Source organism: Candidatus Nitrososphaera sp. 86-2, from assembly GCF_056726185.1.
In genome coordinates, this window is the sequence record NZ_JBWZON010000001.1 from 823,414 (window position 1) to 878,306 (window position 54,893).

Consider the following 54,893-nt stretch of genomic DNA (forward strand, 5'->3'; position numbering starts at 1 on the left):
TGAATGGATGCCCTCGGCAGACTTTGCCAAAGTCTACAGCTATGAGGAACTAAAGCGCGAGTATCGGCAGAACAGCAGCGTGCAGGGCGGCATGTGGGACATTAGCGACAAGGCGAGCATGGGCATGTGGAAGGCGACCATTATCCTGTTTGCAGGGCTTGCCGCACTCGTGATTTACATACTGATACTGCGCTAGTGCCTGTTGCGCCGGCGCTTGTGCTCTTCTTGCCGCATCTTGTTCTTGTCAAACACGGCGTACTTGAAGGCAAAAAAGGCGCCGATTACCAGACCCGGTATGGAGTAGATGAGAAATTCCGAGCTATAAAAGATAGAAAGCCCAAATGCAAGGCCGCCGGAAACAAAGCACGCAATCATGAACAACAGGAGCTGAACTTTAGTCGCCGCCAAGCCACTTTTTGCATTGATGGCGACAGTATAAGTCGTTTTCTATTTTAGATAATGTGATTATAAATAAATGAGCACTAATAACATAGGTATGCAGGAACTAACCCCTCTAAGCCTCTTCTTGGAGAGTCTGAAAAGCAAGCATACCAAGCGGACGTATACCTACCACCTGCAGAAATTCCTGAAAGCCACCAGCTTGGACATGGGCAAGCTTTTAGCAATGGATACCAAGTCGATAGAGACGGTCCTCATCCAGTACATAGTCTCCATGAAAGAGCGTGATACTTCATACCTTACCCGCCAGCTGTCCCTTGCAGCGATAACAAGCTTTCTCTCGGCGAATGAAGTCGAAATTAACAAAAAGAGAGTTACCAAGTTCTTGGGGGAGCACAAGAAGACGGTGGATGACAGACCTTACACCAGGGAGGAAATTGCCAAGATTCTGACCAAGTGCGACGAGCGAAAGAGGGTTATCATTCTGGTACTGTCATCAACGGGGATGCGCGTCGGAGCCCTTGCAGAAGTGAGGATAAAGAACATGAAGCGCATCGACAACCTGTACCAATTCACGCTCTACCCCGGTAGCAAGAAGGACCAGCATATCACATTCTGTACGCCGGAATGTGCTGCCGCCATTGACAGCTATCTGGAATATCGGAGGCAGTATGGCGAAAAGATAACGGAAAACTCGCCACTGATACGTGACCAGTTCGACAAGGCAGACCCCTTCCATGCGGCAAAAGGAACGCCTCTCCTGGCTCAGGGGCTAGGTGTGATTACTCATGGTCTACTAGTGGATGCTGGACTGCGCACGCGCTCGACTGAGGGCCAGAAATACAAGCGCCAAGAAGTCATGGCAAATCACGGTTTTAGGAAATACTTTGCGACTACCCTAACGAAGGCAACCAAAAACGCATTCATGGTCGAGACCCTCCTAGGCCATGATACAGGACTGGTCGGCACTTACAACAAGCCTACAGACGAGGATAAACTCGCATTTTATCTGACGGGGGTTAATGACCTGACAATAAACGAGGAGAATCGCCTGAAGCATCAGAATGTCATTCTAAAGGGGCAGGTTGACGATATCTCTGCACTAAAAGAAAGGGTTGTCAGGCAGGAAAAAAATACACACAAAATCATACACGAGTTGGGCGACCTTCTGGTAAAGACGATATTGAAAAACGAAAATGAAGAAGGTGGTACCGACCCTGCCTATATTGAGACAATGTCAAAGCTGGTAAAATTTACACGCAAACTGCAGGACGAGAACTATACCAAGGAGCCAGAGAGCTAACTTGCAGTAAATCCATCTCTGAGGAATTAGGCTACCTTAATTTTGTCAATTGATAATTAAAGGATAGTCGCTGCACAAAAATAAAGGAAAGGTCTACTTCCTGACGGGTGCCGTGTGCAACCAGCCGCGGATTTTTGACCCCATCACGACGTAAATCATTCCGCCACACAATGCAGCAACGGCCACATAGATTACAGGCAAGATATCCATTTGTTGTCAATAGTACTGTACATCTCGCGCTCTTAAGGGAGACTTAACAAAGTATTTGCAACTTCGAGACATCATCTAAAATGCAATATGGGTGATAGATAGAAATGTCGATGGGTTAGGTCGATGCCGTCGCGAAACCTAAGTCCCAGATAGCTTCAGTTTCCACATGTTTTTGAGGCACGTAGTTACTGCTTTTTCGACCGTAACCCGATTACTCTACGCATTTCGAGTATTTACACATGCTTTGTCATGCTGGCAGAGATATTCAAGATTGGCGGCGGTAGCAGTGCAGGCGGCAAGGCCAAGGCCAAAGTGGCGGGCCATGGATAATTGCTTGAGGGGTTGGAGTAAATACACCTCAATTCAGTGTATATAAAGAGGCATAAGAAATATAAAGAAGGGTGCATATTTACTTATTAGTAACTGTTCCGTGTAGCTTGGGCTTTAACCCCTTTACGAAGGTGAAAGAGGCGGAAATTGTTAAATACGCTTCATTCTCGTTATTCTTTAAATGTATATGTATATCTACCTGCCTGACGATGTTCATAGGGCAGTTGAGAATAAGCGCGGTGCTATACCAAGGAGCAGGTACTTTAGAAATGCTCTTTTGGCATATATGCAGAACAACGAAAAAGTAGAAAACAAAGCATCAGTGAGGGGCCATGATTGGACACCAGAACCCCACACCGAGGCTCAGCACCATCAGGAGTTGGTTCCCAATGGCAGATACTAGATCTATGGACATACAGAACAATCTACTTAATAAATTTGACTTGAAAGAAAAGTCAGCCGATTTCCTCGCAATAAGGGATGAAGTTCTGAGGGAATTCGCAGACATTGAGAAGGCTCTGATAAGACGCAAAGACTTAGTTCTGAAGCTCGGTAGGGCAATCGAAACTTATGGAAAAGAAGTCAAAAAACAAGATATCTGTAGAGCCATCAAGTTCTACCTAAAGGAAGCGATAGAGAAGGAACTCATCTCCAGTCGCCTGATAGATATGTATTGCCCAGACGAATGGAAGAATGATACCAAACCAAAAAAGAAAGAAAAGATTTCTTTCTCCCCTGAAGTACAAACAATCGCTATTGCTACAGATGGTACACAAGAACCGGTAACGGCGACAGCCAACATTCCACAGCAAACCGAGGGTGAGAATCTCTCGCAACCGGTAGATGAGGAGAAAGAAAAACGAATAGCCCTTCTTGCAAATCAGCTAGCAGAAAAGGCAGCGGAGATATCCCGCCAGAATGCAGACATCGAAGCACTAAAGCAGGAAAAGAAAGCACTTGAAGAACAGATATCTCAAGTTAGCATAAAGCCGGCATCAGAACTAGCAGAGAATCCACAAGAGCTGAAAAAGCGTATCCAGGACCAGGCCAAACTACTCTTGCCATTTTCAGTTCATGTGGAGATGGAAGCTCAGGGGCGATTCGTACCTCTCATAGTGAGAGTCGAACCTGTCAACAGGCGGGTTGCGGTAACCATAGACGAAGCCGCTGTGAGGAGGATGTCTGAAGCTTGAACCAGAAAAGTGTCCAACTTGACCGTCCAAAAAGTGTCCAAGGTACAGATTCTATACAGTGTAAAGCCAGGTACATCAAGAGCGAAGAAGTCTGTGCATTAGCGGAGAAAATCTGGGACGAAAAGAAGAAAGGGATAACCTGCATAGATATCCAATTTCAATTCAAAGTAAAACGAGGACACGCTCAGAGAACACTAAAGCAACACAACAAGAAGGTACTGTTTACCCTAAGCAAGCCAACAAGTCCACAGACATATTATCCAGAATCGAGACATGCAGATGTCATAGAGTACTTCAAGTCGAAAAGTGTACCAGTTAACCCATCAGGGGTAGGGGTACAAAAATCATCACCTAACAACAACCCCCAGCGGGAGCGTCTAGCTAGGGAAGAGCAGGAGGCTAAGGCTGACAACTTGGTGCAGGCGTTGGTGATGATGTCCAATACCCCTATGTTCATCCATAAGGTGTTCTTGGAATTGTGGGTCCCCTCGTTTCTCTATGAAGAGGTTGATGCTATCCCTAGGTCAGGTAACGCACAGAAGGTGTATAGCATCCCTATCGGTCCTGCCATGGTAACGTATACCCTCTCCCGCAAAGGCAGGCTGGAGATCTCCATTGAATGCTCAGAACATCCCTTTCCCATGGCTTCGGAGGCGGATGAGCAGGCCTTCTTTGTATACATAGGCAAGGTGCAGTCGAACCTCCAGCAATGGCTATCAGACCCTCGTGAGCGATACATACCCTCGGTCATGACTTGGGACCTGAAACGCTGGGACATCAACTGGGACCCCGCCATCACCGACAAGGCACAGGTTACGCTTCCCGACATCCAGCTGTCCTATGCGGGCAGGGTGTTCAGGGCCTACGTCAAGAACTTGGCAGGTAAGGCTGTTTATCGAGGAGAAGAAGCAGTCGAAGAAAAACCAAATACTCCACTGGTTGAAGCCATCACAAATCTGAGAAATCCAAACAGACAACTCGAAGCAAAGGTGGAGCATCTAACTACTCTTGTGGAGAGACTACTTTCGACCAAGGGAGCTATGGCATGAACGATCTCCTAACGCCTCTATTCCTCCTTTCCTCCGGCTTGATGGTCCTAGCTCTGAAAATACGAAAAACGGAGGCTTCAGAATAGTATGGGATTTGGCCGCGAAATTCGTAATGAGGGTGACGGTCTAATCTACTGTTGTGAGAAACACCAAAGGATACCACCCGACCAAAAATCGCTATTCCACAACGAAACCATCGACTTAGGTACAGGGGCGGTTAAGCTCCTAACCCCAAAGCAAAGATGGCAGCGTGAGGAAACGAAGCGCAAATCATACACTTGTCAGGTATGCAGGCTAACCTGGAAAAGAAATGGCTCATGGATGCAAGCAAAAGCTCACGAAAAGACTTCCGCAGAGTTGGGTAACGCACATTCCATTACACAGAATGGTAAACGAAAAACTTGGCTGGCAGAAGCGTAGCCCTCCTTTCCTTTTTTCATTCCGTTTTCGTCCCTTCTTTATTAATTAAAATTATTACTGCGTATTATTATGAAAGCGAATGTCACGATTAGCCTGCCCGTGCAGGTTGCAGAACGGATTGAAATAGCGAGGGGTAGCCAGTCAAGGTCATCTTTCATCACCGGCATCTTGGAGGGCACTCTCAACAAGCAGGTACCGCAGATAGCTGGAGGTCGCTCCTAGTTGCCGATTAAAATCGTCCGTGACGGGATTGTAGTCGATTCCGGCTATCCTACAACGGAAACGGCTGACGGAACTGACGGTAGGCAGTACTTTACGGACGCCGCGAGAACCTACAATCCTGACGGCAGCGTAGACGTGACAACGGGCAGACGCTTTAACAAGGATATTGCTTTGCCTGCGTCCGGAAATATTCTGAATGTCAGAAAAGTCGGAGAGGTAGTAGAAAATCCGGACAGCTTCAGCCTTACCATGCAAGCCCGAGCTAAATACGATGCAGCGAATTCGGCAAAGGCAGCCTCGGATGCAGCGGCATATGCTTCAGCGACTAACTTGCAGCCCACTGTCAGTATAACTGGCGCAAAAATGTGGCAGGTCCGTCCGACGCAGTAACCTAAGGGATAGAGAGAGGAGATTATTTCTTCGTGATACCCGCGGCTGAATTAACAGAATACTGCAAACACAGGATGGACCAGCTAGAACAATTCAGAGAGGTTTTGGAGTTCTTTGATGCCGAACACCGTCTGATTGGTTATCTCGGAAGTTTGTCTGCAATCTGCAGAGAAGTCGAAGGTAAAAACGACGAAATAACCCAAGAACAAAACATTCGTTACCTTACCCCCGGGCTCTTTCTGGAAGACATTTACTCAATCCTGAAAGGCCAAAAACCCGTTCTGCCAGACGACATACTGGCTATACCGGCTTACAAAGCAGAAGTCGAAAGGAAAGAAGAGGAACGGAAAAGACAGATAGAAGATGCGCGCCGGGAAGAGGAAAATCGCCTTCTCTTTGAGAGATGGGGACGAGAGGAAAGAGAGCGCAAGGAACGTGAGCGGGCAGAAATCTGTGCTAAATTAGGAATCAAGCCGGAAGCACTGGTGAAATTGCAAGAGGTAGAATGATAATGAACGACAACAGAAGGCCCGAATGGTACAAACCGTGTAAGTACTGCTCCCAAAAAATCGGCTTTAGGAGAGACACCCGCAGCGCAGGCGGTTTTTTGATACCGTTAGACGAATCCGGTCAGAGACATGCTTGTGCAAATTCCGACTATCAACGCAGAATTAACGCCACAGAGGGTAAAGAAGCAGAATTACCGGCGATATCAGCCAATGAAATAGGGATGTACTTTGACGACGAAACGAGAGTCCTAAGGGCAATCGAATTCATCCATGCTACGAATAACCAGCTAACAGGCGACTTTATCCTAACACTGGAGCGCAGACCACGAGAGGGGAGACGCTAGAATGAAGTGTAAAAACTGCAACCAGCCATTTCAGCGGAGGCGCGAAAGGACTGATAAACTCATTCTCTGCAATCCCTGTTTCGATGGATTTGTTGCAGGGATAAACCAAATCGAGAAGGCGCTTAGGCGTCTCCAAATGGACGAGCATGAGCTCAATGAATGCCAGGTATGCCACATGACCCTAGAACCTGAGGACATCATGGCAGGCAAACAGCAGTGCCGCGACTGCCAGCAAATCAGCCTGGATGTTCAGAATCTTCTATCTCTCCAGTACGGACAAGAAGAAGGAAAGGTCGGAAATTAATGGCAGAAATTATCGAGCTTTCACCTGAAGTCCATAGTCAGGATTCCGGACTGATAGAACCCAGTATTACTCCAGAATTCATTGATGAAAACCGGAGGTTGAAGTTAGGCAATGTTAGGCAAAAACACGCCCCCTATACCAAAGCACAAAGACGCAAAAGAAGGAATGAAGTTTTTCGCCTCCATTTTCTAATGGGTGAGCCAGCCATCCGAATTGCCGAAGCAATGCACGTGGACAGGAATACTGTGAACGCAGATATCCGCTTTCTATATGAGAAAATGGCTGAAGACATCGAGGGTGACGAGTGGAACGGCTATTTCACCAAGTCAATAGTCAGGCTCGAAACGCAGAGAACTCGGCTATTGTCGTACCTATCCGAAACCAAAGAGCTGGAATCAAAACTCGCAATAGAACGCCAACTCGCAGACATGGATATCCGGCTCGCAGGGATGGTCCAGAAATTCCAAGAGAGTACATTCGCTTTTTGGGATAAGGTTGTGGATAAAATTAATGAAATAGCAGAATCAGAAGGTTGGGACGTCAGGTACACAAATCTCTACGAGCGCCAGAAGATATCGGTAAAGAAGCGTAAGCTGCTAGACCAACTCTTGGAAGAGGGGGAGGCCAAGCAATGACAAAGTGCGACCGTTTCATTACAGGCATAATTTTCCCCTGCAAGTACTGTGGCGAATACCATGATAACCCCTTATTCGCCAAGCCAGACAACCCGCTGCCAAAGCTGAAGAGGCCAAAGAGGGCTTGAACGTCGTCAGCACAGAACTATCTCTCGATATCCTACAGGAAAGTTACGACAAGTCTGTCAGGCTTAATTCAGACTACCGCCGGGAAATCGACAGACTCCATGGCAGCCTACAGCGACAAAAAGTAGAATCAGCCGATATCCTGACAGGGAACGTTTACCGCAAACTCATGGCGCTAGAGCATGAACGCCGGAAGAACTTTGCGGGGTATTACGAGCAGAGAAATATTCGGATTTACCCGGTTGAGGCGATTCATGTCGGAAAGGACATCGGGGGAACCGACTTTACCGAAACCGAACTAAGAAGGCTGGCAAAATCTCTTTCTTTTGTACCATTAAACATCAACCATATCCACGACAGCCGCTTAGAACATCTTCCCCATAGAAGGGCCCTTCCATATCCAAGCAACCAGTCTCTTCTGATGCGCTATGATTCCATCTTGGAAGGCATTACTGGTTTCATCCAAATCGAAGATGCATTAGCGATTGAATGGATAAGGAATTCCAAGATTACCGGGCTAAGTATCGAATACCATAGCCTTGGAGGAAGGGATGGCTTAGGAATAGTCGGGACGGGTCTGGCGTTGGTGACATCAGACGTCAAGGCAGCGGACAGCCGCGCCCGCATTTACGGAGGTTTAGTGCTATGAAGTTTGATAGAGAAAAGCAGCTGTCGTCCAGTCATGTCGAGCCTAAACCCGACATGAGCTCCGCAATATGCGCGCTTAAGCACGATGACTGCGTTAGGACGTTTGCTGCATCTCTACATTCCCCTTCTGGAAATATACACATACCGTTCAATTGTGTACATTCAGGTGGAATCTTCCCTGAAGAACGTATTCTGGTTATGGCAAGTAATATCATAACAACTAACGATTACGAACTATCCACTGCAGTCTTTTCATGCTGCATCAACTGCGGTACGAAGGGAGGTAAAAGACGGTGAGCGCCAGAAACTACACCGTCACTGTCAAGCTGAAGGACGATGGAACACTCGCTAAACTTCAGGCGTTGGGAGGACTAGGCGGAGGCGGTAAGCGACCTAACATTAGTGGGCTTTCCGGAGTTAACATAAGCGGTAACAATAGCGTATTCCAAAAAATAGAGGCGCTTCAAGCCAACCAAGTCCTAAAGCTCGCAGGGATTGGACTAGGAGTTGGCAGCATGGTCACACTCCTTACAAAATCATCTGGTCAACTTCAGGGGATATTCAAGCTCTGGGAAACTGGCATGACTCTCATCTTCCGCCCTATAGGTGACTTTATCGCGTTGGCATTGAGGCCCGTAACCGTATTGCTGCTTACGCAGTTCATCACGCCATTCTTCCGAAGCGTCTATCCCTTCTTCAGGGACTACGGGATAAAGATGGGTAGCTTTTTCGCAGACCCCAGTACGGCACTTGCAACTCTGGCTGAAGGAATAGGCGGCGCCGTCGCATTAGCAATAGCGTCAAGCCGAATAGGTATACCACAGACCCCATCAGTACCTACACCAACACCGCAGCAGGCTCAATGCATCGAGTTGTGCGGAAGAACAGTGTCGATGCTGCCAACCCCAATCGCGACGGGGGTCAAGGATGGGATTGCGCAGAGTAGCATAATTCCCAGCATTGTTGGCGTCATAAGCGCGGTGGGAGTATCTAATGCCGCACTCATCGACATGAAAACAGACCTCAGAACACTGAAAGATACGGTAAATAACAATACCAAAGTCCCAGACACGACAACAGGCAAGAACCTCTTGGTAAGTCTCTCTGAAAGTCTCTCACTCTCTGACAGCCTCGGTACGGATGTGTTTTCGGGAATAAAGACTGACTGGGGCGAAGCGGCGGCAGCATCAGCAGGCGCTGCGGCAGGTGCGGCTTTGGCTGCGAAGTATATGGAACAGGCTGCGACTACAATCGGTGGAGCAGTGGCAAGACTCCAAGCATTGGCATCGTCTATTCCTAACCAGTATGCATGGGGATTCTCACAGTTTGGCGCTCCCGGAGTCAATACGGCAGCGGCGAGGACGCAGGCTATGCTTATGGCTGATGCGAGGTCTGTCTAGTGTTGCTGCACTCCCCAATTGGTGCTATTGCACATCGGGCACGTGTGTTTTTTTAACACGTAGTAGATGATGCCGGGGATGATTCCGAACAGGAGGAGAACGAAAAGGGCTCCTGTACTGAAATGTCGTTTTGGCTCTACAAGCTGCTTGCAGTTGAGACAGTAACGCATAGAAAAGGACTAGAATCTACTTCTATATAAGTAGATACAAAGCCGCCGATTCAAGCGTAGACTGCCAGCCATGTTTGATGGCTATTTTTCTTACCTAATTAACTCCCGGAATAAACCTTAAAGATGGCTGTCCATTCTTTATACTGAGTTAGGTGCAAGAAACAACAAGAAGGTTCACTCTTACTCCGAGAGATTATTTGACCATAAATATAGGCATGATGGCGGGTTTGCTTGTCATGCTTAGTATCGCTCCCATGGGCGTGGTCAAGGAACCTTCGATGCTTCCGCGCCTAACAATAGTAGTAGGGGTTGATTTCCTCGCCTTCGGAGTATCGACTTTCCTTCTTATCTCAGCTGGGATGAAGGGTGAATTATCTCAAAAGGATTTGAAAATCGCGAGCTGGTCTACTCTGATAGGAGTAATTACCGCCATGGGCCTGATTCTTGTGTTGACTGTTATTGCATACATCTATGATTTGTTTTCGCAGTTTACCATTACAACACTTCGTTAAATCTGACGTTCAGGGATAGCAAGCTAATGGTCAGCTCTACAATAGGAAAACTTGATGACCCCGCCGGGTGTGATAAATCCCAGCTAGAGAGGAAATGCCGCGGCGGAGCCATGTGTCATTATTGCGTATCTTTGCATACCTGACATTTCTTAAAACAATAGAGTGTACATAGCAAACAGATGCAAGTCCCAATGAGCCTGTCGTAATACATAGCTATAAGACAGACGTCGAGCTTCTCATGTAGTGCTAAAACCATCCTTAACAAGAGCCGTTACGCTCGGAACAAGCGGAGCAGCGACTTACTGCTACACATGTTCTGAAAAAGCCACAATGGAAGCGCTGTTTCAGTTAGACGAATGTATGGTAGTCCAGAGATACTGCGACAAATGTCTGCCCAAGGCCGAGTACGAAATTCCCTCTCGTTAGACGAATCTAAACACATCAAGGCAGAGAATCCCCCTAAAGCTTAACAACATCAGAACCTATTCTCACTTATTGAGCACTGATGCAGATCAGATGAAAGAGATTGAAGTCTTTCGCGGCGAGATGAGGGAGTTTACAAGTACGGTCAATTCCTTTGTGGACCATTACAATAATCACTTGCTCAAAGTAGTCTTAGATAACCATTCTGACTGTGTCGGCTGCCAAAAATTAATCGAGCTAGGAAAGGTAATCGAAGATGAAGGAAAGGCTACCAAGGGAATAAGCCGTACGGTCAACTCGTTCGGCAATGAAGCCTATGTGCTAGTACCAAAATCCTGGCTAGGAAAGAAAGTCAAAGTATCATTAATCGAGTAGCCTTACAGCATCGTTGCTCGCTAGTTATCGGTTAGAAGACAAGAAACGAGAACTATCCAAATAAGCCAAACCCTCTTCTTCTGTTACTTCATCAAAACATCTGCGGCAAAAATCTTGGTCATCGATAAGACGCTGCTCAAAGGACAAAGTCTCCGCCTTAATGGGATTAAGGCACTGAATGCAATCTTTCATAATTCTTCCAGCCTCTCCAGAACCTCATTAACAAGAAGAAGGTCATCAGTAAGAGTCTTGCGCTTTTTCAGAATGTTATGCTTTAGTTGCCTTTTGTAGACGGGGCTATAGTCGCCTAGGTCATCCCTCTTAACTGCCTCTAGGAACTTGCGCTCAGCCTTTGAAAGCACTACCATCTACCTATTTTCTACCTCTACTTATTGTTATGGAATATCCTAACTTCCATACTTAAACGTTATGGAAAAGCATAACATTAATAAGAATGTGTTATGATATTTCATAACAGAAATGATGTCTTCTGTCAAACTCGAAACGGTGAAGGCCCTGCTCCGGCAGGTCATCCGACAAAACAAACTGTGCTGCTGTGCCGGCGACTTTATGTGTGGGAATTGCAAAATTCTTGAAAATTTGCTAGTTCCTAGAGACTATGCATGTCAAAACTGTGTAGGGGTGATTGCATAGTATGAGCGAGCAACAGCAACCAACCTTCCAATACAGTGTCAAGATAGACACCACGGCGAAGGGGGCCGCAGTAGTCACGGTACACTGCTTTGGAAGCGACTTGGAAAAGGTCAGAAAGGAAGCTGTACAACAGTACGAGCAAACAGTCAAGGAATTGAGAGAGAAGAATATTGTTACTGCATCGGAGGGCAAGGCCGTATGACTAAAGTAATAATCCCAATAGACGAAAAGACAGAGGACGCAATTAACGCCATACGGACGCAGGGACGCGAGCCCATAGTCTTCACAAACTACTACTCTGGGAAGGGCCGCGTACTGGAGATATTAGACGACGAGCAATCAAAGACCAAGACAAAGCAGTGCATAGTCTGCGGCGTGTTTGGTGAACCCAAAAAGATGGTCGATTGGAGGCGCAAACCGGACGAACTCAAATTTCGAGCCCACCCGGAATGCAGGGCACTTGACGAAAGGAGGGGTATGTTCAGAAAGGAGGAAGCCTAGATGGCAGCCAAGCCAGCAATTCGAGATGCCCCCTTTCGGGTCACTACCATGATAGGTCCACAAGCAGAGGCTATCCTGCAAGCACTCAGGGAGCATGGCTGTTACGAATGGAAAGACAAAAGTCAGGACGGTCAGGCAATCGTGGAGTTCTGGGTGGAAGATTAATGGCTAGCAAACAAAAGAAGGTAATCGAGTATGGAGCTAATCGTACGCTCCATATCCGCCTCCCTGATAGGTACTGGGATATCCTCTTCGCAATGACACAGATGTCTGGCCGGAGCCCTGAAGACCACTGCAGGGAAGCAATCGAGTGTGATATCAAGACATCCCTGGATGACCCTGATTACTTTGGCAAGCTGATTTGTCAGGGATGGAGGGAGACGTTAGAAGACGAGAAGCAAGGAAGCTGAGCATTATCTCCACTAAATTAAATCAAGTTGTCGTTATATATTCGACAAATGACTGATTGATAATGTCGAAGCCTTTTCAGACGAGACCAGCACAGCTTGGTAAACTGAAGGTAGCCACACGTTGCGGAGTGTGTTCAGAACTAGCGACAACAGATGCATTTTTTCAGGTTGGTAGTTGCGTAGTAATCCAGAAATATTGTGACAGGTGTTTGCCAGAAGCAGACTATGAGGTTCCTTTGTGACGCTCTCCACTCCTCAAAAGGAGATACTCGTTTATTTCATCTTGCAGCGTAAAAGATGGGACTTCGAGCAAGACGAAGTCCTGTTCATCCGTCCCTACTGTCCTGCTTCGGCCAATAAAGGCGGTAGGGCGGTATCGATAGCAGGAATGGCTGCAATAACTAGCTGAACTTAACTTAATTGCGTCAAGCGTATATACGATGTAGGCGGCACATGATCAGCGAATGAAATGTACTCCAAAGACGACACTTCTGAGCAGATGCATCTGCTTGAAGACCTTGAGTCTTTAGGCCTTTTCACCATAAGATTAAACGAGTTTAATGATAACGCCGAGCTTCGGAATCTTTCCAATATCATTAAGGAAGCATTTCTGGAGGAATATGCAAGAGCATGATAACAAACCTATTGATACTGCCAGGTATAGGCTCTTCTCAGTGATGGAAAATTGGCAGAATATTGTCTGTGCTACCTGTGGAAACAAATGCAAGGAGCGCTGTATTAGCTTGTCAGATGCAAGGGTCGCAGAGAGGAAAATCAACTTTTGTTCCGAGGTTTGCAAGGACACCTTTACCAGTAGTAAACAATGAAGCTCATCTGCATCTCATGTCCCGCCACGCAGGAAGCCGAAGGGGACAGGGCCATTCTTCTTTTCTTTTGTGTGTCCATGTCTTCTCCAATCAGTCAGTCATGATAGGGGATGATGTGTCGGAAAAGTAGAATGCCAGTTCTATTCTCTCCCATTCAATTTCTTATTATGTGTATAAAGTTTGATAAAGTCGTTTTCTATTTTTTAGAGACGCATATGTTCCATCGGAAGGAAAGCGATTGTATCTGTGTCAAAGAACCGACAGCAAGGGTCAGCTGCTTACCTGCTCTTGTTTGTCATCATCATCCCTTTCCAAGCGTTAAAGATGGGCTCGTACTGCTGCGACGCGGCGCCCACTACTCCAAGCTGCATCATGAATTTCAAGTCGTCGCGGATTGCCTTGTGCTCGATTATCTTGCCGTCAGCAATTCGCACTATATGCGCCGCCTGGTACGAAAAGTTGCGGCCTGTCGGAGGGATGCCAAAAAAGTCGCCGGTGTGCCTGCCTGTTACCGTCACTATCGACACTACCTTGTCGCCGGAAGCTATGCTCTCTTGCTCTTCATAATGGAGGTCACTAAATGCCGCCCTCAACTTTTGGACAGTGTCGGCAAACTCTGCAGGTCCGCGAAGCTTTGCCCGCTCTGGGCTGGCCTGCGACTCGTGGTTAAAGTAATCAGGATGCATGAATTCAGAAGCCTTGGTTGCGTTTCCCGTATTCAGGGCTTCCATCGAACGCCGGGCAAATTTGATGTTTCTTTCCACCTGCTGTTGCGTTGACATTTTTGTATCTGTTTCTGCGTTATTTCATTTAAGACGTTTGGAAGAATTGTCTGTCAGGATATGTGGTATTTCTTTTCCATTCTTCTTACCTTGTATATGGTGACAAGGCTTGCTGCCAGGGAAAAAAGCAATGCTATTACCATGACGTCCTGTCTGTTCATGCCGCCATCAATTGTAGTATCGCAGCCGTGAAATATCAGACATTTGGAAGATTGTTCTTTAAGAAGAATGGCAACAAGCGTTTGACCGCCGACGTATGCACTTGCAGAATTGTAAAAAAGAAAAAGATTGCCCCGCGTTAAAGCGGGATTGCTATGAACTGGCTGTCCTTTCCACTTCCGATTTTCTGGATGTCCAGCAGGTTCTTGCCGGCCTTCAAGAGGGCCATGATGGCGTCAGCCTTTTTGACTCCCATCGAAAGCACTTTTTCCGCCTGCGGCTCTTTCGGGTCAATCACCGTGAAGTGGATTGACTTGCCGCCCGTCTTTTTGCCTTCAAATTCGCTGTCCGCGATTTCTATCCTGTTCACGTTGAACTGCAGCGTCCGTCTTTCGCCAGGGGCCAGTTTGAGGAATTTGCCACTTGATTTCTTGGCCTCTTCAAATGCTTGAAATATGTTTTGGTTTGACATTGTCAGTAATGAGATTTTCAAAGATAAAGCTATTGTAGCACTCCGGGGAGAGGGAGGGGGTCCGCTGATATTGTTTTCCAGCATGGCGGTTCCGTCTCAAAAAGAATAAAAAGGGAGGCAAGTCAAGCGCACAACAAGATATGCGAATAATTGCCATTGGAAGCCGTGTTTTCGTCACCAGCTTCCAGCTCGCCGGCGTCAAGGGCGTCAAGGTCGAGTCGTCGGCAGAGGCGCTTGCAGAGATAAACAAGATGGGCGACACAAGCGACGTCGGGCTCGTGCTCTTGAGCGACGACATTGGAAAAGAGATTCGCACGCAGCTGACGACGCTTCGCGCCAAGAGGCCGATTCCGCTCATCTTCGAGCTTCCATCTCCAGGAAGCAAGAAGGAAAAGGTCGATTATCGCGCCCTTTTGAAGCAGATTCTGGGCGTCTAGAAAAGGACGTCACTGGGCCCGCCAAGCGTCCTTGCGACTGTCAATATCTTTGCCCACTCTTCAAGCGATTCGACGATGGCGCGGGCATGATGTATATTCTTGCCGGCAGCAACTACGCCGTGATTCTTGATGACAACTGCGCTTGCTCCTCTTTCAAATTCGGCCGAAACGGCCTCTGCAAGCTCTACCGACCCTGACGACCTGTTTTCAATAATCGCAGGGTCGCCGACAACTATTTTCGCTTCTTCAATAACGTGCACAAATCCTGCTTTCGATATTGCAACGGCTATGGTGTACGGGCTGTGGGTATGGACCACGGCGTTTACATCATTTCTGGCGTTGTAGATCATCCTATGCATGTTGTGCTCTCTGCTAGGCTTTTTCTTGCCAAAAACCCTGCCCGTAGGCAGGTCCATCTTTACAAGGTCGCTGGCGCGCAAAAGATAGCGCGGAGTCTCTGACGGCGTAATCCACATGCCCCTCTTGCCTGCCCTGAAACTATGGTTGCCCGAGACAGGCGAGGTGAGGCCGAGGGCATAGAGGTCTCTGACGCACTTTGCCAGCTCACTTTTTGTCGTTATTATTGTCGCATCCAACGGTACAGTGCTAATCTTGCAGCTCTTCTTCTATAAGAAGCGTTTTAATGCATAATAGCGAGAAAAGCGATAATTTGTGCAGTGCGCAAGGCAGTATTTGCCATAGCGGGCGCGATAATCGTCGCGGCCGCCATTGCGGCGGCCGCCGGGGCGTGGCAGACGCGCGTAGTTCCTGGAGTCACGGACAGCATCACGTCTTCCGAGGTTATTTCGACTGTGACCGGCGCCGGCAGCAGCGGTGACCCTTTCAATTCAATACCTGACTCGAACCTGCCCAAGCTGCGCGATTCTTCCTTGAAGGTCGAAAAAGTGGTTGAGGGCCTGTCCGAGCCCACAAGCATGGCGTTTGTCGGAGGCACCAACAACCTGCTTGTCACGCAAAAGGGAGGCGATGTCCGGCTAGTCAAGGACGGCGCGCTGCACAGCAAACCGCTCTTGTCGTTCAAGGTAGAGACTGCAAGCGAGCGGGGGCTGGTTGGGGTCGCCTACGCAAAAGACAAGGTGTTTCTGTACATGACAGAACAGAGCGGCTTTGACATCAGAAACCGCGTATACAGCTATGACCTGAAAAATGGGACGCTGTCGGGCAAAAAGATGATACTCGACCTTCCCGGAACTCCGGGGCCAAACCACGACGGCGGCAAGATGATTGTCGGGCCTGACGGATACCTGTACGTAGTAATCGGCGACCTGAACAGAAACGGCGTGCTGCAGAACTACAAGGACGCCGGCGCGCCTGACAACACCTCTGTGATACTAAAGGTGACACCTGACGGCAAGCCGGCTGCAAACGTCCTCTCTGGCGCCTCCGGCCTCGAAGGCTATTACGCGTACGGCGTGAGGAATGGTTTCGGATTGGACTTTGACCCGCGCACCGGCAAACTTTGGGACACGGAAAACGGCCCGGACAAGTACGACGAGATAAACGTGGTAGAGCCGGGCTTTAACAGCGGATGGGAGCGTGTGATGGGTCCGATTTCAAGGTCGCCGCAGGCAAGCGAGGGCGACCTTGCAATGTTTGCAGGAGCTCACTACTCTGATCCTGTATTCAGCTGGCTCCAGTCCATGGGCGTGACTGACATTGAATTTCTGAATTCGACCAAACTTGGCGACAAGTACGCGTATAATGTTTTTACCGGTGACGTCAACAACGGCAACCTGTATTACTTTACGGTAAACGACAAAAGGGACGGCTTGGTTCTTGAAGGCAACCTATCAGACCGCGTGGCAGACAACGACACGGAGGCGTCGGCAGTCACGCTTGGCACAGGCTTTAGTGGCGGGATAACAGACATCGAGACGGGGCCGGACGGCTACCTCTACATCCTGTCGTTCGGCAGCGGAAGCATCTACAGGATAGTGCCTGCTGTCCAATAACAAATAAAGTGCTCAAGAAAGGGGGTGCAGGAGAAGGGGGGACGTGTTTCCAATGGAGCGCCTGCTTGTTTAAAAAAGGCCAATAGTATTAATTCTAAAAGCATTGTTGTTCTTTCAAATATTCCAAAACATTGTCAGTTATCCTGTATTGACTTTCTATCCCGTCGGGAGTACAAAAAACGATAGAGGAAGAGGGAATGCCAAACCCGTAATTGATCCTTAGCATTATCCACTTCCCTTGTTCCTTTTCTGCTTGAAAGCCCACTTGGTGGGTAAAAGCTCCGTCTGGAAAAACATCGACATCATAATGCCCGTATTTTTGATAAAACGCGGCCACTTCCGGTATCTGTTTGAGCTCTTCAACGTGGTTTGCAGGAGAGTCGTCAAAAGGTTTTGCCCGGGCCGACAGCACAAGAATCATTGCTATGCCGATTACAAAGAGTATTGAAAAATAGACTATTATCTTCTTACCTTTCATTTTATAGAGCCTGACGTAGTAGTAGCAATAGTAGTAGTAAACTATTATTCTAGCCCGCAGATATCAGCACACAGTTGCTAAACAAGCTGCGCGACTCGCTCCAGCCTACCATGGAAAAACTTGGATCAGGCTTTGCATCAACGGGGCTTTCGGCCAACTTTTGGACAGCAGTCGGCCTTGCGCTGGCCCTTGCCGCCGGCGCCGCATACGCATCAGCGTCCTTTATCGGGCCATATCTTGCCGCCGTGATCGGAGGTATACTCTTGCTTGTGTCCGGCTTTTTCGACATGATAGATGGCGCCGTTGCGCGTGTGACAAAGCAGGCGTCAAAGAAAGGCGCGTTTTTGGACTCATCGTTTGACAAGATAGCAGAAGTAGTGATTTTCATAGGAATCGCAGCCGGCAGCCTTGCAAACCCTGTGTGGTGCATGGTCGGCCTTGGCATGTCGCTTCTAGTGAGCTACACTCGTGCAAGGGCCGAGTCGCTAGGAGTCGAGCTGAAGGGCATCGGCATTGGCGAGCGTGCAGAGCGTATGCTCATTCTTGCGATAATCGGGTTCATACCGTGGGACGGTGGGGCAAATGACGGCGCTCTGGACTGGGCGGTGATAATCGTGTCAATAGTCGCAGGGATTACGCTCGTGCAGAGGATAGTTGCGACTGCAAGAAAGTTGTGATGGGAGAAAAATGGGGTTTACCAGAGCCTTCCGCCCGTGCGGCGTTCTGCCTCTGATCTAACTTTTACGATTCCCCTGTGGACGGCGCACGATACGCAGTAGAACTTGACGTCCGTCGACATCGGGATGTAGGCGCCACTGGCGCGCAGTTCCTTGGCCAACGCCGGCTCGACAAGCGTTATCCTGCCAGTAACCTTCTTGGCCTTGTCGCGAGGAACAAGAGCGCCACACTGGCTGCAGTGCACAACGCCTGAACTGCCCTTACCGCCCTTGGAACGGCCGCGGCTTGCTCGTTTCTTTGGCATAGGCAGAGTTGCCACCGGCCATACTTTAAATCTTGTGCTTCTTTATGCGCATAAAAAAGGCGCCGGGTCAGGAAAGTTTGCCCGTAAAGCTTATAGCTAGGATGCACGATGTCTACTCAAGGGCAAAGCGTCTCTGCGCCGCCATCCCAAAAGGGTCGCAGGGACGCCTAAAAAAGCCCTTTTATTACACTTTAAAAGAAAAAAAGCAATCGCATTGAAGATAGGCATTGCCTCTCACATCGTCCTTGACACGATAAAGGGCGCGGACGGGGTCGTAGTCGAGAGCATGGGAGGACCGTCGTGCTATTGCGGGATAACCGCAAGGCGCTTTGGCCTTGACGTCGAGCTTGCAACCAAGGTGGGAGGTGATTTTCCAGAAGCGCAGAGGAACTTTCTTCGCGACAACCAAATCACCCTGAAAGAAGACCGACACGTCGCCAAGGACGCGCAGACAACCCGGTTCTGGCTCGAAACGGAAGGCGGCTTGCGCAGGTTGTTTTTACAGTCAAGGTGCGAGCCGGTTTTGGAGCAGCAAATACTGGATACCAAGGTCGACTGCTGGCTTGTCAGTCCCGTAATCGACGAGGTTCCGCAAGGCACGCTTGCCGCGATAAAGAAAAACCGCGGGAAAAAGGACTTTGTGATGCTTGACCCGCAGGGCTACATGCGAAGGGCTGAGCCTGACGGCAGCATCTCTTTTGTAGACAAACTTGACATCGACCTTGCAGGGATAACCGCGCTCAAGGTCGACAGAGAAGAAATGTCCGCGCTGACGGGAGGGATGGAAGGCTTGGAAGGGATGCAGGCGCTGCAGTCAAGGGGAGTCGAGTTTGTTCTGGCGACAGAGCACAGGGTAGTCCACCTTCTACACAAGGATATGCACTACTGGATAACACTGCGCAATGTCGACACGCCAGACTCGACAGGCGCCGGCGACATACTTGCGGCTGGCTTTGCTTGCGGGTACGTGAAGGAAAAGGACCCGCTGTGGGCTGTATGCTTTGGCGCCGGCGCACTTCGCGCCGCGCTTGAAACAAAAGAGCCGGGCCTTGCCAAGGTCCCGCCCATGAACAAGATAGAGTCGAGCGCCTCGTACTTTTACAACACAGTCAGTTTCAAGCGCCTCTAATCTAGCTTTAAATCAGGCGGCGCAGATAGGATTGCGTTCAATGAAGGTTGCCCTCTGGGGTGTCGACTCGCGCGACGGCGCACTTCTCACAAAGATGAAAAAGACGCTCGATTCGCTTGGAGTAAAGTCCCAGGTGATGAAGGATGGCGACTATGGCACGGCTTCTGAAGTCGACATGGTCCTTGCTGCCGGCGGCGACAGGGGCATCCTGGAATACTTTCACAAGGTGACTGCCGCCTCTGCGCCTGTCCTTGGGATCTATGAAACCGATTCCACCGGCTTTCTTGCGCAGCTTGACGTCCGAGACCTCGAAAAGGCGACGGCGCGCCTGAAGAGAAGCGAGTACAAGGTCGACGAAGTTTTCCGGCTTGCCGTGAGGGTCGACGGCAAGGAAGTCGACCCCGTGCTCAACGACGTCGCGGTCTTTCCTAGCAAGAGCGCGACTTTGATGGAGCACGTGCTAAAGATAGATGGAAAGGACATCTGGCACGACAACAGCGACGGCGTCATCATATCCACACCGACAGGTTCTACTGCTTACACAATGTCAGCCGGCGGGCCGATGGTCATCCAAAAGTCGCAGGTGTTTGTCGTGGTTTCCGTAAACTCGCTTGACAACACTCGCAGGCCGCTTGTCGTCCCAAACGACGCCAGCATCGAAATCGCTGACATCACCAGCCGCTACCACTGCGAGATAGTCCTCGACGGTGGAAGGCGTGTCAGGGTGAAAAACACGCTGGAATGCACCAAGCACGCCTTTCCTGCGCGGCTTGTGCGCACCGCCGACGACTCTGCAGCGTCGCTCATGGCCAAGAAGGTGCGCTTGGCAGAGGACATGCTAAAGATGCCTCCAAGTGCCAAACTGATTCTAAAGACGCTAGAATATGAGGGCGCGCTCAGCCAGAAGGACCTTGCCACAAGGACGATGCTTCCAGAGCGTACAATCCGGCTCTCGCTTTCCCACCTCATCGATGGCGGGTACGTCAAGAAAAAGACCTCGCTCCGGGACGCAAGGCAGAGGATTTACGAGCTCAAGATCTAGCCGCTGCTTTTACAAAGGCGTCAAACGCCTGCTCGGGCCTGCCCGGCTTGCTTGAAAACTCAGCGTGGTACTGCACTGCAAAGTAGAACCTGTGGTCAGGGATTTCAAGTATCTCCATGCGCCTGCCGCTGTCAGAGTGCGCCGACAGCACGAGCCCTGCCTTTGTCACCGCGTCGAGGTAGTTCTGGTTGAACTCGTAGCGGTGCCTGTGCCTACGCCTTATCATAGTAGCACCGTACAGCCTGTGCGCAAGGGTCCCCGACTCGACTGCGATATCGTGCCCGCCAAGGCGCATCGTTCCTCCCATGTCGTGGACGTTGCGCTGCTCTGGCATGAAATCGACTATTGGGTTCTTGGTGTTTGGGTCAAGTTCTGTCGAGTTGGCGCCTGCCATGCCGCAGACGTGTCGGGCAAAGGCGACTATTGCTAATTGAAAGCCAAAGCAGATGCCGAGGTACGGCACGTCGTTTTCGCGCGCAAAGTTTGCCGCGCTGATGATTCCTTCGCTCCCGCGCTTGCCAAATCCTCCCGGCGCAAGGATGCCCTGATAATCCTTGAGCGAGGCAACCTTGCTTTCGCCACCATTCTCGAATTTCTCAGAATCTATCCACTCTATCTCTACTTTTTTTCCGATGCTTGCGCCTGCGTGAGAGAGCGCGTGATAGACGCTGACGTAGCTGTCCGGCAGGGTGACGTACTTGCCGACTACTGCTATCTTCACAGAGCCCTTGTAGTTTGAAAACGAGCTGGCGACCTTTTTCCAGTCGCCCCATTTGGGCCGGCTTCGCTTCAGCGAAAGGCCTTGCGACACCACCTTTAGCATCCCCTGGCTTTCAATCACTTCAGGAACTTTGTAGATTGAAGGCGCGTCGTGGCATGAAATTACGCTCTGCTGCTCGACGCTTGCAAACAGCGAGATCTTGCGCCTTGCGTCCGGGGTAAGCGGAGTCTTGCACCTGACTGCGATAATGTCTGGCTGGATTCCAATCCTTCGCAGCTCCTGTACGCTGTGCTGCGTCGGCTTGGTCTTTTGCTCTCCGACTACGTCGAGCACGGGCACAAGGGTGACGTGGATAAAGAACGTGTTCCGCCTGCCGACTTCAAGGGCCATCTGCCGGAACGCCTCAAGAAATGGGAGGCTTTCAATGTCGCCTACGGTGCCTCCGCATTCTACGACCATGATGTCCAGTTTCTCCTTTTCAGCGGTCCTGCGCAGGTTTGCCTTTATGGCATCAGTCACGTGGGGAATTACCTGGACGCACTGGCCGAGGTACTTGCCTTCCCTTTCGGCCGCTATCACGTCCATGTATATTCTGCCGGTGGTGATGTTGTGGTCCTTGGTCATCGACGCGTCGATAAAGCGCTCATAGTTGCCGATGTCCATGTCGCATTCTCCTCCGTCGTCCGTAACGAATACCTCGCCGTGGGCGACTGGGTTCATCGTCCCGGCGTCATAGTTGACGTACGGGTCTATCTTGACGCACGAAACTTTGTAGCCGGCAAGCTGGAGGAGCCTTGCCGTCGAAGAAGTGGTAACGCCCTTGCCGAGGCCGGACATGACACCGCCTGTCACAAAGATGAATTTCGACCTGCCGTTCTGGGCCTTTGACTGCACGTCTGACTTTTGAGGTGCGCCTTTTTATTCCTTTTTCCATGCGCTATGTTAATAAGAAGAAAACGCGAAATTAACACGTTCTTCTAAACATGCACGACTCTACAGCAGAAAGGCAGAGGGGCAAGGCTGGAATTGACGCAGCCCACGCAGGGATTGCCCGGGAAGACGAGGGCAAGGTGAGCGCCCTCATCTCTGACGCGTACGGCGTCGACAGCGCAGAGGCGCTTGACATCCACACGAACTACCACGCAGAGCGCATAATCTCGGCGCTTGAAAAGCGCGCAAGGGAAAATGGGATGGGCAAGGACGCATTTGACGCCAGGGTGCAGGATCTCGACGTCGCAAATCAGGCGTACCAGGTAGCAACCGGCCAGCTTGCCGAAGCGGCCGCAGTGGACATTATGTTCCGCAATCTCTATAGGATGGAGAGCAAAGGCGGGGACAACGACAGGTACGTCAACTTTTACGGCTGACCGACATAGCCCACGTCGCGGAAAAACTGCACCAGCCTTGCGACCTGCTCGTTTTCCGACAGGCCGTACATCACGCTTGCGTACTTGGTCTGTCTGACCCAGCCTATCTTTACAAGGTCGTCAAGGTTGTTCTTGATGTCCTCCCTTTTCAGACCCGTCTTTTTATGCAAAAGGTAGATGGTGGCCATCTTGCCTTCCTGCGCAAGCGCCCTGATTATCTTTATCTTGCCGATGCTCCCGATGCCGGCCTCTATGTCGCTCATTGCTTCACCTTTGCCATGAGCACGGGCTCCAGTTCTGCAAGCGACGCGCCGTGCAGGCCGATTTCCTTGAGTGACCGCATTTCAATCAGCCGGCGCGCCTTCAGGTCGTCAAGGTAATCTTCGACATCCAGCTTTTTGATTCCCAGCTGCTCGGCAAGCTCGGCGCCGTGCAGCCGGACATCTTTGAGCTCGACGTACTGTTTTTTCCTGCTCTTTAGGGCGCGCACCACTGCGATCAGGCTCACGATATGGTTCTTTGATAACTGTTCGATCTCCTCTGTAGTCACTGACGGGTGGGTCTGGCCGTGCACCTTGCGCACGTGTTCCAGTGTCACCCTGCCCGCTCCCTGCGACTCGGCGAGGTTGCCGGCATACAGCAAGAGGTCGAGCGCATAGCGCACGTCGCCGTTTACTTCTCCCGAAGTCGTTATCTTGGCGACTTTATCGATTACGTCAGAGCCTATCGCCTTTGGGTTAAAAGCCTGCGCGCACCTGCTTGACAAAATGTCGCTCACCTGCTCCAACGTGTACTGGGAAAATTCCATTGGCACGCGGCCAAGCGTGCTCAGCTCGGCAGGGTCGAGCCGGCTGTAAAAGTCGGTGCTTCTTGCGATGAATATGACTCCCTTGACGTTGCAGGGCTTGTCGGGCTCAAACTCGTTCAGGCGCGTGAGGTCATAGATGATGCTCGTGTCCTTGCTTGTCTTTATCAAATAGTCTATCTCATCCATGACGATGAGCGCGTACTGCTTGTTGTCACGGAGATACCGCAAAAGGTAGCGCAGCATCTCTTCCGCGCTCAGGCCCTGCGACGGCAGGTCGGGCGCAAGGCGCTCCAGCAAAAAGCGGTATATCGCAAACTTGTTTCCGCCCTGCAGTTTCAGGTTGATGTATGCAGTCTTTAAGGTCAGGCGCCTTCTTGCGAATTCTTCCTCCACTGCCTTTGCCGCCTTTGTGACGGTCGTGGTCTTGCCGATGCCTGCGACTCCTATCACTTGCAGAATCGTGAGAGGGAACCTGTCGGGGTCTTGCGCAGCCTCTGAAAACGCGTGGACCAGCTGCCGCACCTGCGCCTCCCTGTGGGGCAGCTCTTGCGGCATGTACCGGGGCGACAGTTTGGACCTGTCTGCAAAGACAGCGCTTTCTGGCATCTGTATCTAATTTTTCAGCCGTGGGTATATATCAATATAGAATACGATTTGTCTTTGATATAGACGATTGCGATTTGAGCTTCTATGGCTGGCTGGCGGCTAAACGACGGGCAAAAATTATGTCTTGACCTTTAAAAACAGCGTGTCGCCCGAGGGCGCGTGCCAGCGCCTGACAATGCAAAAAATATTACAGTCTGGATAAAAAGTCAAAATGAACACGATATTAGTCACCTGTTGAAGATACTTTTTCACTTATCAGCCGATAAGCAAGTCTTAACTATATTCATAGATAGCTGGCAATCAGGCACTGCACAACCGTGCCTGAGCAAGTCAAATGTACTGTGGCGCCGTGGGTCTTGCCCCTGCCGCGATTAGACGCTTGGAGCAGCAGCGGCAGGGGCTTGCCATGTTGTTCATCAGGTCATGACTCGCCATGACAGCTGTGGCAGGTTTGCAAGTATTTGCAAAAATGCACAGCACGACTAGCACGAAATTGTTATACTAATGAGTTTCGCGTACAGGCATCTAGAATTTTGTCATTCAGACAGCTTTGACCAACATTTTATCACGATTATTTCTGCAGAATTCTTCTCTTGGCAGACCGCACTTGCGACATGAGCCTAACGAGTATTCGTTTGTTTTACCGCAGTTAGGGCAATCAATTTCTTGCGGCGCTTTCATGGCGCCATCATTCCCTGTGTCTATCAGGGAAGAAGCGTTTCGAGCAGCAGACATTTGAGACACAATCTAGAGCAATCGCTTTAAGATTTGCTTACTGGCCGATTAGTATCGCGCGAGTAAGTGCACTTGATAATCTGGTAAACATACATATCAATATAGAATTAATAGCCGACTGACCGTGCAAAACTTGCATGAGCAGCAGGTTTGCCAAGGCCGGCGACACCATTGAGCGCCTGGTCGAAAACTCGTTCAAGGCGATAGACGACGGCGCCTATGATCTGAAAAGGAGCGCAAGCCACGACGCCATCAGCGTCAAAAAGGCAATCTTTGCCTGCAAACATGCACCCCTGATAACCGAGGTCAAGTTCTCGTCGCCCTCACGGGGCAAGATACGCGAGGTTGGCACGCCGGCCGAAATCGCGATAGCGATGGAAGAAGCCGGCGCAACCGCTCTTTCCGTCCTCACCCAGCCGTACATGTTTGACGGCTCGCTTGGGAACCTGCTTGCGGTTAGAAAGGCGGTGTCGATACCTCTTCTCATGAAGGACATTGTCGTAAGCGAGGTCCAGATAGACGCGGCAAAGCAAGCTGGCGCCGACTGCATACTGCTAATCAAGGCAGTGTTTGACCGCGATCTGGCAGAGTCAAGTATTGAAAAACTGCACGAGCACGCGCTCAAGAGAGGGTTAAACGTGCTTGTCGAGGCGCACAGCGAGCAAGAATACACAGACTGCCTCTCTTCAAATTACGAGCTTGTCGGCATCAACAACCGCAACCTTGCAGACCTGAAAATAGACATCGCCAACACCGAGCGCCTCATCAAGAAACTCGGCAAGGGAAAAAGCGCGGTGATAAGCGAAAGCGGGATAGCCAAGCCGGCGGACATTCAGTACCTGCGCAGCGCAGGCGCGGACGCGTTTTTGGTGGGAACAAGCATCATGGAAACAGACGACGTCGGCACCAAAGTCAGAGAACTGTACAACGCCCTGTGAATATTAATAACCCTTGGGGGTTACTGCACCACATCGAGACATGCTTGGAAGCTATCCCGTCGGCGGCAAGTTCGGCAGGTATGGGGGTAAGTTCATACCCGAGACGCTAGAGCCGGCCGTGCGGGAGCTGGAATCCGCTTATGAAAAATACCAAAACGACCCCGAATTTCAAAAAGAGTTGCATTACTACCTCACCCAGTACGCCGGGAGGCCCACTCCGCTGTATTTTGCAAAGAACCTCACGGAATACGCCGGCGGGGCCAAGATACTGCTAAAGCGCGAAGACTTGTTGCACGGTGGCGCGCACAAGACCAACAACACGCTCGGCCAGGGCCTTTTGGCCAAGAGAATGGGCAAAAAAAGGATAATTGCAGAGACAGGGGCGGGTCAACATGGAGTCGGGACGGCCCTTGCGTGCGCAATGCTCGGCCTGTCTGCAGAGGTCTACATGGGCTCTAAAGACGTCGAGCGCCAGAAGCTCAACGTGTTTCGTATGCAGTTGTTAGGCGCAAAGGTGCACTCTGTCGATTCTGGGACAAAGACGCTGAAAGACGCAATCAATGAGGCAATCCGGGACTGGATTTCAAACGTCAACTCCACTTATTACCTCATAGGAACCGTGATGGGCCCGCATCCCTATCCGATGATGGTCAGGGATTTTCAGAGCGTCATTGGCAAGGAGGTAAAGGACGAGATGCAGCGCGATCACGGCAGGCTGCCAAGCGCCATCGTGGCCTGCGTCGGCGGGGGCAGCAACGCCATGGGCTCGTTCTACCCGTTTGTCGACGATTCATCCGTGAGGTTAGTGGGAGTCGAGGCGGCTGGAGAGGGGATAAAATCGGGCAAGCACGCGGCCACCCTGACTGCAGGCACCGCCGGCGTGCTCCACGGCATGTTCACGTACGTCCTGCAGGATAGGGACGGGCAGATAATGGACACTCACAGCATATCCGCAGGTCTCGACTATCCCGGCGTCGGGCCGGAGCACTCGATGCTCAAGGACCTAAAACGCGCCGAATACGTCCCGTGCACGGACGACGAGGCTGTAGAGGCGTTTCTGACGCTTTCAAGGCTGGAGGGCATCATACCGGCTCTTGAATCGTCGCACGCAATCTCGCACGCGATAAAGATGGCAAAAGAGATGGACAGGGATGAGATTATTGTCGTCACACTATCGGGCAGAGGAGACAAGGACGTGACAATCGTACAGGACTATCTCAATTCAAAAAAGGGCCGCAAACATCATGCTGCAAGAAGAAAATAGAATCAACGCAAGGTTTGCAAGCCTTGCAGAAAAGCGAGAACGCGCCCTTGTCTGCTACGTGGTAGCAGGCTATCCTGACGACAAAACGACTGTCGAAATTATTGACGCACTGGTCGCCGGCGGCGCCGACATTATCGAAATAGGCATACCATTTTCAGACCCAATAGCCGACGGCCCGACCATCCAGCGCGCATCGCAGGCTGCGCTAGAAGCCGGTTCAACGCCTGCCAAGGCGCTGCAAGTTGCAAGGCAGGTGAGGAAAAATCACCCCAACCTGCCGTTGCTTGTAATGACCTACTCGAACATCTTTGTAAAGCCAGGCTGGGATGGCTTTATACTGCGGTGCAAAGAGGCAGGAATCGACGGCTTTATCCTGCCTGATATGCCGGTGGAAGAAGCGTCGGACTATTCGCCAAAGGCGGCGCAACACGGCATGGCGACGGTGTTCCTTGCGTCTCCAAACACCCCGGAAGAAAGGCTTGAAAAAATAGCGCAAAATTCGTCGGGGTTCATGTATCTCGTCTCGGTCTACGGCATCACGGGCGCAAGGCGCGCCTTTGAAGACTATACAAAAGACGCGGTGCAGCGAGCAAAAAAAGCCGCAGGAGGCAGGATACCCGTCGGAGTGGGCTTTGGGATAAGCAAGCCCGAGCACGCCCGCTTTATGGTAAACGCCGGCGCTGACGCAATAATCGTCGGAAGCGCCATAGTCGACAGGATTTCAAGCGCCAAGAGCAAAAAGGCGATGCTAAAGGAGCTAAAGGCGTTTTCCGCGTCGCTCAAGAAAGCGTGCCGCTAGTAGGGCATCACAAGGCCAGAATTGTCACTTGCAAACAGGATGTTGTTCAGCGTGACTTGGAACCGCCTGCCGTTGTGCTCCACGATGACTTCGATGTCGTCAAGCGATTCAGAAGCCTCGTCACCTTCCAACTTTTTTATCGCCACGTGTATGGCCTCGTGCGACACGAGCGCGTCCATAAAGGGTTCGATTTGTGAAAAACTGCCCCGGCCGGCCCTCGCGTCCTGCGCCGACTGGATGACAAGCATCGTCTGGCCGCTGTACGTAAAGTAGCCAGGCGAATCGTCGATGGCGCAGGCAAGCGCAAAGTCGTTTATCGCCATGCAGGCTTTTAGCTATCGCATCCGCCTTAATCCTTTTCGCTGTAAAGCAGCCGTAGCTCATCGAGGCTGAGTTTAGAGCCGGATTCAAGTTTCTTTCTTGCAGTCTCTTTTACCTTGAAAAGCGCGTCGCTTGGCAGGTTGTAGCCGTACTCCTCGCGCTGGCGCTTTCTCATGGCAGACATTTCGTCTAGGCGCGCGTTTATCGCGTCAAAGCGCTTGGCAATGCTTTCGTACTCGGCAAGGCGCAGGTTGCGCTCGGCCGCCAGCTTGCGCTTGGCGTCGTACAGCTTATCCATTTCCAAGTTGATTTCTGCAGTCTTGGCGCGCAGCGCGTCGCGTTCGTCGTTCCGCGCCTTTACCGCGTTGCCAATGTCTGCCGACTGTTGCACGAGCATGGCGTACTGGTCCTTTATCGTGCGGGTGGCCTTTATCGCCTCAATCTTCATCGAAGCTTCCTTCACCCTTGAGAGTATCTCGCCTTTTTCGCGCTCACCCTTGTACTGCCTGCCGTCAATCAGCGCCTGATTCGATGCAACGATGGCTTGCAGCTCTTCTTCATTTTCTGAAGGGAGCCTTGCCTCCATCATGCTCAGGAAATTCTTGGACTGCGAGATCTTTTCACTCACCGACAAAAGATCCGAGTTGTGCTTGTCCACCTCTATCTTTACCTGCTTTAGCCTCTCCGTGACCGAGTCTAGCACCGTTTTCTGGGCCTTTATGGATGATATCAGGACGTGGAACTGGTTCCTGTCGATGTCGACAAGCCGGCCGGTGACGCCTTTCAGGTCGCCGGCGACCTTGCGCTTTAGCGCAACAAGGTCCTCCCATCCAAGCGACTCCAGCGCCTTGTCTCCCTCTGCTTCCAAGATACACAAGATACGTGCAAAATTAGTATAAAAGTATAAAGCCGCCTCAAATGAGGCTGGAAATAGCGATGAAAACCGCAGTCTTGTAAGGGTGACACATGCGAAAAACAGACCCAGAAATCGAAAATTCCTTCGTGACGTATGCCGATTTCAAGACATTGCCATAGATGGGGGCTGGCGGATTCCACCACAGGCATGCGGCGGGACAAGCTTTCTGACGCACTTTGAGCCAAGAATGGCCAGTTTTCTCCAGTGGGTTGAAGATTTTTTTATTTGGCGACCGTATTTTGAGCAACTTTGCACCAATTTCATGTCCAAACGACCGAAAATCGGCCATTTTGGAGCTATTCTTATATTCAAGCGTGCGTGACGTAGCCACGTTGGCAACACAAGCATATTGTGTAAAGTGTAAAGCAAAGAGGGAAATGAAGGGAGAAAAACAGGTCACCATGAAGAACGGACGCAATGCGCTTTCAGGGACATGCTCGGTCTGCGGGACCAAGATGTTCAAGATTGGCGGCGGTAGCAGTGCAGGCGGCAAGGCCAAGGCCAAAGCGCCTGCCAAAAAGGCTGCTGCCAAGAAGAAGGCAGGAAAGAAGAAAAAGTAGCGTTATACTTGTCCGGGTCTCCCCCGGACGTTTTTTCACCTTTGTAAAATTGGACGCCACCACCGCCCATCCACCCCTCCCTCCCCTGCAGGTGCGCCGGACATTATATACTCCACTAGTATCGTAACAATCAGAAATGACCGAAACTTCCAGAAATGTTGTGGAGTTAGAAATAGAAGACATTGAAGGCGTCGGGCCGACCACTGCTCGCAAGATGAGAGAGGCAGGCATCAGTTCAGTCATGGAACTGGCCACTGCCGTCGCAGATGAGCTTGCGACAGACCTAGGCGGCTCCAAAGAGACTGCCAGCAACTTTATCATGGCAGCGCAGAAACTTCTCCGCGAAAGCGGTGTCCTTGACAACGAGTTTACCACTGCCGACGTTGAGCTTGAAAAGAGAAAGTCGCTCCTGCGCTGCTCGACTGGCGCAAAAGCGCTTGACGAGCTCTTGCTTGGCGGCATAGAGACGCAGGCGATAACCGAGTTCTACGGCGAGTTTGGCTCTGGCAAGTCCCAGATATGTCACACGCTGTGCGTAACGGCGCAGCAGCCGCCTTCAGACGGCGGCCTTGGTGGAGGCGTAATACTGATAGACACAGAGGGCACCTTCAGGCCAGAGAGGGTCGACCAGATAGCAAGGGCGAGGGGCCTTGACGCAAGCGAGGTGCTAAAACGCATCGCAATATGCAAGGCATACAACTCTAGCCACCTGGAGCTGATAGTAAAGTCAATGGGCAAGTACATCGATGACTTTAAGGCCAAGATGATAATAATCGACAGCATCATCTCGCTCCACAGAGCCGAGTTTGCAGGCAGAGGCACACTTGCCGACAGGCAGCAGCGCCTCAACGGCCTAATGCACAAACTGGTCAGGATAGCCGAGATCTACAACGTCGCAGTCATTGTGACCAACCAGGTCCAATCGACGCCAGACACATTCTTTGGAGACCCGACCAAGCCAGCAGGCGGAAACGTCATTGGCCATGCGTCCACATACCGCATCTACCTGAGAAAGGCAGGAAACGACCGGGTGGCAAAGATAATCGACAGCCCATACCACCCCTACTCGGACGTCAGGTTCACTGTGAACGAGAAGGGCATCGACGACACGGACGAGGCTCCGAAAAAGAAGTCCAAGGACACAGCAGACGAATAGTAGCAACAGCTAGAGGAGCAGATATTTCTTTTCTGCCTGCTCTAGCGCTTCTTTGTTTCCGCACTCGCTGACTAGCTGCGCCAGTTTTTCTCGCGCCCGCCCGCTTTTTATTGCGCCCCGGGCAATTTCTACCCCTTCTTTAAAGTCACTTGCGACCTTGCTTACAACGAGCGCCGCAGAAGCGTTGAGCACTACCATGTCCTCCTTTTCCTGCCGACCGCTGCCGTATATAGCGGCAAGCGTGCTCTGGACAGATTCGTCCTTTGTTGTCACCACCAGCCGCTCGGGCCTTGCGACTGCCATTCCCACTACCTTGGGCCCAAGGCGCAGGCGCTTTATTGTCTGGCCGCCGGCAGTTACCCACAGGATGTCGTTTTCGCACGTGTTTGACAGCTCGTCAAAGCCGTCTGCCGCATGCACTATCATTGCCTCGTTGACGTAGCCCTGGCAGGCTTCTGCAAGCGTGTCCATGAAAAATGGTTCAAAGACGCCTATCACCTGGCCTGAAATGTTGGTGCACGGGTTGCTCAGTGGGCCCACCACGTTAAAGACTGTCCGTATCCCCACTGTCTTTCTTGCCGGCGCGACGTTCTTCATCGCAGGGTGGAATGCTGGCGCAAACAAGAACCCGATGCCAGTATTTTCTATGCATTTCTGCACTCTTGCCGGCGGCGCATTCAGGTCAAGGCCGATGCTTTCAAGGAAATCCGCGCTCCCGCACACCCCGGACACCGACCTGTTGCCGTGTTTGGCGACCTTGGCGCCTGCGGCAGCTGCGACGACAGCGGCAGCAGTGCTGACGTTGAATGTCCTTATCGAGTCGCCGCCCGTTCCGCAGGTATCGATGAGTGGGCCTGCTACTGCGGGCGTCATCCTCGTGGCATGACGCCGGACGGACTGGAGTATTGTGCGCAGTTCAGCCGGCGTTTCGCCCTTCATGGCAAGCGCCACGAGAAACGACGCAACCGACGCCTCAGACGCCTCTCCTTTCAAAATGGAATCGAGCGCGCCGGCCATCTCGGCCTCTGAAAGTTCTGCCCTTGCAACCAGCTTGCGTATCACCGGCCGCAGGTCTGCTGCTGCCTGTGCGGCGCTCATTTCATTTTTCCACCAGGGAGAGAAAGTTGGAGAGTATCCTGCGGCCTTCGCCTGTAAGTATAGATTCGGGGTGGAACTGGACACCTTCAATGGGATACTGCTTGTGCCTGATGCCCATTATCTCGCCGTCGTCTTTGGCGCGGGCTGTGACCTGCAGGCAGTCGGGGATGGTTTCCTTGTCAGCCACAAGTGAGTGGTAGCGGGTTGCCCGGAAGGGGTTGCTCACTTCCCCAAAGAGTCTGTCGCTGTTGTCGCTGTATTCAATAGTGCTAGTCTTGCCATGCCTGACCTTCTTGGCGTTTATCACCTTGCCTCCAAAGGCATGTACAATGCCCTGGTGCCCCAGGCAGACTCCAAGTATCGGGGTCTTTGGTCCAAGCTGCTGTATGACGTCGGTGCAGACGCCAAAGTACTTCCTGTCTGCAGGGTGGCCGGGGCCCGGCGAGATGACAATGCCGTCAGGCTTCATCTTTTTTATCTGCGCAAGCGTTATCTTGTCGTTTCTTACGACCATGGGTTCGGCGTCCATCTCGCCCAAGAGCTGCGCAATGTTGTAGACAAAAGAGTCATAGTTGTCGATGACCAGTATCTTTTTCTTTCTGGCCAAGTGCTTAACCTTCGGTGGACGACCTGTCGCACTCTTGCCAAAAGCGACCGCCTCTTTCCATTTGACTCCACCGGAAAGGTGCCTTTATTGTATTTAAATCTAGTGCGCTTTTTTGTGCAGGTGTAGAAAGGCTCTGGATGGAAATCCGGGAAGATATATAATCCAAGGCTTACAAAAAACACCCTGTCCTCAAAAAGAGAGTAGATGATATTTTGGTCAAGGTCTTCATAAATGGGTATGGAAACATCGGCCGGCGCCTTGCAACCGCGCTTTCTTCCGACAAAGAGATCCAGTTTGTAGGGGTCGCCAAGTACACGATAGACGACAAGGTCAAGGAGGCGCTGGACAACCGCTACAGCGTTTTCGTGCCGGAAAACATGGTTGCCGCCTTTAAGGAAAAGGGCTACAACGTGACAGGGCCGGTGAAAGATGCTGTCGCCGCTGCTGATCTGGTAGTAGACGCAGCAAAGGAAGGAGGCGGCTTTGAGAACAAAAAGGCGATGTACGAGCCAATGAAAAAGGCCGCGATATTCCAGGGCGGGGAGGACCGCCACGGCGAAACGGCTGTAGCAGACATGATCCACAATTCCCGTGTAAACTACTCCAAGGCGCAGGGGCGCACGTACGTCATACAGGGCAGCTGCAACGTCTCTGGCATGGGCCGGATAATGCAGCCGCTTGTCGAGAAATACGGCCCGCGCATAAAGCGCTGGGACGTCTCGCTCATCAGGAGGTGGGCAGACCTTGAGGACACCAAGGCCGTCAAGGATTCTATCGAGTGGGACAGGCACCCGCACCACCAGGACGACGTCAAGGACTTTATCCCGGATGCCAACCTGTACGTCGACGCCTTCAAGGTGCCCTCAAGGATGATGCACCTGCACCACATGACGATACGCTTTGACGGAAAGGCGCCTTCAAAGGACGAACTTCTCGAATGCTATAGAAACGAGTTTGGAGTCGCGATACTGAATTCTGCCAAAGGTACTGGAGACGTCCGCAAAAAGGCGATGGAGCTTGGCTTTGCGCATGGCGACACCAACATGGTTCACTTGCACGGCGACATCCTGCGCGTACAGGACGACACGGTAAAGCTGGGCTACTCTGACGACCAGACGGGCATGGTGATACCGGAAAACCACATGCTCATCCAATCGATGGCATTCAAGCGTCCTAGAGAAGAGGCGTTGAAAAGGACCGACAGCCTCTTCCAGATGAGCAGAAAGCGCAAGATCCTCGAAGAAGAATTCAAGTAGGAAAAGGTAAAAAGACCGCCAAAAGTCGATTCGCCGGATGCTGACTGCTCAAAGCCGCTTGAGACAAATCACAAGCGGTTTGGATAAAGGGTAAAAGCCTTTTTCGGCATTCAACTTTTGTAAGTCGACAGCCTCGGCTTACTCATTCACAATATGGGAGGGCAGGTCGGCATTTCCAACTACTACTACCGCTGCTCTTCCATATTGTTTGGTTTTATTGCACAACTCTGAGTCATGCGTCTGTGCACAGAATAGAGCGCCCACGCTAAAAGACCCACAGAGACGATGCGCAGGGGCATCTGATACTGCACAAAGACGCTGGTCGCTGCAGCGCCGGCGACCCCAAACGTTGTGGCCATGAAAAAGCCGGCCGACGTGCAGCCCGCGCAGGCGCTTGATATGACGCCAAGAGTAGAGCCGGAGAAAAACGACGCTCCTATCCTTACCTTAGATGTCCTGAATATGTAGACGTTCATGCTCACCACGATTCCAAGCATAATGGCTGTTGCGGTGGAAAGCGCAAAGCCGGCCCACCCGCTTGGAGGCACTTCAAAGGCAAGCATCGGAGAAAAAAAGAGCAGTTGGTCAAAGTGCGCCATTAGTACCCAAAAGCCGGCCGCAACTGCAATGGCAAGAGCAATGTGCGCCTTGCTTGAAAACACGAGTGAAAGCGAGTTCATCTTTTACGGCTGGAACGACAGTGTCACCTGCCGCTTAAAACCGTTGCTTGGTGCGAAGAAGAAGAATTCAAATACCGTGCCTGCGTGTACTTGCCCGTGAAGAAAGCGCAAGCGCGACAGCAGGCGCCACAAAGAAAGGAATGCGCCCTCTGCGGCACGACTCTCCCAGCTGGAAGCGAAGTCAGCATCTGTGGCGAGTGCATGAAGTGCGCCGACTGCTGCGTCGGCCTTGAAAGTCTGCGCGACTAGCTACTCTACCATCTTTAGCGTGTCAGTTATCGTCACTATGCCGATTACGTTTCCTTTTTCGCTTACCAATATGCACTTTGCAAACCGCACGAGCGGCACTAGCGCCTTTGCCGGGGTTGATACGTCCACTATGGGCGGAGGCGACTCCATCACCTGGTAGACCTTGACGTCTTTCAGCTCGCCCTCGTCCTTTTCTACCATTATCTTGGCAAGGCCGTCCTCTGTCAGTATTCCGACCACCTTGGAGCCGTCAAGAACCGGTATCTGGCTGATAGAGTTCCGGCGCATCATGTCTATCGCCTCGTGGAGCTGCTCGTCCCTCTGGACGGATATCAGTTTTCGGCTGCATATGTCGCCGGCTTTCATAGACGTCCGGCCCTCAAGCGAGCCGAGGGCCTCGAATATCTTGCGGGCAGTTTCGTAGCTGGGCTTGCACCTTCCAGATTCAATCTGGTTTATCATCGAGGTGCTGACACCTGTGAGACCTGCCAGCTTTCTCTGGGTTATCCCAAGGCGCATCCTTGCCTGCTTTATGTACTCTAGGCGCGGTAGCAATCAACTTGACTTGTGCGTTTTCAACTTATATAGTCTTGCGGATTTTTGCGTAGTTTTATATTATGTGCATGCGGATTTTTGTTGTTACGACTGTTTATGGGGAATGGCGGCAACGGCACAGAAAAGTGGGATTCGGTCAAGCGGTACAAGCTGACCAAGATGATAAACGAACTGTCGAGTATATCCGGCCACGGCACGGAACTCGTCACGGTGTACGTGCCACCGAGGCGCCCGATATTCGACGTCATTTCGCAGTTGCGTAACGAGGCAGGGACGGCTTCCAACATAAAGTCAGACCTGACAAGGAACCACGTGCAGGATGCCTTGAGCAGGACCATGGAACATCTAAAATTATTCAAAGAGACGCCGGAAAACGGCTTGGTGATATTCTGTGGCGCCATACCCACTGGCAAGGGCTTTGGTACGGAAAAGATCGAGTTGACATCTGTCATCCCGCCAAAGCCTGTGCAGATTAGCCTGTACAGATGCGACGACCATTTCTGGACCGACCACCTCAAGGAGATGCTAAAGGACGAAAAGGTCATTGGCATCCTTGCAATCGACACGCAGGAGGCAGGCCTCGGAATACTGACTGGCGACAGGTGGGAGGCAATTGATTCATTGACTTCCGGAGTAGCTGGAAAGCACAGGCAGGGAGGACAGTCCGCCCGGAGGTTTGAGCGCCTGCGCGACAACGAGCTGAACGAATACTATCACCGCGTGGCAGACCACGCCAAGGCGGTCTTTATCGACCAGTTCAACGTCAAGGGCATAATCGTGGGCGGGCCTGGCCCCACCAAGGAGAACTTTTTGAAAGAAGAGTACCTGGACTACCGCCTGCAAAACAACGTGCTTGCGACACTTGACACCTCGTACTCTGGCGACGAGGGCGTACGCGAGATAATAGACAAGGCACAAAAGGATGGCATTCTGACGGAGTTCCGGGTCATGGAGGAAAAGCAGCTCGTCAAGAAATTCATGGGAGAGGTCCATTCGAGCAAGGGCCTCGGAATCTATGGCATTTTCGACGTCGTAAAAGCGCTGCAGGGCAACATGGCGGACCTTGTGCTTGTCACAAGCGAGATATCGTACATGAAACTCGACTTCAAGTGCAGGTCGTGCAAAAACGTGCAGGAAAAGATAATCGACCGCGCGGCGCTCACCGCGACAAAGCAGGACGTCCTGTCAAAGCCGTGTCCCGTCTGTGGCGCATCGGATTTTGAGGTTGTCGAAAAGGACATCGTTGACTATTTGCAGGAACTTGCGACAATGACCGGAACTAGGCTTGAGGTGATTTCCGGCCAGACAGAAGAAGGTGCGCAGCTGGGGTCGCTTGGCAAGATAGGCGCGGTCCTGCGCTACAGGATCATGCAGTAGGACTGCAAGAGCAGCTGGCAGTTTCTTTAAAGCAGCCAGAACACACAAAGAACGTATCGCAGCCGAGAGGCGAGCAGGCTTCAAAAGACTTGATCTCTCTGCCGCAGGCGCACTCGTCCACGATAGGACTCGGGTGGAAAAACATATCTAGCTTGCGGCCACCACGCGCCAGCCGCCCCGGTTTGTAGATAATCAGCAAAAGATGAGCCCATAAAATCCATCACGCACAAAAACAGTAAAGCCCTTACAACAGTTTTTTACATTTTTCTCAAAACTCTTTTAGTTTTTCAAGGGTCGCTGTGTACCGATGAACAGGAAAACGACAACGCTGGCCGCAGCGATTGCGGCCATTCTGGCAACAGCTGCGTTCGCTCTTGCAGGTCAGGCGGCCTATGCTGCCAATGTCAACATCGATATCGTGGCAGGAGCATCGACCAAGTCAAACGACGCATTTTCTCCAAACCCCGGCCAGGCGCACGTAGGTGATACAGTCACATGGACTAACAAAGACAGTGCAATTCACACCGTAGAGTCTGGTTCCAATGGAACTCCAGATGGCAAGTTCGGCGTCCAACCAGATGGCAAGACTCCGATACTCATTCCGCCAGGCAAGACGTCTGAATTTAAACCAACTGCAGCAGGCGACTACAAATACTTCTGTTCGCTTCACCCAGCAATGGTCGGCGAACTCAAGGTATCCTAGATAACAGCTGAGTACCGCAACACATGCACACGCATACACACACGCAGAGAAAAACTGACTGACCGGTTTTTGTCTTTCCACGGTCAGGCTGCCTTTTTATGCGCAGGGAAACTAAAGTGCGTGCAAGCTTGCCCTCATTTTCAGGTCAGAACCGTTAGAGCAGATTGTTAATCGTTGCACCGTGCGCATATTTAATAAAGGTAGACAGCTTACCTCTCATGAGATGGCCACTCAACTCAAGGTTCACCCGTCGTTTTTCAAGGAATTCGCAACCAAGACGTGGGTTTCCCCTACGGAAATCGTCAAGGAGCTGATTGAAAACGCCTTTGACGAAGACGCGACAAAGGTTCTCGTCACGATCCTGAAGAACGGCATATCGATTGAGGATGACGCAGGAATGGACCAGAATGGCATGGAAAAATTCCTGCTTCTCGGCTCGCCTCACAAAAAGGTCGAGTCTATTTCGCCAAGATTAAAGAGGCTCAGGACGGGCAGGTACGGCACCGGCAGGCTATCGTTTCTCACGTCTTTTGAGAGCATGAAGATAAGGACAAAGCGCGGCCCGTTCCACAAGGCGTTCATGATAGATGGAAACGTGCTTGACAGACTTTTCACCGGAAACGCCGCACTAGACGACCTGAACGAGCCGGCGCTAAAGCGCGACGGCACAGAGCTCGTGATGTCTGGGTCAAAGGTCGAAAGCGACGTATTCAAGCTGTCAAAGGAAATCCGCAAGCTGGCAATCCTGAGGCAGCCGATGTTCGAGGTATGGATAAAGTCTGCAGATTCGTTCTCAGAATGGGACTTTTCCAATGCGCAAAAGGTAACGGCGCCGGACATACAGGGCCACAAGGTCCCGGTAAGCCTTGACGGCGGCAGGATAACCGGTGAGATAGTGATAGCGCGCAGGCCACTTTCAGACGAGGAACGCGGTATAGCAGTCATGGTTGGAAACCACATCGTGACTCGCAGCAACTTTGGCTTTGACACAAAGCTCAGCCGCGTCACGGGCTACGTCAGGTGCGACACCCTCACTTCGAGGTTTGCCGACAAGTCGGCGTTGATAGAGGACGAGGAATACGTAAAATTCAACCAAGCCATGAAGACGTTTGTAATTGACACCGTAATCCCAAGCTTGACAGAGTACGAAGACGTGCTCATTACTAGGGAAGAGTCCAAGATATACAGGGAGATAGACAAGGTCCTCGGCCAGGCTATGGTGGAGACTCTGGAAACGCAGGAGGAGGTGCAGGGCTACGAGATGGTCGACGTAAAGGAGGTCGTCAGGACGACCAAGTCAGAGGAGCAGGAAGAGGATGAGCGTCCGACAAGGTCATCTGCCGGCGCGCAGGTGCAGGAATACGAGGAGGTCAAGCCGCTTGCACCGGAAAGCAGCGGTATGAGCAAAGCCGAGCATGCAAGGCAAGAAACTACAACCGAACCGCAATCGTACAGGTCCGTGCCTGTCGAGGAGGCGGCCGGCGTCCAGGGCGAGGTAGTCGACGTCGTCGATGAAAAACAGGTCGATGGCACGGTCATAAGGACGAAAAAGATCCGCAAGCCGATAGTGAAAAAGACGTTTGCGCTAAAGAGGATTGGCTTTAAGGTAATCCCATACGAAGACGAGTCTGATTCAAGGTACAGTTTCACAAGCGACAACGTCGTTTTCGTGAACAAGGCCAACTCGACGTACAAGGCAGAATCTTCAAGGGGCGACGAGTTTTTGCTGAGGCACATCATCAACATGGTCGCAGAATCGATAGCAAGCGCCAAGCACCCAGAGGGCAAAGAAGCTCTAGAGCTCCAGAACCGCCTCGTATCAGAAGCAATCAGGATACACGACTATTCCGTCCTAAAGCACGCCTAGGCGGACGGAAACGACTATATCTAACTGCCAGCGCGAATTAGAGCGATAGACATATGGCCTTTGAATTCATGCCGGGCGCTACCGTGGTAGGAATCTCGTATAACGATGGCGTGGTCCTGGCCGCAGAAAAGAGGATTTCGTTTGGCAACTTTGTCGTGAACAAGAACATGAAAAAGACGTTCCCCGTCACACAGCACGTAGGCGCTGCCTGCGCAGGCATGGTGGCAGACATGACAGTCCTTGTCAGGCAGGTCGAGGCATTGGCGAAAATCCGCAAACTTGAGACAAGGCGCGAGGTCGCCCCGAACTCTGTGGCGAAACTGATGTCGGTAATAATGTTTGAGCGCAGGTATTTCCCGCTTCTCACTCAGGTCATAGTCGGCGGCGTAAACGACAAGCCAGAGATCTACACCCTTGACCCGCTTGGCTCCGTCCTTCCAGATAAGTACGCGGCCGTTGGCACAGGTGCTGAAATGGCGCTAGGCATCATGGATGCCGAGTTCAAGCAAGGCATGAGCGAGGAAAACGCTAGGGAACTGGCAATAAAGGCGATCAAGTCAGCAACGCAGCGCGATGCCGCTTCAGGCGACGGAATAGACGTGTTGGTTGTGACTCGTAACGGCACAAGGGAAGAGACTGTTCCGATAAGAAACTAGGCTTTCCTCTTACTCGGGTCCTATTATCAAGAGATCCGCATCTTTCTTTCTTCCCAAGACTTCAATCGACTCAAACCACGAGATCTTCTGAACACCGGAAATAGACTTGATTTTCTCAGATGTTTCTATGAATTCTTGATTGCTGTCCAGTATTGCTTCAATCTTCAGGTCCGCTCCATCCCCAAACGTACGCGTAAGGGCACTTACTTTTTCAAGAGCAAGAATTTCTCTTGCGACTTCAGATGTATCTCCGACGCCAAGTGATACGATAAATGTAACGTGCTTTTTGCCGAATTTCTCGTATCTCAGGCTATATGATTCACTGATGAATTCTTCTTCAAGTCGTTTCCGCCTTCTTTGAATAGTGCTTAGCGGTATGTTTAGGTCCTTTGACAGCTGCAAAGAAGATGGATTTCCACCGCATTCTAGTAACGCCTTTAATATTTTCTTGTCTAATGCAGAAAGAATGGCTCTTTCCGTACTTTGATGGTTTGCAGGATTGCCATTTGAATTATTTATTACCTTGATGAGACCGTACATGAGGTCCGAAAGTTGGTCTACTGTAAGCAACTCAAAAAGACCTGCATTGACACCCATGTTCCCCAATTCTGTCATTATGGCTTGTCTGGATACATTATGCGTGGATGCGGGTATTGATGTCTGTATTTCGACGATTGATGAAGCCTTGACGCCGTTAGACACAGCCCTCCTACAGAATAGGTATGATTTAAATCTATCTTTAAATCTTTGCCATTACTGAATACAGACGTTTAAAATAGCGCTTTCTTGTCTTGAATTTGCAGGCCTCATATTTCCTTGTGCGCCTCCCATATCTTGTCGCTGATATAGTGAAGGTTGTCAACGACATAGCCCTTTTGCATCGACTTTGCGGCCTCGCTGTCTTCCAGCGCGATGCCCACTGCAAGCATCTTGCCGTGCGTCTGGTCCTGCACGGTCACAATGTCGCCCTTTTTAAAACTGCCAAGCTCGACTATTCCCGGCCTGAGTACCTTGGCGCCATTGCAGACGAACTTGACTGCCCCCATGTCCACCTTGACCGACGGAAACTGTGCGAGCGTTTCCGGCTTGCCAAGGAACGGAATGATATCGTCTTTGACCTGTGCGCATGTGATTTCGTCGGACACGAGCAGGCGCTTGCTTTCGTCGACCTCGTAGACCTTGAACGTCTTGACCTTTGGGACCGTGTCGGCGGGCCAGCGCGCCCTCATCTTGTCGACGAGGTCAGAGGTTTCGCTTTTTGAAAGGACAGAGATCTTCAGTTTTACTCACGCAGACTAGGTATCCCATCGTTATTATCGTTTACATTCATTTTCTTTTGCAGGCAACTTTATACGCACACGAGCCGTGCCAAGGACATGCAATTCAGCATAGTCAAGGCGCCCATGGCGCTCCTTGAGGTCCAGATGTCTGCAGGCGAAAAGATAACCGCGGAATCCGGAGCGACGGTCTACATGAAAGGCGACATCGAGATAAAGACGAGGACGAGGGAAGGCGGCTTTCTGAAAAAGCTAAAGGTCACGGCGCTTGGAGGCGAGTCGTTCTTTGTAAACGACTTTATCGCAAAAAGCGACTGCTCTCTCGGCCTGACCGGCCCGCCTATCGGCGACATTGTTCAGCTTCAGGTAAGGCAGGGAAGCGGGTTCATAGTCCAGTCCGGCTCGTATGTCGCGTCTACTTCAGGCGTGCTACTTGACACCCAGTGGCAGGGATTCACAAAGGGGCTTTTTGGCTCTGAATTTTTCATGCTGAAAGCAACGGGAGAGGGCGACCTCTTTGCAAACGCGTACGGTGGCATCATACAAAAGGACCTGCTGCCGGGAGAAAAGATGAGCGTAGACAACTACCACCTAGTCGCGCTTGGTGAGCGCGTGCAGTACAACGTCACGCAGATAGGCGGCCTAAAGACAAACATACTCGGCGGAGAAGGCTTTGTAACCCAGTGCACAGGTCCCGGCCCGGTCCTGTTCCAGACAAAGAACCTGCGCGAGCTCATAGACATACTGGGGATAAACCAGCGCGCAGAAACAACGTCAAATAACACGGGCGTCTCGTTTGGCGGGTTCAGGATAGGATAGGATAATGGTAGCTAGGCGTTGGTGTGCGTTATGGCCTGCCAGCACTCGACGCAATAGTCGCCCGTCACTTGGAATATCTCGGCAGGCCTCTTGCCGCAATGATTGCAGGAAATCTCGCCGCCTGCAATTTCCTCATTTTTCTCGGTGTCAGTATCTAAAATCTGCATGATGGTGTTATAGGAATTTTAATGCAAATCGGATATTTATAGGTAATTTGTTTCTACTGCTTGACAGTTCAGGTCAAGGGGTTTTACATAGCTCGGTAAGTCCCCCTTTTCGGGTGCAGAACGCTATCTAGCGCTCAAAAATGGTGTCTCTAATTTCTATGAGGTCGCGAAGCACTGCGCTTGCAGTCTCCATGCCGCCCGCCCCGCGCCCTATGATGGTCTGGGAGCCCGAGTGCTCGGACGAGAACGTGACTGCGTTTAGCGTGCCGTTGACGCATATCGGGTCCTTCTTGGACACTTCAGTCGGTTTGACTTCAAGGCGCCTGCTGTCGCAAGCCGCTATCAGTTTTATCGCGTTTCCACGCGACTGCGCCTTTTCCACGTCTGCGACGCTGACTTTATCTATCCCGGTCCTTGCCACGTCTTTCATGGTGACCTTCATGCCCATTATCCAGTTGGCCATGATGACAAGTTTTGCCGCAGCGTCGTAGCCATCCGTGTCAAGTTCTGGCTTGGCCTCGGCGTAGCCCTTTTCCTTGGCGTCCTGCAAAGCGCTCTGGTACGTCAGCCCTTCCTCCATCTTGCTGAGGATATAGTTCGTAGTGCCGTTCAGTATGCCCTGGAACGAGGTTATCCTGTCGCCCTTTAGGCAGCGCTTTGCAAATTCCAGTATCGGCGTGCCACCGCCGACAGTGCCGCTGAACCTGAACATGACTCCGTTATAGTTTGCCAGTTCTATCAGCGACGGAAACGCAAGCGCAAGGGGACCCTTGTTGATGCTGATGACGTTCTTGCCGGTCCTCATCGCAGATATTATGTGAGATGTCCCCGGCTCGCCCGTCGAGAGATCTGTTGGCGTGCACTCTATAACCACTTCTGCCTCGACGTTTTCAATTACCTGCAACGGGTCGAATTTTGCAGATTTTTTTTCGTAGGCGCCGACGGTGCCCTTGGACTTTTTTGCCACAAGCAGGCGCTCCAGGTCCAGGCCGGCAGGCGAAACGGCAGAGCCTCCGTTGTCGACGCACGCCACTATCCGGGGCTTTATCCCGTGCTGGCTGTACAGGTCTGCAGAGCGGGAGAGCAACAGCTTGGCAAAACTCTGGCCGACGACGCCAAAGCCCACGAGGATTACGCGCAATTTCTACCCATTTGCTTAAAGTGGTCGGGTTAATATGTTTACGACAACGACGACAAAACTATAAAGCGCAAGCAGACACAACGCTTGTTTTGTGAGGCCTGCAGACATTATTGACGAGATTGACCTTGGGTTGATAGACATCCTGCAAAAGGACAGTTCTACTCCGGCGGTCAAGATTGCAGGAATGCTAAAGGTCACGGAAGGAACCGTGAGGAACAGGGTGAACAGACTGCGCCGGCTCGGCATAATACGCAGGTTTACAGTCTCGGTAGATCCGATGGTCCTTGGCCAGGGCGCGATTGCGTTCGTACTTCTCAACGCGGCTCCGGGAAGGGTCACAGAGGTTGCAAAGAGGCTCGCCGCGCTTGACGCAGTGGCAGAGGTGCACGAGACGCACACGTACGGCGACCTGCTTCTAAAGGTTAGGGCAAAGAGCCCAAGCGACCTTGCGGATATTGTCGCAAGCAGGATAAAGGCAGTCCCGGGCGTCGCCGGCACGCAGGTGATAACCGTCCTCAACGCGTGGAAGGACGTCGCCTAGAAGAGTTAGAGTTTTAAGGAATCGGGGTCTACAATCAGGTTCTAGCCTTTGTTTGACATTATCACCACCGTCATAGTGCTTGTGGCAGTCGGCCTTGGGGCCGGCACCCTGGGCTCTATGCTCGGGGTAGGCGGGGGCATACTCATGGTTCCGGCGCTCACGTTCATGGGGCTTGCACACGCTCCTGCGGCGGCCACGAGCCTGTTTGCAGTCACGTCGACAAGCGTATCATCGACCGTGGCGTACTCGCGCCAAAAGAGGATTGACTACAGGCGCGCAGTCCAGCTTGCGATTGCGGCTGTGCCGGGTGCAGTGCTTGGGGTGTTCATCTCGACAGGCATATCGGATGCGCAGTTCAAGCTGGGCTTTGGTATAATGCTGATGGCAGTGGGCGCGTACGTCATGTTCAAAAGCTCCATACTGAAGGAAAAAGGACAGCGCAAGATGTCCATCGTTCAGCACGCGGCGGTGTTTGCGATAACGTTTGGGGCAGGCATAATATCGAGCCTCTTTGGCGTCGGCGGAGGCACGATATTCGTGCCGGTGATGCTCCTAATTTATCGCATGACGATGCACAATGCCGCGGCGACATCGCAGCTGGCGCTCATGATAACGTCGTTTGCAGGGATTTTTACGCACGCCTTAGTGGGCAACCCAAACTACCTTTACGCAATAGCGCTCTCTGCCGGCGCGTTTGTAGGCGCGCAGCTTGGGGCCAGGTGGTCGAAAAACACCAAGGAATCTCTGCTTCGAAAGATGCTCGGCATAGTGCTCATGATAGTAGCCGTGACGTTCATCCTAGAAGGATTCGGAGTAAAACTATAATCAAAAAAATGAAGAGGAGTTAGCTAGCTCCTTGCCTCGTCGACGTAGAATATGGCCTCGTTGCGCTTTAACGCCGCGCCTGCCGCAAGGCTCAGTATCGACGCGTGCAGCCTGTCCGCGTTTGGCCCTGCCCCTTCGCTGTTTCCCGCAAGCACAAGGTGCAATTTGATGTTTGAGCCAAGCACGTCGCCAAGCTCTTGGTTCGCAGTCGCCGTGTATGGCCGCAGCGCTCCGCGGAACACGTCAGAGCGTGCGCGAACGGTGCCGGATATTTTCTTGCCGACGGGCGCGTCCGGGCCGACTAGAGTTATCGTGCCCTTTGTTCCCTTGAACTTGACCGGTTCTGTGAGCGCTCCTTCTGGGGCCATTGCGATTACCGACTCTTTTACTATCAAACCGGACACGTAGAGAAAGTTGTCGATGAGCGCCTCCCACTGGCTCCTTGGCATCGTGCTGAACGCAGAGTTGTAGTCATAGTCGCCGGTGAAGTGTATCACCGCGTCAACCGGCCCAAAGTGCGTCTTGGCGGTGTTGAATATGCGCCTCACCGCGGTCTCGTCAAGGAAATCGATTGCGTGGCTGTGGAATTCCTTAAAGTGCGCTTCATCAGCCTTGTTGCGGTACAGGACGATCACCTGCTTGGCCCCTGCGACCTGAGCGATGCCTGCGACCTTTTTCACCCTGTCAATGTCCTTGGCGGCAGATGATGTCGTAGTCAGCACTATTACCTTGCCCTTTAGTTCAGAGCCGGGCAGTATGTCGACTCCTGTGCCCACAATCGGCTTGACGGGGTAAAAGACGCGGTCGTTTGGTATCACTCTGCCGTTTATCAGTTTGCTTATCTTTTCGTCAGAGAGATTGAGCACCATCTCGGCGACCTCGTCTTGCGCTAGGAACTCGCTGTCCACTATCATCTTGCTGGTGTTGCCCTGGATTTTCTCAGCGATTTCCTGCATCTTGGCCAGCGCGCCGGCCACAGTCTCGGCAAGTTTTGAAACGGTTGCTTCGTCGGTCTGGCCGCGCTTTGCCGCGATTTCGCTAGCCGCATCATGGCACGCCTTTTTCACAACGTCGTCAGCGTCGCCAAGGTACGGGAGCGCCTTTGCGGTGACTACCTCGACCTCTGTTGACGAAAGGCCGGGATAGCCTCCGACGCGCAGAAACTCTGCGGCCGCCTTTGGATACACGGTCTTGTATATCCTGTCAGAATGCACGGGCCCCGGGTTCGTAGCAATAGAACGTATGCCCCTTTCCGCAAGCTCCCATGCGAGGCACTCGGCAAGCCTGTTTTTTGCGCCCTGGGAAGCGGTGTACGGCGTCCTGAAGCGGTACGGGCGCTGCTCGTACCTGTTTTCCTCTGCAAAGAACGTGGATATGGTGATTATCTTGCCTCCCTTTTCCATCGCCTTCAATCCTGCGGCAGAGGTCCAGAAGGTGCCGGTCAAGTGTATTGCCACGCACTCGCGGAACTCTTTGACGCTTGCATTCGTGAATGTCTTGACCGGCCCAGATACGCCGGCGTTGTTGACGATAATATCCACCTTGCCAAACTGGCTCTTGACTCCTTCAAACAACGTGTTGATGCCGTCTTCGTCAGAGACGTCAACCCCGGGAAAGGTGGCGACCCTGCCTTTGGAGCCGACCTTTTTTATGATGTCGTTTAGTATCTCGGCGGTCTGGTCGAGAGGCTCCTTGCGCCTGCCCATGATGACGATGTTGGCGCCTGTCTCGGCAAACCTCTTGGCAATGGCCTGGCCGATGCCGGTGCCGCTCCCAGTAACAACTACGGTTTTACCGTCAAATTTTAAACCACTCAATATTCTTCAGAGTGCAGGAAACCTGTACACGATTATTAAAGGTATTTCCGGTCGGTACGGAGATTACTGTTTGAGCTTGAATCCAAGTAAAATCCGACAATGTTCAAAGCGGTAGACAGAAGTAAACAAAACTGCAACAAAAAAACTAAAGAGGTTAGAAAATTAGAGGGCAGCCTTGATGTGACCAGCGATAATGTCTGCTATCTCGACCATTGTTGGATTTGCCTTCAGGTTCTCCTCGTAGTTCCACCGGCCGTAGATCCTGACGTGCCCGTCAAGAGGGTCAACTCGGACCTCGCGTTCGTGCAGGAGCACTTGTTTCAAAAGCTCCGTAAGATGCTCATCATTCTGCAGTTTGTCTGCAAACGCGCTTGCCCCGGTCCACTTGACCGCAACGACCCGTTTCTCTGAAAAGTGGCCCTTTGTAATCGGCTCGCATTTTGCAAGGAACTTTTGCGTGTTTGTTTCATCACCTGTTTCAACGATGTAGTGCACCTGGTAATAGTCAAGCGCCCCGTATGGTAGTGGCGTGGCATCCTGTTTCATCAATATATCACCTAGTGTTTCTGGAGCACCTGGACAAGGTCAAAGTTCTTGCCCCTGACTCGGATGACGCCCCTGTTGGTTGTGAGCTTGGAATTCATGCCAAACATGTGGCTATAGCACGGTCCGCTTTCGATGGGGTGCGTGCCCTGCGCAACGTGCTCTGCGATAATGCCGTGCTCGTTCAGGTCGTTTGCCAGCATCTCGTTTGGCGCCATCCTTCTGATTATTACGGGTTCGCCGTCGCCGTGTCCGTGCTCCTCTTCTTCATGCGATTCGTGGGAATATTCGTGCTCCACGCCAAGAGGTATCGGGAGCGGCCAAATAAATTCTACTGCTGCAATCGACGATCTTTTGTCAAGTATTTCGTAAAGCCCATTTCTTCAAGGGATTGCGCCTTTTCGAGCACCGAGCCTTCCATTTCGCGCTTGAATTCCTCTACCTTTTTTGCAATGGCAGGGTGCTTGGTTGCGAGGATCTGGCACGCAAGTATGCCGGCGTTTTTTGCGCCGTTTATCGCCACTGTGGCGACTGGGACGCCAGGCGGCATCTGGGCTATTGAAAGCAGCGAGTCGATGCCGTCGAGGCTCTTTGTCTTGATCGGGACGCCTATCACGGGTAGGGGAGTGAGCGACGCAGTCATGCCGGGTAGGTGCGCGGCGCCTCCTGCGCCTGCGATTATCACTTCAATCCCTCTCTTCTTGGCGCTCTTGGCATAGTCGTACATGCGCTTTGTGGTGCGGTGCGCGGACACTATGGTCACTTCGTTTGAGACACCAAACGAGTCGAGAAATTCAGCCGCCTCCTTCATAATTGGCAGGTCAGAGTCGCTTCCCATGATGATTCCTACAAGCGGCTTCACTGTCTTTCTGCCTCTCCTGTGGTGGCCTGCACGAGCGTGATAGCATTGCGCGCCTTTTTAGCCCTTGCTAAGGCCTCCTTCACGGTCCTGCCGGTCGCCGTGACATGTCCCAGTTTTCTGCGCGGCTTGGATACCTTTTTGCCATAGATGTACAGTTCCGCCCCGGGCACCTTCATCATCTTGTCAAGACCCGTAACTGAATATACGCCGTCAAAGCCCTCGGGGCCCAGAATGTTTATCATGGCTGCCGGCGACAGCAGTTCAGGTTTTGCAAGGGGCAGGTCGAGCACCGCCCTCAGATGCTGCTCAAACTGCGAAACAGAGCACGCCTCGTTGGTGTAGTGGCCCGAGTTATGGACGCGGGGCGCAATCTCGTTTATCAGCACGTCGCCTTTTTTCGTCACAAACATCTCGATGCCAAAGATGCCTGCGCCGTGCAGCACCTGCATCGTCCTTTTGGCAAGCATTATCGCCTTATGCTCGACCTTGCGGCTAATCTGTGCCGGCGCAATCGTGGTGTCAAGGATGCTGTTTTTGTGCATGTTTTCAACCACAGGAAACGACTCTATCTGTCCAGAGGGGTTTCTCGCTACCATTATCGATACCTCCTTTGCAAAGGGGACAAACTTTTCTAGCATGACTTCTCTGCCCTTGAAATACTCGTAGGCTTGCCGCACGTCACCCTTGGATTTTATCACAAAGTTGCCACGGCCATCGTACGAGTCCTCGGTCGCCTTCAAGACAGCAGGAAGTCCGAATTTGCCGCATAATTCACGTAAATGTTCTTCTGATTTCACAAGCTCAAAGTCAGGGACTGCTATTCCGTGCTCTTTTAGAAACGACTTTTGGCGGTGCTTGTTCTGGATTATGCGCAGGGTTTCAGGAGCCGGCCTCACGGGATAGTTCTTTTCCTCTAATTGCTTTAACGCGCTAGAGTTTGTCAGCTCGATCTCGTATGTAAGGACATCGGATTTTTCTGCCAGCCTCATAATCGCAGACTCGTCCTTGAAATCGGCAACAATCTGCTCGTCGGCTATCTTTGAAGCAGGGCAGCCTTCTGTCGGATCAAGGACTATAACCTTGAACGACATGCGCCTTGCCTCGTGTGCTATCATCTTGCCGAGCTGCCCGCCGCCAATTATACCGACGCAGGTCGGCCGCTCCATCGAAAGCGCGCCACTCTTGTACAAGCCGACGTTGGTTCGTACAGGCGCCGTTAAAAGCCTTTCAACAACATATCAACAGATAAGCAGATATGCCATAGCACTCAACTGTCCGGCGTTGAGGCTCATCCGCAAGGGCAAGGTCAAGGACATTTACGAGCTTGACGATGGCAACAGCATCCTCTTCCATTTCTCCGACAGGGTATCGGCGTTTGACGTCAAGATGGCGACTCCAATACCGAGAAAGGGAGAGGTGCTGTGCAGGTTTGGCGAGTTCTGGTTCAACGCCCTTGGCACGCCACACCACATGCTGCGCGTGCAAGAAAAAGACAAGATGGTTGTGAAAAAGCTGAGAATGATACCTGTGGAGTGCGTGGTGCGCGGGTATTTCTATGGCAGTTTTGCAGACCGCTACAAGGACCATCTCGGCAAGGGCCTGCCGGCGGATTTCAAACCGGTTATGGCAGGTAAACTACCAAGGCCGATATTTGACCCGACGACCAAATCCGAGGAGCACGACATGCCAGTCAGCAAAGAGCAGGCAATCTCTATGGGCTTGGTCTCTAAGAATGATTATGAATACCTCGAAAAGACATCGATTTTACTCTATGAAAAGATGAGTGCAATCGTCGAAAAGGCAGGCTTCATTATCGCGGATGTCAAGTTTGAGTTTGGCCGCGACGAAACCGGCAGAATAATCCTTGGCGACTCGCTTGGGCCGGACGAATACCGCCTATGGCTCAAGGTTGATTATCAGCCGGGCAGGATTCAGGAGGCGTACGACAAGCAGCTTTTGCGTGACTGGCTCATCAAAACAGGGTTCAAGGCAGAAATTGACAGGCTCGCCAAGGAAGGTGAAAAGCCCGATCCGCCCGTGGTTACACCTGAAATCGCAGAAGAGCTTTCAAGGCGCTACATACTTGCGTACGAGCGCATAAGTGGCAAGACGCTTTAATCGCTCAATCCGCGACTTGTTTCTGTGTCTTTTTGTGCATGCCGCGTGCTTGCAGGCGGCCGGTTGTTTGGCGGGTCGGTTTTCGCGCGCCTGCCTACATAGTTTATCATAGCATTACTATGTTGGTGATATTATTCAATTAAAATAGAATAGATACAGTTAAAACGATAACTGCATCATATGTATAATATTGTAACCGTAAACATGATTGTAATTAACCAACAGGGCAAAACAATCAGACAAGCGCGCTTACTATGCACGACAGCATCTTGTATGCATACATGGCAGATGCGCTGTTCCAAAAAGACGTAAAAGTAAGGCGCGTGACCACCCTAAACCACGTTGCCGCGCAGGGTCTTAGCGACCCTGCAAGGATAAAGATACTAGAGCTTTTGAGCCACAAGCCCATGAACGCGGAGGAAATCGCAAAGGCGCTTGGGAGCGCAGGCATCAAAAAAGCCACGACCACGGTCAGACACCACCTCGACACGCTCAAGGAGGCGGGCCTGATAGAGCCGGCAAGGATAGTCGAAGTCAGGGGCGCCGTGATGAAGTACTATTCTGCCACGCTCAAAGTGTTTGACTGTCAGGCGCCGGCGGACCTTGACATCAGGGCTTTGCGGCTGATTGACGATACCAGCAACAAGCTTGCAAAGGTGCTAAAGAGTGTGCACGATGACAAGCGCTTTTTGGCGCTTGACAAGGACGGCAAGTGCAGGGATTTCCTTGCCCTTGAAATCATCAATGCGGCTCTTGCAAAAGCGATGGAAAGGCCAGAGTCCAAGGAACAGGCAGGACAGAAAAAGTAACTATTCGACCGTTATACGGAAAATGCCCTTTGTGCTTGGGTCCTGCAGCGCCTTTATCATGTCCCGCGGTATGTCAGACGACGCCCTGTCGCACCTGACGGAGAGGGTCCGGGGGCAGACAAAGTTTGTCTTGCGGATAACGATGTCGTGCATGTTAGTCAGCGTCAGGCGCTCGTCGCCGGCGCCGCTTATCTCATAGACATTGTTTCCCACGATTATCTCTATTTGTACGTGCGAGCCACTCTTTGCCAGATTGTGCTTTATCTTTTCGTCAATGTCGGCGCACGCCTTTTCCGCCCGGACGCCGATTATGCAGTCGCCTCTCAGAGTCAGGTGCTCCTCTTTTGTTATCTCGACGGTCCTTGCGTGCAGCGACTGGACGTTTGGGTGCCCAAAGAATGCGATCTCGTCCTGCAACACGATGTTTCTCTGTTTATCCGTGCGTTATTAAAGTCAATCCTGTGAATGCCGGAAACGACGTGAGCAATTCTTATTTATCCGGATGCACTTTTGTGCAGTGAGATATGTCTTTCAAGCAGAGACTGGAAGGCTTTGTGTACGATCACCCGACCTTGGCGGCCTTTGCCATTGCAACTGCCGCCGTTTCCGCCATTGCGCTTGCCTTTTCAATGTTCGCTGGGGCCGCAGGTGCACATCAATACCTTCACAAGGACGTGGCGCAGGTCGCCTTCAACGTTGTTTCAAAACCAGGCTGCCTCAACGCCTGAAAAAGGCCCCACCAATCTTGTTTGTTCCCACGTATGTTTTTCCGGTGATCTATAATTCAATTTTCCGCATATCAAGGCGCTAAAGAATTCACAATTCGGTTGGCGGCAAGAGAAAACGAGGTAGACTTAAATTGAACGGTGGAGGCAAATTAGCTCGAATTGTTACCCGCAGCAGCAGGCTATGACCGAGCAATTACTGTATTTTCGCCAGACGGAAGGCTTTACCAGGTAGAATACGCCATTGAAACCGTAAGGCGCGGAACTCTTGCCATTGGAATCAAGGCAAAGGACGGCGTCGTCCTCGCAGTGGAGGAAAAGACGAGAAAGCTACAGATTAACAACGTCACGCAAAAGATCTTCCAAGTCGACGACCACATTGGCGTCGCTGCGGCAGGCTATATCCCTGATGCAAGGACTCAAGTGGACCACGCAAGGTTCTTTGCGCAGAGCAACAGGCTCATCTATGACGAGCCGGTTGACGTCGAGGGCGTCGCCAAGAACATCGCCGACATGGCCCAGCAGTTCACGCAGTATGCAGGCGTGAGGCCGTTTGGCGTCGCGCTCTTGCTTGCAGGAGTCGACAAGAACGGCGCAAACCTGTTCCTCACTGACCCGTCGGGCACCTACATCGGCTATGACGCAATGGCGATAGGCGCAGGCAGCGACCAAGTGACAGACTTCCTCGAAAAGTCGTACAAGCAAGACATCTCTCTTGCAGAGGCGGCTTCACTTGCGATAGAATCCATCTACCTTGTCAGCGAGGACAAGTCCAGCATCAAGCACCTAAAGATGGCCATCATCGACAACAAAACAAAGGCCATGCGCAAGGTTGAAGACGAAGAACTGGAAAAGTACGCGGCTTCTGCCAAGGAAAGGGCAGGCAAGCACCCGGCCTAAGTCAAGGATATAACTGGCTGCGGTCTCACTGCCACACCTTCCATTTTTCAAGGCTTTTACGAGTTTGTTTTTGTCGCACAGAATCGATGCTACACGCACAAAGTTAATTTAGCGACAAGAGTCAGTTTACCGCATATATGGCAGCAAAAGTAGGCACAAAGGCTCCCAACCTGAACGTTTCCACATGGGTGCAGGGCAAGCCCACAAACATTGACCAGGAAAAGGGCAACGTCGTGGTTGTCGAGGTATTCCAAGTAAACTGCCCCGGCTGCTTCATGTACGGCATCCCCGAGGCGATAGAACTTTACAACAAGTACGGCGAAAGCGGGCTGACGGTGCTCGGCATGGCCACTGCGTTTGAAGACTATGACAAGAACACGCTCGAAAACCTCCAGAAACTGCTGACCACCGGCGAGGTTGTCGGCGAGACGCAAAAGGCGCTGTCGATGTACGGCCAGCTGAAAGGCGGCAAGCTGCCGTACAAGATACCGTTCCCAGTCGGCATGGACATGCTGAAAAAGGAAAACGGGCAGATAACTGAAAGCAAGATAATGGATGTGATAGAGGCAAACGTGCCGGACTATCGCTCGTACAGCGAGAAAGACAGGCAGATTATGATAGAGCGCGTGAAAATGTATTTGCAGGGCAAGGAATACTCGGCCAAGACGTTTGAGGAATACGCCATGCGCGGCACACCTACCTCACTTGTAATCGACAAAAAAGGCAACCTGCGCCACAACCTCTTTGGCGCTACAGGTCAGCTGGAAATAATAGTCGAAGAGCTCTTAAAGGAATAAAGACAAAACATGCAGAACCTCTGGGTGGCGATACCCGACTCTTCTCTTTCAGACGAGCAGACCAAGCGCGACAAGAGCGTCAAGATAGCCCAGTTTGCGCGCGCCTGCTCCATCTTTCGAGTAAAGCGCATATACATCTACCACGACCCGCTTTCGCAGTTTGAGAAGGAAGATCCAATACTTTTGCGCACCGTGCTGCGCTACCTCGACACGCCACAGTATTTGCGCAAGATATTGTACCCTAGGATGACGCAACTGGAATTTGCAGGGATACTGCACCCGATAAAGGCGCCGCACCACAAGCCCGCGCAGGACATCAAGACAGTCAGGGCCGGCGACGTGCGCGCCGGCGTGATTGTTAAAGTGAAAGGCGCGCTGTTTGTGGAGGCCGGCCTTGGCTCGCTAGTTCCGTTTGAGGGGCAGGGCTTTGAGGGCAAGAAGGTAAACGTCAGGTTCACACAGCCGTACCCGAACCTGCGCGCAACAGAGGCTGCAGACAATGACATCTCGGAGTACTGGGGTTATGAGGTCAAGGAGGTGCCGTCCGTGGTAAAGCTGTTGAGCAGCGTGGAAAAGACTGTCGCAGTCGTCACGTCGAGAAAAGGCAGCTACTTCAAGAACGTCGAGGTCAAGCTTGGCGAGCGCATAAAGGCAAGCGAGAACGTTCTCGTGGTGTTTGGCGCGCCAAGGCACGGGGTGCACGAAATCCTCGCAAAAGAGGGCGCAAACGTGCGGTCCGAGTTTGTCGTGAACATGTTTCCGGCGCAGGCCACCGAGACGGTGCGCCTTGAGGAAGCTATCCTCGGCACGCTTGCGATCCTCAACAGCTCTATTTTGTCCAAGAACTAGCTTTTTCCACTGAATAATTTATAAAAGGAAGCGCAAGACTGTTGCGTTACCTATGGGTCATCGTAAGTATAGCGCCCCAAGAAGGGGTAGTATAGCCTTCCGCCCAAGGGCCAGGGCAAGGAGCCTCGAAGCGAGGGTCCGGACTTGGCCAGAAATGGCGGGAGAAAAGAGCTCCCTGTTGGGGTTTGCAGGTTTCAAGGCTGGCGGTATACACGTTCTAACCATTGACGACAGGGAAAAGACTCCGAACTTTGGCAAGCAGTTGCTGAACGCTGCGACGGTCATCGTGACTCCGCCGATGAAGGTAATCGGCGCTCGCGCGTACAAGACAGATTTGTATGGACAACATGCGATCTTTGATGTATATGCAAAGGACCTGCCAAAGGAAATGTCGCGTCGAGTCGACATCAAGCAGGCCGACGACGCGATGGCAAAGGCAGAGGCCAAAGTCGCGCAGGCAAGCTCTATCATGGCAATCGTTGCAGTTTCCCCAAGCGCGGTCGGCATCTCCCAGAAAAAGCCGTTTGTTTTCGAGCTGGCAGTTTCCGGCAAGGACGCAAAGGCGCAGTTTGAATACGTCAAGGGCATCCTTGGCAAAGAGATGAAGGCAAGCGACATCTTCCAGGCCGGCCAGAACGTTGACGTCTTTGGCATCA

69 protein-coding genes and 1 pseudogene (1 of these 70 running past the window's edge) are annotated in these 54,893 nt (G+C 51.6%); 44 read left to right on the forward strand and 26 right to left on the reverse strand.

The genetic code is table 11. The annotated features are described in order from the left end of the window. Positions 1-192: 192 nt before the first annotated feature. Positions 193-408 carry a hypothetical protein gene (locus ACYOR7_RS04960; protein WP_294804390.1) on the reverse strand — a complete coding sequence of 72 codons (216 nt, stop codon included), beginning with the start codon at positions 406-408 and terminating at the stop codon, positions 193-195. A 67-nt stretch (positions 409-475) separates the two neighbouring features. Between ACYOR7_RS04960 and ACYOR7_RS04965 the strand changes: the two genes are divergently transcribed. From ACYOR7_RS04965 to ACYOR7_RS05025, 13 genes are all read left to right on the forward strand, one after another. Next, positions 476-1,702: a tyrosine-type recombinase/integrase gene (locus tag ACYOR7_RS04965; protein ID WP_479913286.1), complete on the forward strand. Its 1,227-nt coding sequence runs from the start codon at positions 476-478 to the stop codon at positions 1,700-1,702. A 947-nt stretch (positions 1,703-2,649) separates the two neighbouring features. Further along, entirely contained in the window at positions 2,650-3,435 is a 786-nt protein-coding gene (locus tag ACYOR7_RS04970; protein ID WP_479913287.1) for a hypothetical protein, read from the forward strand. Continuing rightward, positions 3,432-4,484 (forward strand): hypothetical protein, encoded by a 1,053-nt coding sequence (locus ACYOR7_RS04975; RefSeq protein ID WP_479913288.1) that lies wholly within the window; start codon positions 3,432-3,434, stop codon positions 4,482-4,484. The genes ACYOR7_RS04970 and ACYOR7_RS04975 overlap by 4 nt, the downstream gene beginning before the upstream one ends. Before the next feature lie 489 nt (positions 4,485-4,973). After that, a complete protein-coding gene (locus tag ACYOR7_RS04980; protein WP_479913289.1) occupies positions 4,974-5,126 on the forward strand; it encodes a hypothetical protein in 153 nt (50 codons plus the stop codon). Beyond that, a complete protein-coding gene (locus ACYOR7_RS04985) occupies positions 5,127-5,516 on the forward strand; it encodes a hypothetical protein (RefSeq protein WP_479913290.1) in 390 nt (129 codons plus the stop codon). Between the two features lie 74 nt (positions 5,517-5,590). Further along, positions 5,591-6,025, forward strand: a complete 435-nt coding sequence (locus ACYOR7_RS04990; RefSeq protein ID WP_479913291.1) for a hypothetical protein — start codon at positions 5,591-5,593, stop codon at positions 6,023-6,025. A 345-nt stretch (positions 6,026-6,370) separates the two neighbouring features. After that, positions 6,371-6,673: a hypothetical protein gene (locus tag ACYOR7_RS04995; RefSeq protein ID WP_479913292.1), complete on the forward strand. Its 303-nt coding sequence runs from the start codon at positions 6,371-6,373 to the stop codon at positions 6,671-6,673. Beyond that, the gene (locus tag ACYOR7_RS05000; protein WP_479913293.1) at positions 6,673-7,308 is read left to right on the forward strand and encodes a hypothetical protein; all 636 of its coding nucleotides are present in this window, start codon (positions 6,673-6,675) and stop codon (positions 7,306-7,308) included. Before ACYOR7_RS04995 ends, ACYOR7_RS05000 begins: the two co-directional genes overlap by 1 nt. Further along, a complete protein-coding gene (locus ACYOR7_RS05005; RefSeq protein WP_479913294.1) occupies positions 7,305-7,436 on the forward strand; it encodes a hypothetical protein in 132 nt (43 codons plus the stop codon). Before ACYOR7_RS05000 ends, ACYOR7_RS05005 begins: the two co-directional genes overlap by 4 nt. After that, entirely contained in the window at positions 7,433-8,083 is a 651-nt protein-coding gene (locus ACYOR7_RS05010) for a hypothetical protein (RefSeq protein ID WP_479913295.1), read from the forward strand. The genes ACYOR7_RS05005 and ACYOR7_RS05010 overlap by 4 nt, the downstream gene beginning before the upstream one ends. Positions 8,084-8,375: 292 nt before the next feature. Beyond that, a complete protein-coding gene (locus ACYOR7_RS05015; RefSeq protein WP_479913296.1) occupies positions 8,376-9,482 on the forward strand; it encodes a hypothetical protein in 1,107 nt (368 codons plus the stop codon). Between the two features lie 322 nt (positions 9,483-9,804). Then, on the forward strand, positions 9,805-10,164 hold the full coding sequence (locus ACYOR7_RS05020; RefSeq protein ID WP_479913297.1) for a hypothetical protein: 360 nt from the start codon (positions 9,805-9,807) through the stop codon (positions 10,162-10,164). 495 nt (positions 10,165-10,659) lie between these two features. Next, positions 10,660-10,962, forward strand: coding sequence for a DUF2080 family transposase-associated protein (locus tag ACYOR7_RS05025; RefSeq protein WP_479913298.1), 303 nt, complete (start codon positions 10,660-10,662; stop codon positions 10,960-10,962). Positions 10,963-11,150: 188 nt separating this feature from the next. Here ACYOR7_RS05025 and ACYOR7_RS05030 read toward each other — a convergent pair whose 3' ends face one another. After that, positions 11,151-11,330 carry a hypothetical protein gene (locus tag ACYOR7_RS05030; protein WP_479913299.1) on the reverse strand — a complete coding sequence of 60 codons (180 nt, stop codon included), beginning with the start codon at positions 11,328-11,330 and terminating at the stop codon, positions 11,151-11,153. Positions 11,331-11,617: 287 nt separating this feature from the next. On the opposite strand from ACYOR7_RS05030, the gene ACYOR7_RS05035 reads away from it, so the two are divergent. From ACYOR7_RS05035 to ACYOR7_RS05050, 4 genes are all read left to right on the forward strand, one after another. Beyond that, positions 11,618-11,818, forward strand: a complete 201-nt coding sequence (locus ACYOR7_RS05035) for a hypothetical protein (RefSeq protein WP_479913300.1) — start codon at positions 11,618-11,620, stop codon at positions 11,816-11,818. Next, a complete protein-coding gene (locus tag ACYOR7_RS05040) occupies positions 11,815-12,117 on the forward strand; it encodes a hypothetical protein (RefSeq protein ID WP_479913301.1) in 303 nt (100 codons plus the stop codon). Before ACYOR7_RS05035 ends, ACYOR7_RS05040 begins: the two co-directional genes overlap by 4 nt. Before the next feature lie 164 nt (positions 12,118-12,281). Then, positions 12,282-12,527, forward strand: a complete 246-nt coding sequence (locus tag ACYOR7_RS05045; protein WP_479913302.1) for a hypothetical protein — start codon at positions 12,282-12,284, stop codon at positions 12,525-12,527. A gap of 469 nt (positions 12,528-12,996) precedes the next feature. Next, complete coding sequence (locus tag ACYOR7_RS05050) at positions 12,997-13,161, forward strand: hypothetical protein (RefSeq protein ID WP_479913303.1); 165 nt, start codon at positions 12,997-12,999, stop codon at positions 13,159-13,161. Positions 13,162-13,632: 471 nt separating this feature from the next. Here the strand turns inward: ACYOR7_RS05050 and ACYOR7_RS05055 are convergent, their stop codons facing one another. Both ACYOR7_RS05055 and ACYOR7_RS05060 read right to left on the reverse strand, forming a co-directional pair. After that, positions 13,633-14,136, reverse strand: a complete 504-nt coding sequence (locus tag ACYOR7_RS05055) for an ester cyclase (protein ID WP_479913304.1) — start codon at positions 14,134-14,136, stop codon at positions 13,633-13,635. Positions 14,137-14,434: 298 nt separating this feature from the next. Then, the gene (locus ACYOR7_RS05060) at positions 14,435-14,767 is read right to left on the reverse strand and encodes a hypothetical protein (RefSeq protein WP_294804394.1); all 333 of its coding nucleotides are present in this window, start codon (positions 14,765-14,767) and stop codon (positions 14,435-14,437) included. Between the two features lie 140 nt (positions 14,768-14,907). On the opposite strand from ACYOR7_RS05060, the gene ACYOR7_RS05065 reads away from it, so the two are divergent. Continuing rightward, on the forward strand, positions 14,908-15,204 hold the full coding sequence (locus tag ACYOR7_RS05065) for a V-type ATP synthase subunit F (protein ID WP_075053915.1): 297 nt from the start codon (positions 14,908-14,910) through the stop codon (positions 15,202-15,204). Here the strand turns inward: ACYOR7_RS05065 and ACYOR7_RS05070 are convergent. Next, positions 15,201-15,800 (reverse strand): class II aldolase/adducin family protein, encoded by a 600-nt coding sequence (locus tag ACYOR7_RS05070; protein WP_479913305.1) that lies wholly within the window; start codon positions 15,798-15,800, stop codon positions 15,201-15,203. The two genes, ACYOR7_RS05065 and ACYOR7_RS05070, sit on opposite strands and share 4 nt — an antisense overlap. Positions 15,801-15,881: 81 nt before the next feature. Here ACYOR7_RS05070 and ACYOR7_RS05075 point away from each other — a divergent pair, with 81 nt between their 5' ends. Further along, positions 15,882-17,177: a PQQ-dependent sugar dehydrogenase gene (locus ACYOR7_RS05075; RefSeq protein WP_479913306.1), complete on the forward strand. Its 1,296-nt coding sequence runs from the start codon at positions 15,882-15,884 to the stop codon at positions 17,175-17,177. 94 nt (positions 17,178-17,271) lie between these two features. Here the strand turns inward: ACYOR7_RS05075 and ACYOR7_RS05080 are convergent, their stop codons facing one another. Further along, entirely contained in the window at positions 17,272-17,655 is a 384-nt protein-coding gene (locus tag ACYOR7_RS05080; RefSeq protein WP_294804399.1) for a hypothetical protein, read from the reverse strand. Between the two features lie 74 nt (positions 17,656-17,729). On the opposite strand from ACYOR7_RS05080, the gene ACYOR7_RS05085 reads away from it, so the two are divergent. Further along, complete coding sequence (locus ACYOR7_RS05085; RefSeq protein WP_294804401.1) at positions 17,730-18,332, forward strand: CDP-alcohol phosphatidyltransferase family protein; 603 nt, start codon at positions 17,730-17,732, stop codon at positions 18,330-18,332. Positions 18,333-18,349: 17 nt separating this feature from the next. Here the strand turns inward: ACYOR7_RS05085 and ACYOR7_RS05090 are convergent, their stop codons facing one another. Beyond that, the gene (locus ACYOR7_RS05090) at positions 18,350-18,637 is read right to left on the reverse strand and encodes a 30S ribosomal protein S26e (protein WP_294804403.1); all 288 of its coding nucleotides are present in this window, start codon (positions 18,635-18,637) and stop codon (positions 18,350-18,352) included. 214 nt (positions 18,638-18,851) lie between these two features. On the opposite strand from ACYOR7_RS05090, the gene ACYOR7_RS05095 reads away from it, so the two are divergent. Beyond that, positions 18,852-19,766, forward strand: a complete 915-nt coding sequence (locus ACYOR7_RS05095; protein ID WP_479913307.1) for a PfkB family carbohydrate kinase — start codon at positions 18,852-18,854, stop codon at positions 19,764-19,766. Positions 19,767-19,806: 40 nt separating this feature from the next. Further along, the gene (locus tag ACYOR7_RS05100; protein ID WP_294804408.1) at positions 19,807-20,808 is read left to right on the forward strand and encodes a sugar kinase; all 1,002 of its coding nucleotides are present in this window, start codon (positions 19,807-19,809) and stop codon (positions 20,806-20,808) included. Here the strand turns inward: ACYOR7_RS05100 and ACYOR7_RS05105 are convergent. Continuing rightward, complete coding sequence (locus tag ACYOR7_RS05105) at positions 20,798-22,423, reverse strand: CTP synthase (RefSeq protein WP_479913308.1); 1,626 nt, start codon at positions 22,421-22,423, stop codon at positions 20,798-20,800. The genes ACYOR7_RS05100 and ACYOR7_RS05105 overlap by 11 nt on opposite strands. 89 nt (positions 22,424-22,512) lie before the next feature. Between ACYOR7_RS05105 and ACYOR7_RS05110 the strand changes: the two genes are divergently transcribed. Further along, a complete protein-coding gene (locus tag ACYOR7_RS05110; protein ID WP_294804411.1) occupies positions 22,513-22,896 on the forward strand; it encodes a hypothetical protein in 384 nt (127 codons plus the stop codon). On the opposite strand, the gene ACYOR7_RS05115 is transcribed toward ACYOR7_RS05110, so the two are convergent. Together ACYOR7_RS05115 and ACYOR7_RS05120 are read right to left on the reverse strand one after the other, a co-directional pair. Next, the gene (locus ACYOR7_RS05115; protein WP_294804413.1) at positions 22,887-23,159 is read right to left on the reverse strand and encodes a hypothetical protein; all 273 of its coding nucleotides are present in this window, start codon (positions 23,157-23,159) and stop codon (positions 22,887-22,889) included. The two genes, ACYOR7_RS05110 and ACYOR7_RS05115, sit on opposite strands and share 10 nt — an antisense overlap. Then, complete coding sequence (locus ACYOR7_RS05120) at positions 23,156-24,310, reverse strand: Cdc6/Cdc18 family protein (RefSeq protein ID WP_294804415.1); 1,155 nt, start codon at positions 24,308-24,310, stop codon at positions 23,156-23,158. Before ACYOR7_RS05120 ends, ACYOR7_RS05115 begins: the two co-directional genes overlap by 4 nt. Positions 24,311-25,182: 872 nt before the next feature. Between ACYOR7_RS05120 and ACYOR7_RS05125 the strand changes: the two genes are divergently transcribed. Genes ACYOR7_RS05125 through trpA form a run of 3 tightly spaced genes read left to right on the forward strand, consistent with a single transcriptional unit; the run spans position 25,183 to position 28,046 of the window. Continuing rightward, positions 25,183-25,983 (forward strand): indole-3-glycerol phosphate synthase TrpC, encoded by an 801-nt coding sequence (locus ACYOR7_RS05125; RefSeq protein ID WP_294804417.1) that lies wholly within the window; start codon positions 25,183-25,185, stop codon positions 25,981-25,983. 40 nt (positions 25,984-26,023) lie between these two features. Further along, positions 26,024-27,247: a tryptophan synthase subunit beta gene (trpB, locus tag ACYOR7_RS05130; protein ID WP_479913309.1), complete on the forward strand. Its 1,224-nt coding sequence runs from the start codon at positions 26,024-26,026 to the stop codon at positions 27,245-27,247. Next, positions 27,228-28,046 carry a tryptophan synthase subunit alpha gene (trpA, locus tag ACYOR7_RS05135; protein WP_479913310.1) on the forward strand — a complete coding sequence of 273 codons (819 nt, stop codon included), beginning with the start codon at positions 27,228-27,230 and terminating at the stop codon, positions 28,044-28,046. Before trpB ends, trpA begins: the two co-directional genes overlap by 20 nt. On the opposite strand, the gene ACYOR7_RS05140 is transcribed toward trpA, so the two are convergent. Together ACYOR7_RS05140 and ACYOR7_RS05145 are read right to left on the reverse strand one after the other, a co-directional pair. Further along, positions 28,043-28,369 (reverse strand): hypothetical protein, encoded by a 327-nt coding sequence (locus ACYOR7_RS05140; RefSeq protein WP_479913311.1) that lies wholly within the window; start codon positions 28,367-28,369, stop codon positions 28,043-28,045. The two genes, trpA and ACYOR7_RS05140, sit on opposite strands and share 4 nt — an antisense overlap. A gap of 26 nt (positions 28,370-28,395) precedes the next feature. Continuing rightward, entirely contained in the window at positions 28,396-29,235 is an 840-nt protein-coding gene (locus ACYOR7_RS05145) for a coiled-coil domain-containing protein (RefSeq protein WP_479913312.1), read from the reverse strand. A 380-nt stretch (positions 29,236-29,615) separates the two neighbouring features. On the opposite strand from ACYOR7_RS05145, the pseudogene ACYOR7_RS05150 reads away from it, so the two are divergent. Next, positions 29,616-29,753: pseudogene (locus ACYOR7_RS05150) on the forward strand (DUF5679 domain-containing protein); the annotation flags it as partial. Between the two features lie 226 nt (positions 29,754-29,979). Continuing rightward, complete coding sequence (gene radA / locus ACYOR7_RS05155) at positions 29,980-30,999, forward strand: DNA repair and recombination protein RadA (RefSeq protein ID WP_479913313.1); 1,020 nt, start codon at positions 29,980-29,982, stop codon at positions 30,997-30,999. 9 nt (positions 31,000-31,008) lie between these two features. Here the strand turns inward: radA and trpD are convergent, their stop codons facing one another. Both trpD and ACYOR7_RS05165 read right to left on the reverse strand, forming a co-directional pair. After that, positions 31,009-32,097 carry an anthranilate phosphoribosyltransferase gene (gene trpD, locus ACYOR7_RS05160; RefSeq protein ID WP_479913314.1) on the reverse strand — a complete coding sequence of 363 codons (1,089 nt, stop codon included), beginning with the start codon at positions 32,095-32,097 and terminating at the stop codon, positions 31,009-31,011. Between the two features lies 1 nt (position 32,098). Next, positions 32,099-32,704, reverse strand: a complete 606-nt coding sequence (locus ACYOR7_RS05165) for an anthranilate synthase component II (RefSeq protein ID WP_294804431.1) — start codon at positions 32,702-32,704, stop codon at positions 32,099-32,101. Positions 32,705-32,916: 212 nt separating this feature from the next. Here ACYOR7_RS05165 and ACYOR7_RS05170 point away from each other — a divergent pair, with 212 nt between their 5' ends. Continuing rightward, positions 32,917-33,960, forward strand: coding sequence for a type II glyceraldehyde-3-phosphate dehydrogenase (locus ACYOR7_RS05170; protein ID WP_479913315.1), 1,044 nt, complete (start codon positions 32,917-32,919; stop codon positions 33,958-33,960). Positions 33,961-34,145: 185 nt separating this feature from the next. Here ACYOR7_RS05170 and ACYOR7_RS05175 read toward each other — a convergent pair whose 3' ends face one another. Further along, entirely contained in the window at positions 34,146-34,640 is a 495-nt protein-coding gene (locus tag ACYOR7_RS05175; protein ID WP_479913316.1) for a hypothetical protein, read from the reverse strand. Between the two features lie 96 nt (positions 34,641-34,736). Between ACYOR7_RS05175 and ACYOR7_RS05180 the strand changes: the two genes are divergently transcribed. Next, on the forward strand, positions 34,737-34,889 hold the full coding sequence (locus ACYOR7_RS05180; protein ID WP_479913317.1) for a hypothetical protein: 153 nt from the start codon (positions 34,737-34,739) through the stop codon (positions 34,887-34,889). Here ACYOR7_RS05180 and ACYOR7_RS05185 read toward each other — a convergent pair whose 3' ends face one another. After that, positions 34,890-35,444 carry a CBS domain-containing protein gene (locus ACYOR7_RS05185; RefSeq protein WP_294804439.1) on the reverse strand — a complete coding sequence of 185 codons (555 nt, stop codon included), beginning with the start codon at positions 35,442-35,444 and terminating at the stop codon, positions 34,890-34,892. It abuts the gene before it with no gap. Between the two features lie 81 nt (positions 35,445-35,525). On the opposite strand from ACYOR7_RS05185, the gene prf1 reads away from it, so the two are divergent. The 4 genes from prf1 to ACYOR7_RS05205 all read left to right on the forward strand — a co-directional run bounded on the left by prf1 (position 35,526) and on the right by ACYOR7_RS05205 (position 40,047). After that, positions 35,526-36,821: a peptide chain release factor aRF-1 gene (gene prf1 / locus ACYOR7_RS05190; protein ID WP_479913318.1), complete on the forward strand. Its 1,296-nt coding sequence runs from the start codon at positions 35,526-35,528 to the stop codon at positions 36,819-36,821. Between the two features lie 307 nt (positions 36,822-37,128). After that, complete coding sequence (locus tag ACYOR7_RS05195) at positions 37,129-37,524, forward strand: cupredoxin domain-containing protein (RefSeq protein ID WP_294804443.1); 396 nt, start codon at positions 37,129-37,131, stop codon at positions 37,522-37,524. Positions 37,525-37,747: 223 nt separating this feature from the next. Beyond that, the gene (locus ACYOR7_RS05200) at positions 37,748-39,391 is read left to right on the forward strand and encodes an ATP-binding protein (RefSeq protein ID WP_479913319.1); all 1,644 of its coding nucleotides are present in this window, start codon (positions 37,748-37,750) and stop codon (positions 39,389-39,391) included. Between the two features lie 53 nt (positions 39,392-39,444). Then, positions 39,445-40,047, forward strand: coding sequence for an Ntn hydrolase family protein (locus tag ACYOR7_RS05205; protein WP_294806691.1), 603 nt, complete (start codon positions 39,445-39,447; stop codon positions 40,045-40,047). Between the two features lie 9 nt (positions 40,048-40,056). Here ACYOR7_RS05205 and ACYOR7_RS05210 read toward each other — a convergent pair whose 3' ends face one another. Both ACYOR7_RS05210 and ACYOR7_RS05215 read right to left on the reverse strand, forming a co-directional pair. Next, positions 40,057-40,749 carry an Lrp/AsnC family transcriptional regulator gene (locus tag ACYOR7_RS05210; protein ID WP_294806694.1) on the reverse strand — a complete coding sequence of 231 codons (693 nt, stop codon included), beginning with the start codon at positions 40,747-40,749 and terminating at the stop codon, positions 40,057-40,059. A gap of 104 nt (positions 40,750-40,853) precedes the next feature. Further along, positions 40,854-41,327, reverse strand: coding sequence for a PUA domain-containing protein (locus tag ACYOR7_RS05215; RefSeq protein WP_479914450.1), 474 nt, complete (start codon positions 41,325-41,327; stop codon positions 40,854-40,856). Positions 41,328-41,423: 96 nt separating this feature from the next. Between ACYOR7_RS05215 and ACYOR7_RS05220 the strand changes: the two genes are divergently transcribed. Further along, positions 41,424-42,143, forward strand: coding sequence for a TIGR00266 family protein (locus tag ACYOR7_RS05220; RefSeq protein ID WP_479913320.1), 720 nt, complete (start codon positions 41,424-41,426; stop codon positions 42,141-42,143). An 11-nt stretch (positions 42,144-42,154) separates the two neighbouring features. Here ACYOR7_RS05220 and ACYOR7_RS05225 read toward each other — a convergent pair whose 3' ends face one another. Beyond that, complete coding sequence (locus ACYOR7_RS05225; protein WP_294806699.1) at positions 42,155-42,310, reverse strand: hypothetical protein; 156 nt, start codon at positions 42,308-42,310, stop codon at positions 42,155-42,157. Between the two features lie 127 nt (positions 42,311-42,437). Further along, entirely contained in the window at positions 42,438-43,451 is a 1,014-nt protein-coding gene (locus ACYOR7_RS05230) for a homoserine dehydrogenase (RefSeq protein ID WP_479913321.1), read from the reverse strand. Positions 43,452-43,542: 91 nt separating this feature from the next. Here ACYOR7_RS05230 and ACYOR7_RS05235 point away from each other — a divergent pair, with 91 nt between their 5' ends. Beyond that, on the forward strand, positions 43,543-43,992 hold the full coding sequence (locus ACYOR7_RS05235) for an Lrp/AsnC family transcriptional regulator (RefSeq protein WP_294806705.1): 450 nt from the start codon (positions 43,543-43,545) through the stop codon (positions 43,990-43,992). Positions 43,993-44,040: 48 nt separating this feature from the next. After that, complete coding sequence (locus tag ACYOR7_RS05240; RefSeq protein WP_479913322.1) at positions 44,041-44,817, forward strand: sulfite exporter TauE/SafE family protein; 777 nt, start codon at positions 44,041-44,043, stop codon at positions 44,815-44,817. A 23-nt stretch (positions 44,818-44,840) separates the two neighbouring features. Here the strand turns inward: ACYOR7_RS05240 and ACYOR7_RS05245 are convergent, their stop codons facing one another. The 5 genes from ACYOR7_RS05245 to purK form a co-directional block, all read right to left on the reverse strand. Continuing rightward, positions 44,841-46,634 (reverse strand): SDR family NAD(P)-dependent oxidoreductase, encoded by a 1,794-nt coding sequence (locus ACYOR7_RS05245; protein WP_479913323.1) that lies wholly within the window; start codon positions 46,632-46,634, stop codon positions 44,841-44,843. Positions 46,635-46,796: 162 nt separating this feature from the next. After that, positions 46,797-47,180, reverse strand: coding sequence for a hypothetical protein (locus tag ACYOR7_RS05250; protein WP_479913324.1), 384 nt, complete (start codon positions 47,178-47,180; stop codon positions 46,797-46,799). 11 nt (positions 47,181-47,191) lie between these two features. Beyond that, entirely contained in the window at positions 47,192-47,476 is a 285-nt protein-coding gene (locus tag ACYOR7_RS05255) for a hypothetical protein (RefSeq protein ID WP_479913325.1), read from the reverse strand. A 32-nt stretch (positions 47,477-47,508) separates the two neighbouring features. Further along, a complete protein-coding gene (purE, locus tag ACYOR7_RS05260) occupies positions 47,509-48,015 on the reverse strand; it encodes a 5-(carboxyamino)imidazole ribonucleotide mutase (protein WP_366137787.1) in 507 nt (168 codons plus the stop codon). Between the two features lie 20 nt (positions 48,016-48,035). Continuing rightward, positions 48,036-49,229, reverse strand: coding sequence for a 5-(carboxyamino)imidazole ribonucleotide synthase (gene purK, locus ACYOR7_RS05265; RefSeq protein ID WP_294806723.1), 1,194 nt, complete (start codon positions 49,227-49,229; stop codon positions 48,036-48,038). Positions 49,230-49,320: 91 nt separating this feature from the next. Here purK and purC point away from each other — a divergent pair, with 91 nt between their 5' ends. Together purC and ACYOR7_RS05275 are read left to right on the forward strand one after the other, a co-directional pair. Beyond that, the gene (purC, locus tag ACYOR7_RS05270; RefSeq protein WP_294806725.1) at positions 49,321-50,157 is read left to right on the forward strand and encodes a phosphoribosylaminoimidazolesuccinocarboxamide synthase; all 837 of its coding nucleotides are present in this window, start codon (positions 49,321-49,323) and stop codon (positions 50,155-50,157) included. 281 nt (positions 50,158-50,438) lie between these two features. Further along, positions 50,439-50,966: an ArsR/SmtB family transcription factor gene (locus ACYOR7_RS05275; RefSeq protein ID WP_294806726.1), complete on the forward strand. Its 528-nt coding sequence runs from the start codon at positions 50,439-50,441 to the stop codon at positions 50,964-50,966. Here the strand turns inward: ACYOR7_RS05275 and ACYOR7_RS05280 are convergent, their stop codons facing one another. Further along, complete coding sequence (locus tag ACYOR7_RS05280; protein WP_479913326.1) at positions 50,967-51,386, reverse strand: DUF371 domain-containing protein; 420 nt, start codon at positions 51,384-51,386, stop codon at positions 50,967-50,969. A 104-nt stretch (positions 51,387-51,490) separates the two neighbouring features. Between ACYOR7_RS05280 and ACYOR7_RS05285 the strand changes: the two genes are divergently transcribed. The 5 genes from ACYOR7_RS05285 to ACYOR7_RS05305 form a co-directional block, all read left to right on the forward strand. After that, entirely contained in the window at positions 51,491-51,694 is a 204-nt protein-coding gene (locus ACYOR7_RS05285) for a hypothetical protein (RefSeq protein ID WP_294805171.1), read from the forward strand. A 159-nt stretch (positions 51,695-51,853) separates the two neighbouring features. Beyond that, positions 51,854-52,591, forward strand: a complete 738-nt coding sequence (gene psmA, locus ACYOR7_RS05290) for an archaeal proteasome endopeptidase complex subunit alpha (protein ID WP_294805173.1) — start codon at positions 51,854-51,856, stop codon at positions 52,589-52,591. Positions 52,592-52,728: 137 nt separating this feature from the next. Next, positions 52,729-53,388 carry a thioredoxin domain-containing protein gene (locus tag ACYOR7_RS05295; protein ID WP_294805174.1) on the forward strand — a complete coding sequence of 220 codons (660 nt, stop codon included), beginning with the start codon at positions 52,729-52,731 and terminating at the stop codon, positions 53,386-53,388. A gap of 9 nt (positions 53,389-53,397) precedes the next feature. Continuing rightward, positions 53,398-54,237, forward strand: coding sequence for a putative RNA uridine N3 methyltransferase (locus tag ACYOR7_RS05300; protein WP_479913327.1), 840 nt, complete (start codon positions 53,398-53,400; stop codon positions 54,235-54,237). 52 nt (positions 54,238-54,289) lie between these two features. Further along, positions 54,290-54,893, forward strand: the 5' portion of a protein-coding gene (locus ACYOR7_RS05305) for a 50S ribosomal protein L3 (RefSeq protein WP_294805177.1). 398 nt of this gene lie beyond the right edge of the window; the window shows 604 of its 1,002 coding nt (coding positions 1-604); it begins with the start codon at positions 54,290-54,292; the stop codon falls past the right edge of the window.

Excerpts from the sequence above, each read along its gene's own strand:
- ACYOR7_RS05035 (WP_479913300.1), top strand. The coding sequence starts at position 11,618 with ATGAGCGAGCAACAGCAACCAACCTTCCAATACAGTGTCAAGATAGAC.
- ACYOR7_RS05100 (WP_294804408.1), top strand. The coding sequence starts at position 19,807 with ATGAAGGTTGCCCTCTGGGGTGTCGACTCGCGCGACGGCGCACTTCTC.
- ACYOR7_RS05250 (WP_479913324.1), bottom strand. The coding sequence starts at position 47,180 with ATGAAACAGGATGCCACGCCACTACCATACGGGGCGCTTGACTATTAC.
- ACYOR7_RS05120 (WP_294804415.1), bottom strand. The coding sequence starts at position 24,310 with ATGCCAGAAAGCGCTGTCTTTGCAGACAGGTCCAAACTGTCGCCCCGG.
- ACYOR7_RS05045 (WP_479913302.1), top strand. The coding sequence starts at position 12,282 with ATGGCTAGCAAACAAAAGAAGGTAATCGAGTATGGAGCTAATCGTACG.
- ACYOR7_RS04990 (WP_479913291.1), top strand. The coding sequence starts at position 5,591 with ATGGACCAGCTAGAACAATTCAGAGAGGTTTTGGAGTTCTTTGATGCC.
- ACYOR7_RS05295 (WP_294805174.1), top strand. The coding sequence starts at position 52,729 with ATGGCAGCAAAAGTAGGCACAAAGGCTCCCAACCTGAACGTTTCCACA.
- trpD (WP_479913314.1), bottom strand. The coding sequence starts at position 32,097 with ATGAGCGCCGCACAGGCAGCAGCAGACCTGCGGCCGGTGATACGCAAG.
- ACYOR7_RS05205 (WP_294806691.1), top strand. The coding sequence starts at position 39,445 with ATGGCCTTTGAATTCATGCCGGGCGCTACCGTGGTAGGAATCTCGTAT.
- ACYOR7_RS05110 (WP_294804411.1), top strand. The coding sequence starts at position 22,513 with ATGCACGACTCTACAGCAGAAAGGCAGAGGGGCAAGGCTGGAATTGAC.
- ACYOR7_RS05275 (WP_294806726.1), top strand. The coding sequence starts at position 50,439 with ATGGCAGATGCGCTGTTCCAAAAAGACGTAAAAGTAAGGCGCGTGACC.
- ACYOR7_RS05050 (WP_479913303.1), top strand. The coding sequence starts at position 12,997 with ATGTACTCCAAAGACGACACTTCTGAGCAGATGCATCTGCTTGAAGAC.
- trpB (WP_479913309.1), top strand. The coding sequence starts at position 26,024 with ATGCTTGGAAGCTATCCCGTCGGCGGCAAGTTCGGCAGGTATGGGGGT.
- ACYOR7_RS05000 (WP_479913293.1), top strand. The coding sequence starts at position 6,673 with ATGGCAGAAATTATCGAGCTTTCACCTGAAGTCCATAGTCAGGATTCC.
- ACYOR7_RS05285 (WP_294805171.1), top strand. The coding sequence starts at position 51,491 with ATGTCTTTCAAGCAGAGACTGGAAGGCTTTGTGTACGATCACCCGACC.
- radA (WP_479913313.1), top strand. The coding sequence starts at position 29,980 with ATGACCGAAACTTCCAGAAATGTTGTGGAGTTAGAAATAGAAGACATT.
- ACYOR7_RS04980 (WP_479913289.1), top strand. The coding sequence starts at position 4,974 with ATGAAAGCGAATGTCACGATTAGCCTGCCCGTGCAGGTTGCAGAACGG.
- ACYOR7_RS05065 (WP_075053915.1), top strand. The coding sequence starts at position 14,908 with ATGCGAATAATTGCCATTGGAAGCCGTGTTTTCGTCACCAGCTTCCAG.
- ACYOR7_RS04995 (WP_479913292.1), top strand. The coding sequence starts at position 6,371 with ATGAAGTGTAAAAACTGCAACCAGCCATTTCAGCGGAGGCGCGAAAGG.
- ACYOR7_RS05225 (WP_294806699.1), bottom strand. The coding sequence starts at position 42,310 with ATGCAGATTTTAGATACTGACACCGAGAAAAATGAGGAAATTGCAGGC.
- ACYOR7_RS05140 (WP_479913311.1), bottom strand. The coding sequence starts at position 28,369 with ATGGCGATAAACGACTTTGCGCTTGCCTGCGCCATCGACGATTCGCCT.
- ACYOR7_RS05200 (WP_479913319.1), top strand. The coding sequence starts at position 37,748 with ATGGCCACTCAACTCAAGGTTCACCCGTCGTTTTTCAAGGAATTCGCA.
- ACYOR7_RS05220 (WP_479913320.1), top strand. The coding sequence starts at position 41,424 with ATGCAATTCAGCATAGTCAAGGCGCCCATGGCGCTCCTTGAGGTCCAG.
- ACYOR7_RS05090 (WP_294804403.1), bottom strand. The coding sequence starts at position 18,637 with ATGCCAAAGAAACGAGCAAGCCGCGGCCGTTCCAAGGGCGGTAAGGGC.
- trpA (WP_479913310.1), top strand. The coding sequence starts at position 27,228 with ATGCTGCAAGAAGAAAATAGAATCAACGCAAGGTTTGCAAGCCTTGCA.
- ACYOR7_RS05040 (WP_479913301.1), top strand. The coding sequence starts at position 11,815 with ATGACTAAAGTAATAATCCCAATAGACGAAAAGACAGAGGACGCAATT.
- ACYOR7_RS05005 (WP_479913294.1), top strand. The coding sequence starts at position 7,305 with ATGACAAAGTGCGACCGTTTCATTACAGGCATAATTTTCCCCTGCAAG.
- ACYOR7_RS05175 (WP_479913316.1), bottom strand. The coding sequence starts at position 34,640 with ATGAACTCGCTTTCACTCGTGTTTTCAAGCAAGGCGCACATTGCTCTT.
- purE (WP_366137787.1), bottom strand. The coding sequence starts at position 48,015 with ATGGGAAGCGACTCTGACCTGCCAATTATGAAGGAGGCGGCTGAATTT.
- ACYOR7_RS05125 (WP_294804417.1), top strand. The coding sequence starts at position 25,183 with ATGAGCAGCAGGTTTGCCAAGGCCGGCGACACCATTGAGCGCCTGGTC.
- ACYOR7_RS05300 (WP_479913327.1), top strand. The coding sequence starts at position 53,398 with ATGCAGAACCTCTGGGTGGCGATACCCGACTCTTCTCTTTCAGACGAG.
- ACYOR7_RS05195 (WP_294804443.1), top strand. The coding sequence starts at position 37,129 with ATGAACAGGAAAACGACAACGCTGGCCGCAGCGATTGCGGCCATTCTG.
- ACYOR7_RS04970 (WP_479913287.1), top strand. The coding sequence starts at position 2,650 with ATGGACATACAGAACAATCTACTTAATAAATTTGACTTGAAAGAAAAG.
- ACYOR7_RS05080 (WP_294804399.1), bottom strand. The coding sequence starts at position 17,655 with ATGAAAGGTAAGAAGATAATAGTCTATTTTTCAATACTCTTTGTAATC.
- ACYOR7_RS04965 (WP_479913286.1), top strand. The coding sequence starts at position 476 with ATGAGCACTAATAACATAGGTATGCAGGAACTAACCCCTCTAAGCCTC.
- ACYOR7_RS05055 (WP_479913304.1), bottom strand. The coding sequence starts at position 14,136 with ATGTCAACGCAACAGCAGGTGGAAAGAAACATCAAATTTGCCCGGCGT.
- ACYOR7_RS05060 (WP_294804394.1), bottom strand. The coding sequence starts at position 14,767 with ATGTCAAACCAAAACATATTTCAAGCATTTGAAGAGGCCAAGAAATCA.
- ACYOR7_RS05030 (WP_479913299.1), bottom strand. The coding sequence starts at position 11,330 with ATGGTAGTGCTTTCAAAGGCTGAGCGCAAGTTCCTAGAGGCAGTTAAG.
- ACYOR7_RS05115 (WP_294804413.1), bottom strand. The coding sequence starts at position 23,159 with ATGAGCGACATAGAGGCCGGCATCGGGAGCATCGGCAAGATAAAGATA.